Annotated in this window: 58 protein-coding genes (2 of these 58 only partly in view); 21 read left to right on the forward strand and 37 right to left on the reverse strand. The window is 67.7% G+C overall.

Annotated features, from left to right (window positions below; translation table 11 throughout):
* Positions 1-337 carry the end of a mannose-1-phosphate guanylyltransferase/mannose-6-phosphate isomerase gene (locus ACP690_RS03835; RefSeq protein ID WP_426260197.1) on the forward strand. It extends 701 nt beyond the left edge of the window, so only the last 337 of its 1,038 coding nucleotides appear in the window; the start codon falls outside the window, past its left edge; the stop codon is at positions 335-337.
* A gap of 16 nt (positions 338-353) precedes the next feature.
* Here the strand turns inward: ACP690_RS03835 and ACP690_RS03840 are convergent, their stop codons facing one another.
* From ACP690_RS03840 to ACP690_RS03860, 5 genes are all read right to left on the reverse strand, one after another.
* Positions 354-815: a DUF3429 domain-containing protein gene (locus ACP690_RS03840; RefSeq protein WP_426260198.1), complete on the reverse strand. Its 462-nt coding sequence runs from the start codon at positions 813-815 to the stop codon at positions 354-356.
* Positions 816-854: 39 nt separating this feature from the next.
* Entirely contained in the window at positions 855-1,418 is a 564-nt protein-coding gene (locus ACP690_RS03845; protein WP_426260199.1) for a Uma2 family endonuclease, read from the reverse strand.
* Positions 1,419-1,601: 183 nt separating this feature from the next.
* Complete coding sequence (gene groL, locus ACP690_RS03850) at positions 1,602-3,245, reverse strand: chaperonin GroEL (protein ID WP_043060274.1); 1,644 nt, start codon at positions 3,243-3,245, stop codon at positions 1,602-1,604.
* A 78-nt stretch (positions 3,246-3,323) separates the two neighbouring features.
* Positions 3,324-3,611, reverse strand: a complete 288-nt coding sequence (gene groES / locus ACP690_RS03855; RefSeq protein ID WP_017977532.1) for a co-chaperone GroES — start codon at positions 3,609-3,611, stop codon at positions 3,324-3,326.
* A gap of 177 nt (positions 3,612-3,788) precedes the next feature.
* Positions 3,789-5,495, reverse strand: coding sequence for a tetratricopeptide repeat protein (locus ACP690_RS03860; RefSeq protein ID WP_426260200.1), 1,707 nt, complete (start codon positions 5,493-5,495; stop codon positions 3,789-3,791).
* 249 nt (positions 5,496-5,744) lie between these two features.
* Between ACP690_RS03860 and ACP690_RS03865 the strand changes: the two genes are divergently transcribed.
* Both ACP690_RS03865 and ACP690_RS03870 read left to right on the forward strand, forming a co-directional pair.
* Complete coding sequence (locus tag ACP690_RS03865; protein ID WP_426260201.1) at positions 5,745-6,107, forward strand: DUF2946 family protein; 363 nt, start codon at positions 5,745-5,747, stop codon at positions 6,105-6,107.
* Positions 6,108-6,175: 68 nt separating this feature from the next.
* Positions 6,176-8,188, forward strand: a complete 2,013-nt coding sequence (locus ACP690_RS03870) for a TonB-dependent receptor (RefSeq protein WP_426260202.1) — start codon at positions 6,176-6,178, stop codon at positions 8,186-8,188.
* Positions 8,189-8,232: 44 nt separating this feature from the next.
* Here ACP690_RS03870 and ACP690_RS03875 read toward each other — a convergent pair whose 3' ends face one another.
* Complete coding sequence (locus ACP690_RS03875) at positions 8,233-10,251, reverse strand: alpha/beta fold hydrolase (protein WP_426260203.1); 2,019 nt, start codon at positions 10,249-10,251, stop codon at positions 8,233-8,235.
* A gap of 145 nt (positions 10,252-10,396) precedes the next feature.
* Between ACP690_RS03875 and ACP690_RS03880 the strand changes: the two genes are divergently transcribed.
* The 6 genes from ACP690_RS03880 to ACP690_RS03905 all read left to right on the forward strand — a co-directional run bounded on the left by ACP690_RS03880 (position 10,397) and on the right by ACP690_RS03905 (position 16,311).
* Positions 10,397-11,167: an energy transducer TonB gene (locus ACP690_RS03880; RefSeq protein WP_426260204.1), complete on the forward strand. Its 771-nt coding sequence runs from the start codon at positions 10,397-10,399 to the stop codon at positions 11,165-11,167.
* On the forward strand, positions 11,167-11,952 hold the full coding sequence (locus ACP690_RS03885; RefSeq protein WP_426260205.1) for an energy transducer TonB: 786 nt from the start codon (positions 11,167-11,169) through the stop codon (positions 11,950-11,952). Before ACP690_RS03880 ends, ACP690_RS03885 begins: the two co-directional genes overlap by 1 nt.
* Before the next feature lie 97 nt (positions 11,953-12,049).
* A complete protein-coding gene (gene sppA, locus ACP690_RS03890; RefSeq protein WP_426260206.1) occupies positions 12,050-13,939 on the forward strand; it encodes a signal peptide peptidase SppA in 1,890 nt (629 codons plus the stop codon).
* A complete protein-coding gene (locus ACP690_RS03895) occupies positions 13,936-14,496 on the forward strand; it encodes a GNAT family N-acetyltransferase (RefSeq protein ID WP_426260207.1) in 561 nt (186 codons plus the stop codon). The genes sppA and ACP690_RS03895 overlap by 4 nt, the downstream gene beginning before the upstream one ends.
* Positions 14,497-14,500: 4 nt before the next feature.
* Complete coding sequence (locus tag ACP690_RS03900; protein ID WP_426260208.1) at positions 14,501-15,766, forward strand: glycoside hydrolase family 28 protein; 1,266 nt, start codon at positions 14,501-14,503, stop codon at positions 15,764-15,766.
* A gap of 8 nt (positions 15,767-15,774) precedes the next feature.
* Positions 15,775-16,311 carry a hypothetical protein gene (locus tag ACP690_RS03905; RefSeq protein WP_426260209.1) on the forward strand — a complete coding sequence of 179 codons (537 nt, stop codon included), beginning with the start codon at positions 15,775-15,777 and terminating at the stop codon, positions 16,309-16,311.
* A gap of 7 nt (positions 16,312-16,318) precedes the next feature.
* Here ACP690_RS03905 and ACP690_RS03910 read toward each other — a convergent pair whose 3' ends face one another.
* The 3 genes from ACP690_RS03910 to ACP690_RS03920 all read right to left on the reverse strand — a co-directional run bounded on the left by ACP690_RS03910 (position 16,319) and on the right by ACP690_RS03920 (position 18,535).
* Positions 16,319-17,134 carry a hypothetical protein gene (locus tag ACP690_RS03910; protein WP_426260210.1) on the reverse strand — a complete coding sequence of 272 codons (816 nt, stop codon included), beginning with the start codon at positions 17,132-17,134 and terminating at the stop codon, positions 16,319-16,321.
* An 86-nt stretch (positions 17,135-17,220) separates the two neighbouring features.
* Positions 17,221-17,874 carry a trimeric intracellular cation channel family protein gene (locus tag ACP690_RS03915; protein WP_426260211.1) on the reverse strand — a complete coding sequence of 218 codons (654 nt, stop codon included), beginning with the start codon at positions 17,872-17,874 and terminating at the stop codon, positions 17,221-17,223.
* Positions 17,875-17,941: 67 nt separating this feature from the next.
* Positions 17,942-18,535, reverse strand: coding sequence for a hypothetical protein (locus ACP690_RS03920; RefSeq protein WP_426289568.1), 594 nt, complete (start codon positions 18,533-18,535; stop codon positions 17,942-17,944).
* A 248-nt stretch (positions 18,536-18,783) separates the two neighbouring features.
* Between ACP690_RS03920 and ychF the strand changes: the two genes are divergently transcribed.
* The 3 genes from ychF to ACP690_RS03935 all read left to right on the forward strand — a co-directional run bounded on the left by ychF (position 18,784) and on the right by ACP690_RS03935 (position 21,850).
* Entirely contained in the window at positions 18,784-19,884 is a 1,101-nt protein-coding gene (ychF, locus tag ACP690_RS03925) for a redox-regulated ATPase YchF (RefSeq protein ID WP_017977520.1), read from the forward strand.
* Between the two features lie 176 nt (positions 19,885-20,060).
* Positions 20,061-21,392 (forward strand): ectonucleotide pyrophosphatase/phosphodiesterase, encoded by a 1,332-nt coding sequence (locus ACP690_RS03930; protein ID WP_426260213.1) that lies wholly within the window; start codon positions 20,061-20,063, stop codon positions 21,390-21,392.
* 11 nt (positions 21,393-21,403) lie between these two features.
* A complete protein-coding gene (locus ACP690_RS03935) occupies positions 21,404-21,850 on the forward strand; it encodes a MaoC family dehydratase (protein WP_426260214.1) in 447 nt (148 codons plus the stop codon).
* 29 nt (positions 21,851-21,879) lie between these two features.
* On the opposite strand, the gene ACP690_RS03940 is transcribed toward ACP690_RS03935, so the two are convergent.
* The 5 genes from ACP690_RS03940 to petA all read right to left on the reverse strand — a co-directional run bounded on the left by ACP690_RS03940 (position 21,880) and on the right by petA (position 26,475).
* Positions 21,880-22,542, reverse strand: coding sequence for a hypothetical protein (locus ACP690_RS03940; protein ID WP_426260215.1), 663 nt, complete (start codon positions 22,540-22,542; stop codon positions 21,880-21,882).
* 308 nt (positions 22,543-22,850) lie between these two features.
* Positions 22,851-23,381: an adenine phosphoribosyltransferase gene (locus tag ACP690_RS03945; RefSeq protein WP_426260216.1), complete on the reverse strand. Its 531-nt coding sequence runs from the start codon at positions 23,379-23,381 to the stop codon at positions 22,851-22,853.
* A 321-nt stretch (positions 23,382-23,702) separates the two neighbouring features.
* On the reverse strand, positions 23,703-24,566 hold the full coding sequence (locus ACP690_RS03950; protein WP_426260217.1) for a cytochrome c1: 864 nt from the start codon (positions 24,564-24,566) through the stop codon (positions 23,703-23,705).
* 24 nt (positions 24,567-24,590) lie between these two features.
* Entirely contained in the window at positions 24,591-25,877 is a 1,287-nt protein-coding gene (locus ACP690_RS03955; protein ID WP_043060285.1) for a cytochrome b, read from the reverse strand.
* 16 nt (positions 25,878-25,893) lie between these two features.
* Positions 25,894-26,475: a ubiquinol-cytochrome c reductase iron-sulfur subunit gene (petA, locus tag ACP690_RS03960; RefSeq protein WP_017977513.1), complete on the reverse strand. Its 582-nt coding sequence runs from the start codon at positions 26,473-26,475 to the stop codon at positions 25,894-25,896.
* A gap of 160 nt (positions 26,476-26,635) precedes the next feature.
* Between petA and ACP690_RS03965 the strand changes: the two genes are divergently transcribed.
* The 4 genes from ACP690_RS03965 (at position 26,636) to ACP690_RS03980 (ending at position 29,075) form a co-directional block, all read left to right on the forward strand.
* Positions 26,636-27,106: a tRNA (cytidine(34)-2'-O)-methyltransferase gene (locus ACP690_RS03965; RefSeq protein ID WP_426260218.1), complete on the forward strand. Its 471-nt coding sequence runs from the start codon at positions 26,636-26,638 to the stop codon at positions 27,104-27,106.
* Positions 27,107-27,140: 34 nt separating this feature from the next.
* Positions 27,141-27,566, forward strand: coding sequence for a hypothetical protein (locus tag ACP690_RS03970; protein ID WP_426260219.1), 426 nt, complete (start codon positions 27,141-27,143; stop codon positions 27,564-27,566).
* A 77-nt stretch (positions 27,567-27,643) separates the two neighbouring features.
* Entirely contained in the window at positions 27,644-28,486 is an 843-nt protein-coding gene (gene hemF, locus ACP690_RS03975) for an oxygen-dependent coproporphyrinogen oxidase (RefSeq protein ID WP_426260220.1), read from the forward strand.
* A gap of 4 nt (positions 28,487-28,490) precedes the next feature.
* On the forward strand, positions 28,491-29,075 hold the full coding sequence (locus ACP690_RS03980) for a GNAT family N-acetyltransferase (protein WP_426260221.1): 585 nt from the start codon (positions 28,491-28,493) through the stop codon (positions 29,073-29,075).
* Between the two features lie 52 nt (positions 29,076-29,127).
* On the opposite strand, the gene ACP690_RS03985 is transcribed toward ACP690_RS03980, so the two are convergent.
* The 7 genes from ACP690_RS03985 to ACP690_RS04015 form a co-directional block, all read right to left on the reverse strand.
* Positions 29,128-30,072 (reverse strand): phytoene/squalene synthase family protein, encoded by a 945-nt coding sequence (locus tag ACP690_RS03985; protein WP_426260303.1) that lies wholly within the window; start codon positions 30,070-30,072, stop codon positions 29,128-29,130.
* The gene (locus tag ACP690_RS03990) at positions 30,062-30,643 is read right to left on the reverse strand and encodes a TIGR00730 family Rossman fold protein (RefSeq protein WP_043060303.1); all 582 of its coding nucleotides are present in this window, start codon (positions 30,641-30,643) and stop codon (positions 30,062-30,064) included. The genes ACP690_RS03985 and ACP690_RS03990 overlap by 11 nt, the downstream gene beginning before the upstream one ends.
* A 38-nt stretch (positions 30,644-30,681) precedes the next feature.
* Positions 30,682-31,218, reverse strand: coding sequence for a septal ring lytic transglycosylase RlpA family protein (locus ACP690_RS03995; protein WP_426260222.1), 537 nt, complete (start codon positions 31,216-31,218; stop codon positions 30,682-30,684).
* A gap of 257 nt (positions 31,219-31,475) precedes the next feature.
* The gene (locus ACP690_RS04000; RefSeq protein WP_294316770.1) at positions 31,476-32,951 is read right to left on the reverse strand and encodes a phytoene desaturase; all 1,476 of its coding nucleotides are present in this window, start codon (positions 32,949-32,951) and stop codon (positions 31,476-31,478) included.
* Between the two features lie 16 nt (positions 32,952-32,967).
* Positions 32,968-34,134, reverse strand: coding sequence for a lycopene beta-cyclase CrtY (gene crtY, locus ACP690_RS04005; protein WP_426260223.1), 1,167 nt, complete (start codon positions 34,132-34,134; stop codon positions 32,968-32,970).
* A 379-nt stretch (positions 34,135-34,513) separates the two neighbouring features.
* The gene (locus ACP690_RS04010; protein ID WP_426260224.1) at positions 34,514-34,714 is read right to left on the reverse strand and encodes a hypothetical protein; all 201 of its coding nucleotides are present in this window, start codon (positions 34,712-34,714) and stop codon (positions 34,514-34,516) included.
* A 100-nt stretch (positions 34,715-34,814) separates the two neighbouring features.
* Positions 34,815-35,474 (reverse strand): acyloxyacyl hydrolase, encoded by a 660-nt coding sequence (locus ACP690_RS04015; RefSeq protein WP_426260225.1) that lies wholly within the window; start codon positions 35,472-35,474, stop codon positions 34,815-34,817.
* Between the two features lie 83 nt (positions 35,475-35,557).
* Between ACP690_RS04015 and ACP690_RS04020 the strand changes: the two genes are divergently transcribed.
* Genes ACP690_RS04020 through ACP690_RS04030 form a run of 3 tightly spaced genes read left to right on the forward strand, consistent with a single transcriptional unit; the run spans position 35,558 to position 37,049 of the window.
* Positions 35,558-36,187, forward strand: coding sequence for a hypothetical protein (locus tag ACP690_RS04020; RefSeq protein WP_426260226.1), 630 nt, complete (start codon positions 35,558-35,560; stop codon positions 36,185-36,187).
* A complete protein-coding gene (locus ACP690_RS04025) occupies positions 36,187-36,819 on the forward strand; it encodes a hypothetical protein (protein WP_426260227.1) in 633 nt (210 codons plus the stop codon). Before ACP690_RS04020 ends, ACP690_RS04025 begins: the two co-directional genes overlap by 1 nt.
* The gene (locus ACP690_RS04030) at positions 36,819-37,049 is read left to right on the forward strand and encodes a helix-turn-helix domain-containing protein (RefSeq protein WP_017977498.1); all 231 of its coding nucleotides are present in this window, start codon (positions 36,819-36,821) and stop codon (positions 37,047-37,049) included. The genes ACP690_RS04025 and ACP690_RS04030 overlap by 1 nt, the downstream gene beginning before the upstream one ends.
* On the opposite strand, the gene ACP690_RS04035 is transcribed toward ACP690_RS04030, so the two are convergent.
* On the reverse strand, positions 37,010-37,903 hold the full coding sequence (locus ACP690_RS04035) for a LysR family transcriptional regulator (RefSeq protein WP_426260304.1): 894 nt from the start codon (positions 37,901-37,903) through the stop codon (positions 37,010-37,012). The genes ACP690_RS04030 and ACP690_RS04035 overlap by 40 nt on opposite strands.
* Before the next feature lie 99 nt (positions 37,904-38,002).
* Between ACP690_RS04035 and bla the strand changes: the two genes are divergently transcribed.
* Positions 38,003-38,854, forward strand: coding sequence for a subclass B3 metallo-beta-lactamase (gene bla, locus ACP690_RS04040; protein ID WP_426260228.1), 852 nt, complete (start codon positions 38,003-38,005; stop codon positions 38,852-38,854).
* A gap of 4 nt (positions 38,855-38,858) precedes the next feature.
* On the opposite strand, the gene ACP690_RS04045 is transcribed toward bla, so the two are convergent.
* The 5 genes from ACP690_RS04045 to ACP690_RS04065 form a co-directional block, all read right to left on the reverse strand.
* Positions 38,859-40,430: a spinster family MFS transporter gene (locus ACP690_RS04045; RefSeq protein ID WP_294211593.1), complete on the reverse strand. Its 1,572-nt coding sequence runs from the start codon at positions 40,428-40,430 to the stop codon at positions 38,859-38,861.
* Between the two features lie 102 nt (positions 40,431-40,532).
* Entirely contained in the window at positions 40,533-41,216 is a 684-nt protein-coding gene (locus ACP690_RS04050) for a hypothetical protein (RefSeq protein WP_426260229.1), read from the reverse strand.
* Positions 41,189-42,424 carry a TIGR04063 family PEP-CTERM/XrtA system glycosyltransferase gene (locus ACP690_RS04055; protein ID WP_426260230.1) on the reverse strand — a complete coding sequence of 412 codons (1,236 nt, stop codon included), beginning with the start codon at positions 42,422-42,424 and terminating at the stop codon, positions 41,189-41,191. The genes ACP690_RS04050 and ACP690_RS04055 overlap by 28 nt, the downstream gene beginning before the upstream one ends.
* Before the next feature lie 48 nt (positions 42,425-42,472).
* Entirely contained in the window at positions 42,473-43,621 is a 1,149-nt protein-coding gene (locus ACP690_RS04060) for a saccharopine dehydrogenase family protein (protein WP_426260231.1), read from the reverse strand.
* Between the two features lie 264 nt (positions 43,622-43,885).
* Entirely contained in the window at positions 43,886-45,670 is a 1,785-nt protein-coding gene (locus tag ACP690_RS04065; RefSeq protein WP_426260232.1) for an ABC transporter transmembrane domain-containing protein, read from the reverse strand.
* Positions 45,671-45,820: 150 nt separating this feature from the next.
* On the opposite strand from ACP690_RS04065, the gene ACP690_RS04070 reads away from it, so the two are divergent.
* Entirely contained in the window at positions 45,821-47,053 is a 1,233-nt protein-coding gene (locus ACP690_RS04070) for a polyhydroxyalkanoate depolymerase (RefSeq protein WP_426260233.1), read from the forward strand.
* Positions 47,054-47,122: 69 nt separating this feature from the next.
* On the opposite strand, the gene ACP690_RS04075 is transcribed toward ACP690_RS04070, so the two are convergent.
* The 10 genes from ACP690_RS04075 to rnr form a co-directional block, all read right to left on the reverse strand.
* A complete protein-coding gene (locus ACP690_RS04075) occupies positions 47,123-47,605 on the reverse strand; it encodes a pyridoxamine 5'-phosphate oxidase family protein (RefSeq protein ID WP_116461961.1) in 483 nt (160 codons plus the stop codon).
* Positions 47,606-47,965: 360 nt separating this feature from the next.
* On the reverse strand, positions 47,966-49,144 hold the full coding sequence (locus tag ACP690_RS04080) for an acetyl-CoA C-acyltransferase (RefSeq protein ID WP_426260234.1): 1,179 nt from the start codon (positions 49,142-49,144) through the stop codon (positions 47,966-47,968).
* 61 nt (positions 49,145-49,205) lie between these two features.
* Positions 49,206-49,640 carry a MaoC family dehydratase gene (locus ACP690_RS04085; protein WP_172436207.1) on the reverse strand — a complete coding sequence of 145 codons (435 nt, stop codon included), beginning with the start codon at positions 49,638-49,640 and terminating at the stop codon, positions 49,206-49,208.
* A gap of 193 nt (positions 49,641-49,833) precedes the next feature.
* Positions 49,834-51,006, reverse strand: a complete 1,173-nt coding sequence (locus ACP690_RS04090) for a mechanosensitive ion channel family protein (protein WP_294283139.1) — start codon at positions 51,004-51,006, stop codon at positions 49,834-49,836.
* A 7-nt stretch (positions 51,007-51,013) separates the two neighbouring features.
* The gene (locus tag ACP690_RS04095; protein WP_426256261.1) at positions 51,014-52,027 is read right to left on the reverse strand and encodes a DNA topoisomerase IB; all 1,014 of its coding nucleotides are present in this window, start codon (positions 52,025-52,027) and stop codon (positions 51,014-51,016) included.
* Positions 52,028-52,082: 55 nt separating this feature from the next.
* Positions 52,083-53,120 (reverse strand): acyltransferase family protein, encoded by a 1,038-nt coding sequence (locus tag ACP690_RS04100; protein WP_426260235.1) that lies wholly within the window; start codon positions 53,118-53,120, stop codon positions 52,083-52,085.
* Complete coding sequence (locus ACP690_RS04105) at positions 53,117-54,478, reverse strand: DUF5935 domain-containing protein (protein ID WP_426260236.1); 1,362 nt, start codon at positions 54,476-54,478, stop codon at positions 53,117-53,119. The genes ACP690_RS04100 and ACP690_RS04105 overlap by 4 nt, the downstream gene beginning before the upstream one ends.
* The gene (locus tag ACP690_RS04110; protein ID WP_192929956.1) at positions 54,471-54,626 is read right to left on the reverse strand and encodes a hypothetical protein; all 156 of its coding nucleotides are present in this window, start codon (positions 54,624-54,626) and stop codon (positions 54,471-54,473) included. Before ACP690_RS04110 ends, ACP690_RS04105 begins: the two co-directional genes overlap by 8 nt.
* Before the next feature lie 186 nt (positions 54,627-54,812).
* Entirely contained in the window at positions 54,813-55,151 is a 339-nt protein-coding gene (locus tag ACP690_RS04115) for a hypothetical protein (RefSeq protein WP_426260237.1), read from the reverse strand.
* Positions 55,148-55,234, reverse strand: the end of a protein-coding gene (gene rnr / locus ACP690_RS04120) for a ribonuclease R (protein ID WP_426260238.1). 2,133 nt of this gene lie beyond the right edge of the window; only the last 87 of its 2,220 coding nucleotides appear in the window; its start codon lies off the right edge, out of view — the gene reads right to left on this strand; its stop codon occupies positions 55,148-55,150. Before rnr ends, ACP690_RS04115 begins: the two co-directional genes overlap by 4 nt.

Genomic DNA, 55,234 nt, shown 5'->3' on the forward strand with positions numbered 1-55,234 from the left:
GGACGCGTTCGGGGCGTCGCGGTCGGATTCGATCGATTATGCGGTGATGGAACGCGCCGATCGCGTCGCCGTGGTGCCGGTGGCGATGGGCTGGAGCGATGTCGGCAGCTGGGATGCGCTGCTTGCGATCAGCCCGTGCGACGAGCGTGGCAACCACCACCGCGGCGAGGTGCTGGCGATCGACACGAACAATTGCCTGATCCGATCGGACGGCGTCCGCATCTCGGCGGTGGGCGTCAGCGACCTGATCGTGGTGGCGTGCGGCAACGATGTGATGATCGTGCCGCGCGGTCGCAGTCAGGACGTCAAGAAACTGATCGAGGCGATGCAAAAGTAAGCGACGCGCCGGGCCGTCAGGCGATGACGGCCCGGGCGAACAGCGCAGCGATCCCCGCCGCGCCGATCAACAGCTGGCGCAGCCGTAGCGCCGCGAAATAAGCGGGTGCGTTGCCGGCGATCGCGGCGCGGCGATCGAGAAAGCCCGCGGCGACATAGCCGATGAGCAACAGCAGCAGCGCCGTCGACGCCTGTTCGACGACCAGCGCCAGACCGGCGAGCGTGAAATAGGCGATGCAGGTCGCGATCTCGACCGGCTTCGACGCACCCGGACTACCGAATCCGAAACCGCGCCGCACCCCGGCGATGAAGGCGAGGATCAACGCGCCCCAGATGATCCCGAGATGCGTCGCCCAGAACGGCCAGGGGGGCGGCAGCAGCCATGCGCCGATCCCGGCAGCGACCAGCGGCAGCATCGGTCCGTAGCCGAGGATGGCACCGTCAGCGGGAATGTCGGTGCGGGTCGCGTCGTGGTTCATGGCAGGCGTAACGAGCGGGCGGCGATGGGGTTGCCGGGGTCAGTCCCGGGTGAAGATTTCGGTGTGCGGGATGGTCACATCGAGCGCCGGCAGCATGACGTCGTGGGGCTGGGCGAACAGGTCGTCACGCCATGACTGGGGGCCGAGGCGCTGGACGACGCGGGCCGTTTCCGCTTCGGGATCGACGAAGACGATCGTGTCGAGCGACGGCAGGTTGCGGTATTGGCCGAGTTTCTCGCCCTCGTCGTTGCGGGTCGTCGAGGGGGACAGCACTTCGAAGATCACCACGGGATCGGTAAAGACGCGCGCCTCTTCCCGCGCTCGGGTTGTCGGATTGCCGCAATAGACCGCGACGTCGGGGTAGCGGACGTCGGTGTCCGTCACGCGGACGCCCATATCGGAATTATAGGGGCGACAGCCGGTGCCGCGGAGTTTGGTGCGTAAGAACGCGAGGATATTACTGCTGACGCGCGAGTGGGCGGGTGTGCCGCCGGTCATCGACCGGATGACACCGTCGACCAGCTCGTATTTCCGATCGCTCGGAAAATCGATGGCGAGGAACTCATCGACCGTGATCGGCTCGTAGAGCGCGTCCTTCCGCATGGTCCCTAGATAGCATTGCCGTGACCGCAAACAAAGGGCCGGAGGATCGCTCCTCCGGCCCCTGTTTTGCTTGGCGGGCAGCGGCGGAGCCGCTGCCGTGACGTCGGACGGGATCGGCGAAGCCGACCCGCCGGCCGTTCTGATTTGGTCTTCGGGGCAGGCAGTGCCTGCCCCGATGCCAAATCAGAAGTCCATGCCGCCCATGCCGCCCATGCCGCCGCCGCCGGGCATGGCCGGAGCCTTGTCCTCGGGCAGTTCCGAGACGGTCGCCTCGGTGGTGATGAGCAGGCCGGCGACCGAGGCTGCGTTCTGCAGCGCGGTGCGGACGACCTTGGTCGGGTCGATCACGCCGGCGGCGACCAGGTTTTCATACTGGTCGGTCGCAGCGTTGAAGCCGAACGACGTGTCGGTCTGGTCGAGCAGCTTGCCCGAGACGACGGCGCCGTCATGGCCAGCGTTCTGCGCGATCTGACGCACCAGCGCGGTCAGCGACTTGCGGACGATGTCCACGCCACGGGTCTGGTCTTCGTTGGCGCCGGTGACGCCTTCGAGCACCTTCGTCGCGTACAGCAGCGCCGTACCACCGCCGGGGACGATGCCCTCTTCGACGGCCGCGCGGGTCGCGTGCAGTGCGTCGTCGACGCGGTCCTTGCGCTCCTTCACCTCGACCTCGGTCGCACCACCGACCTTGATCACGGCCACGCCGCCGGCGAGCTTGGCGAGACGCTCCTGGAGCTTCTCACGGTCGTAGTCGCTGGTGGTGTTCTCGATCTGCGCACGGATCGCCTCGGTGCGGCCCTTGATCGCATCGGCTTCACCCGCACCGTCGACGATGGTGGTGTTGTCCTTGTCGATCGTGACGCGCTTGGCGGTGCCCAGCATGCCGACGGTGACGCTCTCGAGCTTGATGCCGAGGTCTTCCGAGATCATCTCGCCCTTGGTCAGGATCGCGATGTCTTCCAGCATCGCCTTGCGACGATCGCCGAAGCCCGGTGCCTTGACCGCTGCGACCTTCAGGCCGCCACGCAGCTTGTTGACGACGAGCGTGGCCAGAGCCTCACCCTCGATGTCCTCGGCAATGATGAGCAGCGGACGGCCCGACTGGACGACGGCTTCCAGGATCGGGAGCATCGCCTGCAGGTTGCTGAGCTTCTTCTCGTGGATCAGGATGTACGGATCGTTCAGTTCGACCGTCATCTTTTCCGGGTTGGTGATGAAATAGGGCGACAGATAGCCGCGGTCGAACTGCATGCCCTCGACGACGTCCAGCTCGAATTCGAGGCCCTTGGCCTCTTCGACGGTGATGACGCCTTCCTTGCCGACCTTCTCCATCGCTTCCGCGATCTTCTCGCCGACTTCCTTGTCGCCATTGGCCGAGATGATGCCGACCTGCGCGACTTCCGACGAGCCCGAGACGGGCTTCGAGCGCGACTTCACGTCCTCGACCACCTTGGCGACGGCGATGTCGATGCCGCGCTTCAGGTCCATCGGGTTCATGCCGGCCGCGACCGACTTCATGCCCTCGCGCACGATCGCCTGGGCGAGCACGGTCGCGGTGGTGGTGCCGTCACCGGCGATGTCGTTGGTCTTCGAGGCCACTTCGCGCACCATCTGCGCGCCCATGTTCTCGAACTTGTCCTTCAGTTCGATTTCCTTGGCGACCGACACACCGTCCTTGGTGATGCGGGGCGCGCCGAAGCTCTTGTCGATCACGACGTTGCGGCCCTTCGGCCCCAGCGTGACCTTCACCGCGTCGGCGAGGATGTCGACGCCGCGCAGAATGCGTTCACGCGCGTCGCGGCCGAATTTTACGTCCTTGGCTGCCATGGTGGCTACCCTTTCGAAAATTGGAAGTTGTGGAAGTGGACAGTACGTCAGGGCCAAAAACGGCCCTGCCCGTCACAATCAGCCGACGATCCCGAGGATGTCGCTTTCCTTCATGATCAGCAGGTCTTCGCCGTTGACCTTCACCTCGGTGCCCGACCACTTGCCGAACAGGATGCGGTCGCCAGCCTTGACGTCGAGCGGCGTGACCTTGCCGTCCTCGGCCTTCAGCCCGGTGCCGGCGGCGACCACCTCGCCCTCCTGCGGCTTTTCCTTGGCGGTGTCGGGGATGATGATCCCGCCAGCCGTCTTCTCTTCCGCCTCGACACGGCGGACGAGGACGCGGTCATGCAACGGACGAAAGTTCATTGCGAAGTCCCTCTTTTCAGTCAGTGTTACAAAAATCTGGCACTCACGATGCGCGAGTGCCAACGGCCGGGATATGTGTCGCGGGCCGGGGACCGTCAAGAGATCGGCGGGGCGGGAACCGAAGAAAGTCGTCGACGTTTTGGCGCGGCTCGTCGCGCTGGCCCGAAAAGCGACGACTTAGCTGCCCTGCGCCGCGGTGCCGGTCGAGGCGAACAGCGTCGCCGCGGTGCGTCGTTCCGGAGAATCGAACGGGCCATGCGTCAACGAGAAGGCGTCACGGCCGGCGAGATCCGCCTTGCCCTGCTTCAGTAACGATTCGGCGAGCAGCAGGCGCGGCGCGGGTGCGGCGGGCACGCGGCGGATCACTTGCGCGAGGCCGAGCACCGCATCGTCGGGCGGCGCCTGCCCCGCGTCGAGAAAGCTTCGCACATAGGCGAGTCGCGGCGCGGGCGCGTCCCGATCGAGCGTGATCGCCTGGGTGAGGAGCTGCCGCGCGGCGGCGAGGCCAGTCGTCCGATCGGTGCCGGTCGCGGCGATCGCCTTCAACGTCAGCGCGCGCCCCTTCGACGCGAGCGCCGCGGCATCGTCGGGGCGACTGGCCAACACACGATCGGCGGCGGCGAGGCAGGCGTCGGCATGTCCGCTGCCGCATTCCGCCGTCGCGGCGACGCGCAACGCGTCGGGATCGTCGACACCGGTGGTGGCGGCGCGAATGGTGTCGAGCCAGCCGTCGCTACGGCCGCCCAGCGCGAGGCGCGCCTCGACCAGCGCCGAGTCTGCGGGCGAGAGTTGCGTGACGGCGGGCGGCGGCACATCGGGCTGCGGCGCCTGACCATGGGCGTAGGCGAAGTCGCGGCGCGCGTACCGGCCGATCTCCCGCTGCAAGGCGGCAAGGTCGCCGAAGACGGTGGCGGCTTCGGCAAGGGGTTTGCCCTGTCGCACCGCGGCCATATAGCGCCGGAACTGGTCGCTGCGCTGGGGCGACAGCGCCGAATAGAGGAAGAAGTGGCTGACCAGCCACGCGTGATAGGGGGACCAGCGCGCGGCGTCGCCGGTGTCGGTCAGGTAGCGGCCTGTCAGGACGCCGGCCACGTCAGCCGGCCCATAGGCGGTCAGCACCTGTTGGAACTGATCGGGCACGCGGGCATAGTCGATCGCGCCGTCGGGCCGGATCGCGATCGATGAAAAGAGCGCGCCGATGCCATCCAGATACCAGCGCGGATCGCTGGCCGGCGCATAGGTGAGGATGAAGCGTTCGGCGTAGGCGGCGTAGAGCGAGCGTTCCCACGCCACGCCCAGCGGATTACGATGCGGTGCCATCTTCGAACACAGTCCGACCGCGTCGGTCCCGGCATACTGCACGACGTCGTCGCAATCCTCGTTGAAGGCACGCACCGTATTGAGCTTGATGGACGTATCGCGACGCGACACGGCCATCACCTCGCCGTCCTCGCGCGGGTCGTAATAGACGGTGCCCGCGAAGGGCGCCATGAACGGCCCCTGCTGCCAGCGCGCATTCTGCAGACCGAGGCTCGACAGATCGGTGTCGGGATCGAGCAGCGTGATCTGCGGCCGGACCATGTCGTCGGCGCCGCCGCCCCGCCGGTACAGACGGGTCAGCAACTGATGCAGCCGTTCGATGTTGCGGGTGACCCGGACCAGTTCGTCGGCGCTTCCCTTGCTATAGACGATGATGTGCGCGCCATCGGCCCGGCGCCAGGTGCCGCGCTTGCGGTCTTTCAGCCCTCGCACGACGATATCCGGGCCGGGAGCCTTGTTGCCAGCCTGGGCCACGGGGGTGGGCGCGGTCGTCGCCTGCTGGGCCGCGGCGGGGGTCGCCATCGTACAGGCGAGCAGGACAGCATGGCAGCGGGCGCGGATCATGGCCTTGGGTCCCCTTGCGGTTCGACGCGATCGTAACAGGAATATGCCCCGTCCGGAACGATCCGAATCCGATGGCGGTGCGGTCTGCGCGCGGCGTGCGACGGCATGATGACACCTGACGACGACAAGGCCGACTGTCGGGCCGATCGAACGATTTCAGCGGCTTGCACGCGAGGCAACATGACAAGGATGATATGTTGTCTCTCATTCAGCTTTTAGACAGGTTCGCTCGTGTCGGGACGGGGCGGGATGAGACACACGCGACCCTGCCAGCGCCGGCCGCAGCCGGGCGTGCTGATGCTTGCGCTGCTGGCGTTGTGCGCGCTGCTGGGCGGCGGCGGCATCGCGCAGGCGCACGTGCACCCGCTGCATCCCACCGCCCGCGATGGCACCGACCGGTCGACGACGCTGGTGACGGCGGATGCGGATTGCACGCTCTGTTATGCGCGCGCGGCGTTCGAACCGCTGCTGCCCGATGCGGTGCCGACGGCGATCGCAGCGGTGCCCGCGGCGGCGATCCGGCCGGTCCACGCCGTCGCCGCTTATCCCCTGCCCGCGCCCCGCGGCCATGGCTGGCGTAGTCGCGCGCCGCCGATCGACTCTCCGCTTTGATCCCTCCCCCCTCGCGCGTCGCCGATTGCGGCCGATGCGCGCCTGTGCCCGATTTCCCGGAGACGTCGATGCGTTCCTTCCTGTTCCTCGGCGCGGCCAGCGCCGCGCTGTTCCCCGCCTGCGCGCTCGCCCAGACCGCCGCGCCCGCCACTCAGACGGCCGACACCGGCCGCGACATCATCGTGACCGCCAGCCCGATCCAGCACGATCGCGACGATACGCCCGCCATCTCTGCCAAGGTGGATGCCGAGGATATCCTGAAGGCCGGCGGCGCGAGCATTTCCGATGCGCTGGCCAAGGTGCCCGGCATCGCCGCGACCGGCTTCGCGACCGGCGCCAGCCGCCCGATCATCCGCGGCATGGACGCGACGCGCGTGCGCATCTTGGAAGACGGCCTCAGTTCCTCCGACGTGTCCGACATCGGCCCCGATCATGGCATGCCGATCGATCCGCTCGCCGCGCGCAGCATCGAGGTGGTGCGTGGCGCGGGCACGCTGCGCTACGGCAGCCAGGCGATCGGCGGCGTGGTCAACGTGCTGAACGATCGTGTGCCGATGCATCTGTCGGACCGGCCGTTCTCGGGCGAGGTCAACGGCACCTATGGCACCGTGTCCAACCTGTATCAGGGCGCGGCGCTGGTCGATGCGACGGTCGGCGATCTGGCGCTGCACGCCGATGGCTTCGGCCGGCACGAGGGCAATTACGACACGCCGCTCGGCGTCCAGCAGAACAGCTTCTTCAAGGGCTTCGGCGGATCGGTCGGCGGGTCGTATTTCTTCGGGAGCAACAAGAACAGCCATGTCGGCGCGGCGATCACGCAATATGACGCGCAATACGGCATCCCCAGCGACACCACCTATATCGACATGCGCCAGACCAAGGTGATGACGCGATCGTCGTTCGCGCTGGGATCGGGCCTGCTCAAGTCGCTGAGCCTGGATGGCAGCTACGCCAATTACAGCCACGACGAAAAGGAGCCGGACGGCACGATCGACACGACGTTCCGCAACAAGGAATATAATGCGCGCGCCGAGCTGCTGACCAACCGGATCGGCTTCATCGACAATACCGCGCTGGGCGTCGAATATCAGCACCGCAACTTCTCGGCGGTGGGCGACGACAGCTCGTACCTGTTCCCCGCGACGATGGAGAGCATTGCGGGCTACGTCTTCACCGACACGAAGATCGCCGGGCCGCTGCATGTCGAGGCGTCGGGCCGGATCGAGCAGGTGCATCTGACCGGCACACCCGCGTCGAACGTCGCCGCCACGCCGCGCTACACGCCGCTGAGCGGTGCGATCGGCGCGCTGTATACGGTCAGCCCCGCGGTGAAGCTGGGCGTCACCTTCTCCAGCACCGGCCGCGCGCCGGCGCTGACCGAATTGTTCGCGCGCGGCGGGCATGACGGGCCCAACACGTTCGAAACCGGCGATCCGCGCCTGAAGATCGAGCGCGCCAATTCGCTGGAGGGCACGCTGCGCATCCGGTCGGGCAAGTTCCGCTTCGATGGCAGCGTCTACAGTTCGTGGTTCAAGAACTATATCTACGGCGACTTGACCGGCCTGTACTGCACCGACGACGGCGCGTGCCAGGCGACGCAGGACGACGACCACGATCTGCGGGAACTAAACTACCGCCAGCAGGGCGCGCATTTCCGCGGGTTCGAGGGCGAGGCGAGCTACGACCTGGTCCACACGTCGCACGGCGTCTACCGGTTCAACGTGCTCGCGGACTACACGCGCGCGACGCTGGACGACGGCAACAACGTGCCGCGCATCCCGCCCTATCGCATCGGCGGCGGACTGAACTGGACCGGAGACCGGCTGGATGCCGGGTTCAACCTGATCTACGCCGGCAAACAGGACAAGGCGGGCGTGTTCGATACGCCGACGCCGGGTTACGTGGCGCTCGACGGCCAGCTGGCGGTGCGCCCGTTCGCCTCACATCCCAATATGGAGATCGCGCTGGTCGGCCAGAACCTGACCAACGACACGCAGCGGCTGAGCACCGCGCTGAACAAGGACCTGGTGGTGATGCCGGGCCGCCGCCTGATGGCGACGCTGCGCATCGCGACCAACTAAAGGCAAAAGGGGGAGCCGGCCGCAGGGGCTGGCTCCCAAAGCCCTTACCCGGCGATATGCAGCGCGGTGCGCAGGAAGGCGTCGCTCTTGCCGAGCATGTCGGTGCGCACGTCGCTATCGTCGAGCTGGTGGGTGAGTCCCTTATATTCGACGAAGGTCACGGGCTTGCCCGCCCCGCGCAGCTTGCTGGCCATCAGGCGCGATTCGCCGATGCCGACATTCTGGTCGAGGTCGCCGTGGAACAGCAGCACCGGCGCGGCGATGCGATCGACATTCTGCGCGGGCGAGCCGTCGCGGATATGGGCGCCATGGCCGATGAAGCCGTCGACCAGTTCGAAATTGGTGAAGTTGCGATGTTCGCCGCGTAGCGTTTCGAGGTCGGTGACCGGCGCGATCGCGACGATCGCCTTGAACAATGCCGGGTCGAGCACCGCCGATTGCAGCGCCGCATAGCCGCCGTACGACCAGCCGACGATCGCGAGCTTGTCGGGCGCGGCGATGCCCTGCGACACCAGATACCGGCCGGCATCGTTGACGTCGCCGATCGCGGTGCGCCACGACTGGAAGCCGTTCTTCTGGAACCACGCCGCGCCATAGCCGGTCGAGCCACGGAAATTGGGCTGGAGCACCGCATAGCCGCGCGCCGCGAAGAATTGCGGCAACCAGTCGAAGCCCCATTCGTCGCGATCGCCGGGGCCGCCGTGCGGCAGGACGATCGCGGGCAGCCCCTTGCCACTGCTGCCGGCGGGCAGTGTGAGATAGGCGGGGATCATCGTGCCGTCCGCGGCCTTGAAGCTGATCGGCTTAACGCTGGCGAGCGTACGACCGCCCAGCGGCGGGCGCACCGACAGGATCGGCGACAGCTTCTTCGCGGTGCGATCGAACAGATAGAAGCTGCCGGGATCGACGTCGCTGCCGGCGAACAGCACCAGTTTCTGTTCGTCGGCGCTGGCATCGACGATGCTGACGATCGGCTGTTTCGGCAAGGCACGGCCGAGCGAGGCGGCAAGCGCCTTCAGCGCGGGATCGAAGATGACGCGTTCGCGCCGGTCGGTCACGAAGCTGGCGCCGACGACGCGCTGCTGACGGCCGATGCGGATCAGCGAATCGACGTCGACGTCGGGGCGATCGAGCACCAGTTCGCGCTTCAGGCTGCCGTCGAGCGCGACGCGGTACAGCGCCTGCCGTCCGCCGTGATCGTCGAAGCCATAAGCGACATTGGCGTCGCGATCGACGGCATAGGGATCGAAGCCGTGCGATACGCCGCCATCGTCGCTGACCACGGACAGCGGCTGCCAGCTGCGATCGCCCGCCTTGCGGTACATATAGGTGGTGCGGCCGCGCAGCATGCCGCTGTCGCTGGCGGCAGTGATGCCCATGATGCGGACGGCGCCGTGGCCGTCGGTGATATATTCGCTGGCGCGGCCGCTGGGGCGTTCGACCTGCTGGCGGCGCAACGTCGTCGTGTCTACGCGCTCGACGCCCAGGCCCGACGCGGTGGACGCGGTGATCGAGCCGGTGGTCATCTGCGCACCGTAATCACGCGTCATCAGGACCGAACCGCCCTTCGCATCACTGCCCGCCGCGTCATCGGCGAGGAAATCGATGATGCCGCCGCCGAACTGGCCGAACCCGTCGATGCGGTCGCGCGTCTCGCCCGACAGGGGCTTCATGTCGCTGCCATCGGCGTTGAGCGTCAGCACACGGCTGTAGCCCAGCCGCATGCCGTTGGTCGTCATCAGCGTCGAGATGTTGCAGACGAGCCGCGTCGCGGTCGACCAGCTGCACCCCGTCAGCTGATCGGGCCGGCCGCTGGAGGTGAGGATCGGTCGGGGCGTCGCGTCGCCGGTGAGATCGGCGACGTAGAGCGCGGTGCCCGCCCCCGCCGCGGCGCGAACCATCGCGAGCCGCTTGCCGTCGGGGGAAATGCTGACCTGCCGGACGTCCTCACGCGCACCGAACGCGCGTGCATCGACGGCACCGGCCCCGGTCTGCGCGCGCAAGGCGCCCGCCCCGCCGATCGCCAACGCCAACACCGCCACGCCGCCCAGCACGATACGCATACATCTTCCCCCCAATACTTGCGCCCGACGCCGTTTTCGCCGTGCGCGGCGGCAGGTTAGGCGAGACGCGATCGTTCTGCCAGTGGCATCCCGTTGCAGCGGCGCGCCGCAATGCTAGGCTCAGAAAAAATATCGGGGGATAAGCATGATGATCGGATTGGTCGCGCTGGCGTTACAGGCCGCCGCACCTTCGGGCGGCAGTATAGATGCGGCAGGCAAGTGGGGCGTGGACTACAGCCCCGAACAGTGCATCATCAACCGGCAGTTCGGGTCCGGCCCGGTCAAGTCGTTCCTTGCCGTCGATGCAAGTCCGGTGACCGGCACCGGCTATCTCGTCCTGCTCGTTCCCGGCGTTGCGACGAAGGGGACTTTCGGCACTGCCACGATGACCGTCGCCCCGGGCGGCGCGACGCTGCGACAAATGTGGTTCGCGCGCGGATCAAAGGACGCGCGGGCGGCGATCGATATCGGGATCACCCAGGACGGCTGGGCCGCGATTGCGGCGGGCGACACGCTGACGATCCAGGGGCCGTTCGCGTCGCCCGTATCCGTGCCGATCCAAGGGATCGACAAGGCCATCGCGGCTGCCAAGACGTGCGGCCGGACGCTGCTGACATCCTGGGGCGCGGACCCCGATGCGATGATCGACACCTCCGGTCCGAACAACTCCGGTAGCTGGATCAGCTATTCGGACTATCCGCCTGAAGCGCTGCGCAATGGCGAATCGGGCACGGTGCAGATCCTGCTGACGATCGATCCCAAGGGACGGCCACGCGACTGCAAGGTCGTCGTCAGCTCGCGTTCGCCGTCGCTCGATGCGACGACGTGCCGGATCATGACGGCGCGCGCGAAGTTCGAACCCTCGTCGCGAGAGACGCGCTACGTGTTTAAGCGCACCGACTGGAGGGTGCCATAATGACGGCGGGGGCCCCGGCTGGCGCGATCATCGCCCTCGCCCTGCAAGCCGCGACTCCGGCGGCGCATGTCGATCGATCGGCGGCGAAATGGGGCGTCGAATATGCACCGAACCAGTGCATCATCAACCGCGCGTTCGGGGATGGGCCGAAGCCTGAGATTTTGGCGATCGACGTCGATCCCGTGTACGGCGGCGGCGACCTCGTCCTGTTGACGGCCACGCCCGTGTCTCGGGGTAAGTCCGGCGTCGCTACGATCACGCTTGCGCCGACGGGACCGTCGCTGCGAGCATCGTGGATCGCTGCGCCGACACAGCAGGGCGGCTATGCGCTGCGCCTGTTGCTGGAGCCGGACAAATGGCAGCAGATCAGGACGGCCAAGCAGCTGTCGATCGACGCTGGAGCACTTTTTCCGGTGTCCGTGCCGGTCGAGGGTATCGACAAAGCCTTCGCTGCCGCGAAGGCGTGCGGCCGCGACCTGCTCAAGTCCTGGGGGGCCGATCCCGATGCCATGATCGACACGGGAGGTCAGCTGAACCGCGACTGGATACAGGTTGCCGATTACCCGGCAGACGCCTTCCGTAGCGGTCAGCAGGGCATTGTGCGCATTCTGGTGACGGTCGATGCGACCGGCAGGCCAACCGCCTGCAAGGTCGCAAGAAGCTCTGGTGTGCCGTCGTTGGACGCAGCGACATGCACCGCCATGATGACCCGTGGCCGGTTTTCGGCATCGGACAGGAAAGTCCGCTACTTTTACCAGAAGACGAGCTGGATCAATCCGAACTGACGAACCGGATCCTACATCCGTATTACCGGCCCAACACGCCCCGTTGCGCGGCGCCTTCGCCTGCTCTAGCGCTAGAGGCAACGATAAGGAGCATCGCGTGAAGCTGGTTCGGGGCGCATGGAAGCTGCTGGTGGCGATCAAGGACGGGTTGGTCCTGATCGCGATGCTGTTGTTCTTCGGTCTGCTGTTCGCGGCGCTGAGCGCGCGGCCAGGGATGAAGGCGATCAGCCCGGGGGCGCTGGTGCTCGACCTCAACGGCACGATCGTCGAACAGCCCGAGGAACAGGCGCCGTTCGCGATGCTGTCGGGCCAGCAGGGGCCGCGCCAGTATCGCGCGCGCGACGTGCTGCGCGCGATCGACGAAGCACGGACCGACGACCGGGTGAAGGCGCTGGTGCTCGACCTCGATCGCTTCGGCGGCGGCTATCCGGCGACGCTGAACGAGGTGGCCGACGCGATCCGCAAGTTCCGCGACGCGAAGAAGCCGGTGCTGGCCTATGCCACCGCCTATACCGATGCGGGCTATCGCCTCGCCGCCAACGCCAGTGAGATCTGGGTCAATCCGCTGGGCGGCACGATCTTCATGGGGCCGGGCGGCAACCAGCCATATTACAAGGGGCTGATCGACAAGCTGGGCGTCACCACGCACGTCTATCGCGTCGGCAAGTTCAAGAGCTTCGTCGAACCCTATACCCGCACCGACCAGAGCCCGGAGGCGCGCGAGGCGAGCCAGGCGCTGCTGGGGTCGATCTTTAGCCAGTGGAAGGAGGCGATCGCCAAGGCCCGGCCGAAGGCACAGGTCGCGCAGTTCCTCGCCAGCCCGGACACATTGATCGTCGCGGCGGGCGGTGACATCGCGCAGGCGAACAAGGCGGCGGGCATCGTCGACACGCTGGGCGATCGCACCGCCTTCGGTGCGCGCGTCGCGGCCATCGTCGGCGGCGATGCCAAGAAGGCGGCGGGCTACTACAACCGCATCGGCTATGACAGCTGGGTCGCGGCGCATCCGTTGCCCAAGTCGGGCGATGCGATCGGCGTCATCACGATCGCGGGCGATATCGTCGACGGCGAAGGCGGCCCCGGCAGCGCGCATGGCGACACGATCGCCAAATTGATCCTGAACGGCCTCGCCAAGAAGGACCTGAAGGCGCTGGTGGTGCGCGTCGATTCGCCGGGCGGATCGGTGATGGCGTCGGAACGCATCCGCCTCGCCATCCTGCAGGCCAAGCAGAAGGGTCTGCCAATCGTCGTGTCGATGGGCGGACTGGCCGCATCGGGCGGCTATTGGGTGTCGACGCCGGGCGACGTGATCTTCGCCGAACCGTCGACGATCACCGGGTCGATCGGTATCTTCGGCATCATCCCGACGTTCGAAAAGACGCTGGCCAAGATCGGCATCACGACCGATGGCGTGAAGACGACGCCGCTGTCGGGCCAGCCCGACGTATTTGCCGGCACCACGCCCGAACTCGACACGATCCTGCAGGCGGGGATCGAGAACGGCTATCGCCAGTTCCTGACCCGCGTCGCACAGTCGCGCCACATGACCGTCGATCAGGTCAATGCGATCGCGCAGGGACGCGTGTGGGACGGCGGCACCGCGCGGCAGATCAAGCTGGTCGATCGCTTCGGCGGGCTGAACGATGCGGTGGCGGAAGCCGCCAAGCGGGCCAAGCTGGACCCGGCTAAGGTCCATGCCGAATATCTGGAGAAGGAACCGAGCGCCGCCGCGCAGTTCGCCGCCGCGCTGGCCAGCCGCAAGGACGACGACGATGCCGCAAGCCCGTCGGCGGACGTCTTCGGGCGGATCGCGGCCGAGCGCCGCGGCCTCGTCGCGCAGGCGGTGGGCGACGTCAGCCGCCTCGCGCGCAGCGGATCGGTGCAGGCGCGCTGCCTGGAATGTGGCGGCATCGGGCCGAGCGCGACCGCCGACAGCGACGCCAGGCTGTTCGACCTGGTGCTGGCGAAGCTGGGCTTCGGCGCATGATCGGGGTGCGCGCCGCGACGCCGGATGATGCCGGCGCGATCGCCGCCATCTATGCGCCGCACGTGCTCGCCGGGACGGTATCGTTCGAGACGGAGGCGCCGGACGCGCGCGCGATGCGGACGCGGATGGCATCGTCGCAGGGGCTCTACCCCTGGATGGTCGCGACCAACGGCGCGGAGACGGGCGGCGTGCTCGGCTATGCCTACGCGACGCGCTTTTCGGAGCGCGACGCCTATCGCTGGGCGGTCGAGACGACGATCTACGTCGCCGATGTCGCGCAGCGGCAGGGCGTCGGGCGGCTGCTGTACGAAGCGCTGATCGACACGCTGCGCGCGCAGGGCTTCACCCAGGCGATCGGGCGGATCGCATTGCCCAACAACCAGTCGATCAAGCTGCACGAGACGGTCGGCTTTCGCCGCGCTGGCGTGTTCCGCGAGATCGGCTACAAACAGGGCCAGTGGATCGACGTGGGCTATTGGCAATGCGAGCTGGCCGACCCCGCCAGCCCGCCTGCCGAGCCGAAGCGGTTCGCGGATGTGGGGGTCGTAAGGGTCTGAGCCTATGCGTCGAGGTGTTGCGGTCGTGCTTGTGTTGGGCGTGGCAGCGGCACCGGCCGCGGCACAGAATCGGCGAACCGTGGTGGAGCCGCAGCTGCCCACCGCCGCCTGCGCCACGCTGTCCCCCACCTCCGGCGATCGGAGCCGCGAGATTGAGGCGGCGTTGCGGCGGTGTCGCGGGGCCGCGGTGCGGCTCGGCCCCGGTCTGTACGAGAGCGGGCCGATCGAGATGCCGTCGCGCGTTACCCTGTGGCTGGACCCCGGCGCGACGCTGCGCGCCATTCCCGACCCAAGGCGGTTCGACGCCGGACAGGGATTGTGCGGGACGATCGATACCAAGGGCCATGGCTGTCGCCCGCTGATCCACCTGGCCGATGCCACCGATGCGGCGATCATGGGGGCGGGCACGATCGACGGCGCGGGCGGCGCGACGATGGCGGGCGGCACCGAGACATGGTGGCAACTCGCGCGCCGCGCGCAGCGCGAAGGCGGCAAACAGAACGTGCCGCGGCTGGTGACGGTGGATGGCGGACGCAATCTGGTGCTGTACGCCACGCGCTTCGCCAATGCGGCGAATTTCCACGTCGCGGTCAATCACGTGCGAGGCTTCACCGCCTGGGGCGTGACGATCGATGCGCCCGCCGATGCGCGCAACACCGACGGGATCGATCCGGGCGCGAGCGAGGACGTGACGATCGCGCACAGCCGCTTCAGCACCGGTGACGACGATATCGCGATCAAGGCAGGCAACGGCGGCGGCGTACGCTACGTCTCGATCCTCGACAGCCACGTCCACGCCGGGCACGGCGTGTCGATCGGCAGCGAGACGGTGAGCGGCGTATCCGACGTGCTGGTGCGCGGGCTGACGTTCGACGGCACGACATCGGGCCTGCGGATCAAGAGCGACCCCAGCCGCGGCGGGCTGGTGCAGCGCATCCGCTATCAGGACATCTGCCTGCGCGGCGTGGCGCGGCCGATCGATTTCGACACGCGCTACGATCCCAAGGCGCAGGGCGGATCGATCCCCGTCTATCGCGACATCGTGCTGGCGAATGTGCAGGGCGATGGCGGGCAGTTGATCGCGCGCGGCTATGACGCGCGGCACCCGTTGGACGTGACGCTGGACGGCGTGCGCTTTCCCGCCGGCACGCCGTGGCAGGTCGCCAATGCGACGCTGCATATCGGACCGGGCGGCGCGACGCCGCTGCCGCCGGGCGTGACCGGCCCCGCCGCCACGGTCGGAACAGCGTGCGCGGGGGCGGAGCGATGATACTGGTTATGTTACTGGGTGTGGCGCAAGCGGCCACGCCGCAGCCGTTGCTCGATTGCGGGCAGATCGAGCGGGCCGCCATGACGTCCCGCGAGGAAGGCGTTCCCGAACCCAAGCATGCCACCGATGTTCAGTTGATGGCGAGCCATTCGCTCTGCCATGGATGGGAGATCATCGACATGTGGCGGAGCGGGTACGCCGCATCAGGTGTGTGGCGGGCACGGCGCAAGGTGATGGACCCGCTGGGTCGTCTGACCGTAACGACGACCGATGCCGCCGCCTGTCCGGCGTTGATCAGCGTGCTGAAAAATTTGAACGACGTACCCACCGCCCTTTCGGTGATTCCGGCCACCGCTCCTGCCCATCCACTGCCGCCGCCGATCGTCTGGACAGACGGGACGTGGTATACCCTAAAGCTCTTATCCAGCGATCAGCCCGACGGGTCGAGTGCGAGCATCACCATGTCCAGTAACGACGGCGCGCTGGCGCACTGGGCCGAGGCCAGCATGAAGCAGCTGGAGCCCTGCTGGCGCCCCGCCGCCTGAGCGTCCGTCAGGACGGGCGGTCCAAATAGTCGCGCAGCGCCAGCCAATGGTTGGCGCCCGCTTCCACCAGCACCACCGCGCCCGGCGTGGCATTCGCATCGATCAGGCGGGCGAGGTTGCGGGTGCGGGCGATGCTTTCGAATTTGACGATCGCGCTCGCCGGCCCGGTGCCGCAGGGCGTGCCGGCCATCGGGTCGAGACGCGCACCATAAGCACCGCGATACCAAGCGGCGAAATCGAAGTCCTTGGGTTGGCGTAGGTGCGGGATCGACCGCAACTCGTCGGCAAGGCGGTTGGCGGGGACCGGGCTGAAGGGATCGACGTGCGCGCGCAGCAGGTGGGCGCCGAGCGCGTCGCGCATGTCGTAGCCAGCGTCGATATCGGCACGATATTCGTCGCGGGGGCTCATATCCCAGCCGGAAAACGCCGTCTTCGCGTCGGTCGCGAGCTTCACCGCGTATAGATTCTCCTGGATATGGCCGTGCGCAAACTGGTCGGCTGCGCGCTGCGACAGGAAGGCGCGATAGGCGGGGTCGGCGCTCTTGTCCGTCGAGGCGCCTTCGACCAGCACGATCGTCGGGTGGACGCGATCGAACGCCGCCTTGATCGCCCGTGCCGATGGCGATTGCGCGTCATGTTCATGCGCGACCGCGACGAAGACAATCGTGGCGCCGTTGCGGCGATGATAGACCTGCGTGGCAGGCACGGCGATATCGGCGCGCGCGGCGCAAAGGTCGCCGACCGGATCGCGCGGCGTCTGGCCGGTCGCCGGCGATGGCGCGAGCGTGAGAAGGGCGAGATAAGTACCGATCGTCTTGCGCATGACCGTCTCCAGCCGCCGTATGCGGGTGGCGTCAGGATGCACGCGGTTGGTGGCGGATTCGTGTCGGATCGACGGCAGCCCGCCCTTCACCCCCGCCCGCGATAGGCGGGGAGTGCGAGGTGGTAGCGGATCGCGAAGGCGCGCAGCGTGAAGCCGGCGGCGGCGGCGATGATCGCGGCGGGGGCGCCGGCGAGGCCGACGAGGCCCAGCGCGACGTAGAGGCCCGAGGCCAGCGCCGCGGCGGTGACGTACAGTTCGGGGCGCATCAGGATCGACGGTTCGCCCGCCAGCACGTCGCGGATGATGCCGCCGACACAGGCCGTCACCACGCCCATCAGCGCGGCGGGCAGCGGCGGGATGCCATAGCCCAGCGCCTTGGCCGCGCCGTAGACCGCATAGGCCGCAAGCCCGATCGCGTCGAACCAGGCGAGCGCCTCGTCCCGCCACCAACGTTCGGGCGTCACCCAGATCGCCGCGGCCATCACGAGGCATACGGTCGCCGCGCGCGGATCGTGGACCCAGAAGACCGGCGCACCGATCAACAGGTCGCGCACCGTGCCCCCGCCGACGCCGGTGATCAGCGCGAAGAAGGCCAGCGTCACCGCGGTCTGCCCGCGCTTCGCCGCGGCAAGCGCGCCCGAGGCGGCGAACACGGCGAGGCCCGCGACATCGAACCAGGGTGCGAAGGCAGGCAGGATCAGGTCGGCGGACAATTCGCCATGGGGCAAGGGCGGCAGCATCGTCGGCGACCCTAGGCGAAGCGGCGGCGCGATTGAACGGGTCGCGTGCCGCGATCGCAGGATCGGATCAGAAGCGCCGGCCGAACGAGACGTTGACCACGGGGTTGATCGGGCCATTGCCCACGCCGCCGCGCTCGCCCGCGGTCGGGCGGGTCAGGCGACCGCCGATCTCATAGGCGCGGCCCTTCATCGCGCCGACCTCCAGCCCGATCGTGGTGTCGGCCAGCATCGTGCCGGTGTAGCCGAAGGTCAGCGCCGGGGTGCGGCGCAGGCCGATGCGGCCGCCACCGGCGCCCAGCGTCGGACGCTGCGACAGCATCAGCGGACGGTTGCCGACCTGCTCACCGGCCCGCACGTCGTACAGACGGCCCCCGGCGGACAGGTGGAAGCCACTGTCGGCGAAGGGATAATATTCGACCATCGAACTCGCGAGACGCTGATGCACGCGCTCATTGGGGCCCGCGCTGGTCGTCATCGTCCCGACCCGCAACCGCAGTCGCGCGGTGAGCGGCGTCGTGCGATCGAGCGTACCGCCGAGCGCGATCGGCGCGAGCAGCGGCGTGCGCTGTGCCGCCATCGGCGCGGGCGCGGTCAGGATCGCAAGCGGCGCGACCTGCGCCTGTGCCCCCGTGGCCGTCGCCGCGGCCAGCCCTGCCATCATCCACCCCGACCGACGCATAAGCCCCCGTTGCAGCGTGCGTATCTGTCTGCCGTCGTTCCCGCGACGTATCCGCTGCACGACATAGACGACGCGGTATCAATCAAGGCACAATTGCGGCAGCGCTGGCCTGCGACGAGCCGGTGGATTCCATCGCCGAGATGCGAAAACCGCGAAACGGCTGGTCAATCGCGCGCCATATGGCTAAGGCCGCGGCCTCCATTCCCTTTGCAGAAAACAGAGCACGACCCATGGGTTTCCGCTGCGGCATCGTTGGCCTGCCCAACGTCGGCAAGTCCACGCTTTTCAACGCACTGACCGAAACGGCAGCGGCGCAGGCGGCCAATTATCCGTTCTGCACGATCGAACCCAATGTCGGTAACGTCGCGGTGCCCGATCCGCGGCTGTACAAGCTTGCCGAGATTGCGGGCTCGGCGAAGATCATCGAGACGCAGCTCGCCTTCGTCGATATCGCCGGCCTGGTCCGCGGTGCGTCGAAGGGCGAAGGGCTGGGCAACCAGTTCCTGGGCAATATCCGCGAGGTGGACGCGATCGTCCATGTGTTGCGCTGCTTCACCGATGGCGATGTGACGCACGTCGAGGGCAAGGTCGATCCGATCGCCGATGCCGAGACGGTCGAGACCGAGCTGATGCTGTCCGACCTCGAAAGCCTGGAAAAGCGCGTTCCCAACCTCATCAAGAAGGGGCAGCAGGGCGACAAGGAAGCCAAGATCGGCGCGGCCGTGCTCGGCCAGGCGCTCGAGCTGCTGCGCGACGGCAAGCCCGCGCGCCTGACGCAGCCCAAGGATGCCGAAGAGGCGCGCGTCTTCGCGCAGGCGCAGCTGATTACGGCGAAGCCCGTCCTCTACGTCTGCAACGTCGACGAAGCCGATGCGGCGAACGGCAATGCGCTGTCGGCCAAGGTGTTCGAAAAGGCGAAGGCGGAAGGTGCCGAGGCCGTCGTCGTCTCCGCGGCGATCGAAGCGGAAATCGCGACGATGGCGCCCGAGGATCGCGGCGAGTTCCTGAGCGAGCTGGGGCTGGAGGAAACCGGCCTCGCCCGCGTCATCACCGCCGGGTACAAGCTGCTGAAGCTGCTGACCTTCTTCACCGTCGGCCCCAAGGAAGCGCGTGCCTGGACGGTTCATGCCGGCGCCAAGGCCCCCAATGCCGCGGGCGAGATCCACACCGACTTCGAACGCGGCTTCATCCGCGCCGAAACCATCGCGTACGACGATTACGTCGCCTGCAAGGGCGAAGCGGGTGCGCGCGAAGCGGGCAAGCTGCGCCAGGAAGGCAAGGAATATGTCGTCCACGACGGCGACGTGATGCTGTTCCGGTTCAACGTGTAAGCGGGCGGGCCGAGGCGGCGGCCTGCCGGGTTCGCCTTGACCCGTATTCGTCGTTCTCGCCCTCGGGCAGACGACGTGGGACGGGCGGCCGGAAGCGCCGCCTGCTCTGCCCTTGTCGCCCCTCCCCGCTCGCGGCTAAAGGCAAGCATGCCTGCCATGATCGGGGTGATCGCCGCGTGAACCTTCGTCCGACCGCTTTTCTCGCCACGCTCGCGCTCGGCGCTTGCGCGCTGCCCGCCACGCCGCCGGCGCTGTCGCCGGTGACGCAGCCCGCGCCGTCGCAAACGGCGGCCTTGCCTGCCGAGCCCGACGCGCCCCCCGCGCCGCTGCCGCGCACGGTGACGCCGCCGGTGACGATCCTCGTGTCGATCGACGGCTTCCGGCCCGATTATCTCGACCGTGGCGTCACGCCCAACCTCAACGCGCTGGCGGCGGGCGGGGTGTCGGCGTCGATGCGGCCGTCCTTCCCGTCGGTGACCTTCCCCAACCACTGGACGCTGGTGACGGGCAAGGTGCCCGACCACCATGGCATCGTCGGCAACACGATGGAGGACTCGGCACGCCCCGGCGAGACCTTCACCATGGCCAACGACGATCCCTTCTGGTGGAACGAGGCCGAACCGATCTGGGTCACCGCGGAAAAGGCGGGCGTCCGCACCGCGACGATGTTCTGGCCGGGCGCCAATGTCGGCTGGGGCGGCACGTTGCTGCCCGACAGCCATGGCGCGGTCGCGCATGCCACCCGGCCCGAGGACTGGCAGCAGTTCAACCAGGCGGTGACGGGCGAACAGCGGGTCGATTCGGTGATCGACTGGCTGCGCCGCCCGGCGGCGACCCGGCCGCGCTTCGTGACGCTGTATTTCGACATCGTCGACACCGCCGGCCATGCGTATGGGCCGCAATCGCCCGAGGTGACGCAGGCCGCCGCCAAGGTCGACAGCCAGATCGGGCGGCTGGTGGCGGGTCTGCGCGAGCTCAACCTGCCGGCCAACCTGGTCATCGTCGCCGACCACGGCATGTCGGCAACGAGCAGCACGCGCACGATCGCGATCGACCGGATCGCGGACCCGCGCACGTATCGGACGCTCAACAGCGGACCGTATATGGGTCTGTATCCGATGCCGGGGCGGCAGCAGGCGCTGGAGGCGGCGCTGCTCAAATCCCACGCGCACATGCAATGCTGGCGCAAGGGGGAGATACCGGCGCGGCTGCGTTACGGCACCAATCCGCGTGTGCCGCCCTATATCTGCCTGGCCGAGCCGGGCTGGATGATCACCAAGACGGCGGTGAAGACCGCGTTCAGCGGCGGCGCGCACGGTTACGACAATCAGGCGCCCGACATGGCGGCGCTGTTCATCGCCAACGGCCCGGCCTTCGTCGGCGGCAAGCGCTTGGCCAGCTTCGACAATACCGACATCAATCCCTTGCTGCGCGACCTGTTCAACCTGCCCGCGGGCCAGGGGCTGGACGGGAACGACGCGCCGTTTAGGCAGGTGCTCAAACGATAGGAGAGCGACGGGTGCAGTATTTCGAGGACATCGAGGTCGGCAGCACGGCACGGTTCGGCGACTACGCCGTGACGCGAGACGAGGTGATCGCCTTTGCCGAGAAATACGACCCCCAGCCCTTTCACCTGTCCGACGAGGCGGCGGCGCAGACGCATTTCGGGCGGCTGTCGGCGAGCGGCTGGCATACGTGTGCGATGACGATGGCGATGCTGGTCGAGCACCTCAAGGCGAACGACCAGGCAGGGCTAGGATCGCCCGGCATCGACGAATTGCGCTGGCTGACGCCGGTCTATCCGGGCGACCGGCTACGCTGCGAAAGCGAGGTGTTGGACAAGCGCCGGTCGGCCAGCCGACCCGAAATGGGCATCTTCAAGAGCCGCATGACGGTGTTCAACCAGCATGACGTGCCGGTGATGACCTTCGTGTCGAACGGGCTGATCGCCACCCGCGAGCGATAGGGGCGCCGGCACCGCGGCGCCCCCGTCGATCAGCGGCGACCGCGGTCGCCGCGCGGGCCGCCCCCGCGATTGCCGCCCCAGTTCCGATTGCCGTTCCAGTTGCGGTTGCCGCCCCAATTGCGGTTGCCGTTCCAGTTGCGCTGGCCCTGCCAATTGGGCTGCGGATTGGGCGCGGGCGCCGCGCCGGCCGGCGGCTGCGGTGCGGGGGCGGGTTGGCCCGAGAAATTCTGGCGGTTGCCACGCCAATTGCCGCGATTGCCCCAGTCCGGGCGGCCGGGATTGCCCACCCCCGGGCCGCCGGGGCCACCCGGCCGATCGCCGCGCCAGCCGGGGCGACGATCGAAGCCGTTCCAGTCGTTGCGGAAGTTGCGGTCACCGCGCCACTGGTTGCGGCGCTGCTCCCAATAGCGGCGCTGGCCGTCGTTCCACCGATAGGGCCGCCGGTACTGATCGTAGACGTAGATGCCGGTGCCCGGATAATAATAGTCGCCGTACCAGCCGAAGTAGCTGGGATAGCCGCGATAGCCGTAGCCACCGTAATAGGGATCGGCGAAACCGTCGTCGTAATAGCCATAGCCGCCGGTGCCGTAGCCGACGGACACGCCGCTATAGCCATAGCCGTCGGTGCAGGCGCTCGTCGCGACACCGGTGCCGAACAACAGGCCGACCAATGCCAAACGCTTGAAGATCATGGATGCTCTCCCATCATCGAAGGGCGCCGGCGAGTCGGATTGGCGAATCGGGGACGCAACCTATTGTCGCTCAACGAGGGCGGATCGTCGCGGGTTCCGGCTGAATGGGTGATGAGCGGGCGATGGGGGCAAGACCCGCGTGGTGCTACGCGTCCTCCGCTCGGGCTCAGCCTGTCGAAGCACAGCGTTCCGCACGCAAACCGATCGCTTGAGGCGCCCGCCCTTCGACAGGCTGAGGGCGAACGGTATTGGTGATGGTTGGGGGATTGGAGCGCCCGCGACGGTCGGGTTGGCGACGTTCCGGCTCCTCAGTGCCCCTCGAACGCGAAGAGGGCATCGGCCTGCACGCCGTCGGCGCGCAACGCATCGGCACCGCCGAGGTCGGGCAGATCGATCACGAACTGCGCCTGATCGACGATGGCGCCCGCCTTGCGCAGCAGCCGGACTGCGGCGCGCGCGGTGCCGCCGGTGGCGATCAGGTCGTCGACCAGCAGCACGCGCTGGCCGGGCACCAGCGCATCTTCGTGCATCGCGATCCGGTCCTGCCCATATTCGAGCGCATAATCCTCGGCGATGGTCGCGCCGGGCAGCTTGCCGTCCTTGCGGATCAGCAGCACGCCCGCCTTTAGGGGCACGGCGAGCGCGGCCGCGAACAAAAAGCCGCGGGCTTCGATCCCCGCGATCAGATCGACGGGGCCGGTGGTGGCGGCGACCATGCGTTCGATCGTCGCGGCGAGGCCGACGGGATCGAGCAGCAGCGTGGTGATGTCGCGGAACTGGATGCCGGGCTTGGGGAAGTCCGGGATCGTGCGGATCAGCGCTTTCAGGTCGTCGTTCATGGGGGCGTGTGTCGCGTGTGGCGGGGGCGGGGTCAATGGTGGAGGGCTCCCTCCGTCATCGTGGCGGACGCCGGGATGACGAGCGAAGGTATGCCCCCCGTGCCTCCCCACAATCGTTATTCCCGCGACGGCGGGAATCCAGAACCTCTGACCTGGCGGCAGGAAGCGCGACGGTAGCGCGTCTGGATTCCCGCCTTCGCGGGAATGACGGGGAGAGTGGGGCGCGGTCTTTCCTCTGCCCCCCTGCACACGAAAAGGGCGGGCGGTGCCCTGTCGCACCGCCCGCCCCGTCCCTCCGAACCGCCGTTCAGGCGATCGGGATCAGTGTTTAATGTCGCGCCAGACGTTCTGGTAGGCGCCCCAGGCGAGGAAGCAGAACACCAGCAGGAACAGCGCCGCCGCGAGGCCCGCACCATGGCGGGTGTCGAGGTTGGGTTCGGCGGTCCAGGTCAGGAAGGCGGCGATGTCGCGCGCCATCTGGTCCTTGGTCGCCTTGGTGCCGTCCGAATAGGTGACCTGGCCGTCCTGCGTCAGGGGCGGCGGCATCGCGATGTTCAGGTTCGCGAACCACGGATTGAAGTGCAGACCCTGCGGCGTCTTCGCATCCGGGAACATCTTGAGGAGCTCTTCGCCCTTCTCGTTCTTATACCCGGCCTGGTTGCGGTAGCCCATCAGCAGCGCGTGGACGTAGTTCGAACCGTCATGGCGCGCCTTGGTCATCAGCGACAGATCGGGCGGCAGCGCATTGTTGTTCGCGGCGCGCGCGGCGACTTCGTTGGCGAAGGGCGACGGGAAGCGATCGCTGGCGACGTTCTTGCGCGTCGAAGCTTCGCCCGTTTCCGGGTTCACGGTCGGCTGTTCGATCACCCACTGGTTGGCGATCGCCTTCACCTCGGCCTCGGTATAGCCGATCTTCTGCAGGTCGCGGAAGGCGACGTACTTCAGGCTGTGGCAGGCCGAGCAGACTTCCTTGTAGACCTGGAAGCCGCGCTGCAGCTGCTGATTGTCATATTTGCCGAAAAAGCCGTTCGACGACAGCCCGATATTCTCGGGGTGCATGTGGAAGATCTGTTCGACGGTTTCCTTCGCCGGATCCTCGATCGCGGTCTTGGCGGTGCCGAAGAGCGCGAGTCCGAGGACGAAGATGAAGGCGGCGCCGACCAGGGAGGCGATGATGCGAGGCATGGTTCTGATTGTCCCCCAGTCGGTTCAGGCTTGCGCCGCGCTGTGCGCGAGGCTGGTGCCACCGTGCTTTGCCAGCACCGCTTCGGTGATCGAATTGGGCAGCGGGCGCGGACGCTCCGACCGGGCGACCCAGGGCAGGATGATGAGGAAGTGCGCGAAATAATAGGCCGAGGCGATCTGCCCCAGGATCACGTTGCGCGCATTCGCTTCCGCCCCGCCGACATAGCCGAGCACCAGCACGTCGAGCAGCAGGATGCCGAGGAAAATGCGGTACTTCGGACGATAGTTGGCCGAGCGCACCGGCGACGTATCCAGCCACGGCAGGAAGAATAGCAGCAGGATCGAGCCGAACATCGCCAGCACGCCCCACAGCTTCGCATCGAGGATGAAGTTTGCGGTGAAGCTCTTCAGGATCGCGTAGAAGGGCAGGAAGTACCATTCGGGCACGATGTGCGCCGGCGTCGAGAGCGGGTTCGCCTCGATATAATTGTCCGGGTGGCCGAGCAGGTTCGGGCTGAAGAAGATCAGCAGCGCGAAGATCAGCATGAACACGCCGACGCCGACGCCGTCCTTTGCCGTGTAATAGGGGTGGAACGGCACCGTGTCCTGCTCGCCCTTCACCTCGACGCCCGTCGGGTTGTTCGACCCCGGGATGTGCAGCGCCCAGATGTGCAGGATGATGACGCCCGCGATCACGAACGGCAGCAAATAGTGGAGCGAGAAGAAGCGGTTGAGCGTGGCGTTATCCGGCGCATAGCCGCCCAGCAGCCAGACGCGGATCGTCTCGCCGACCAGCGGAATCGCCGAGAAGAAGCCGGTGATGACCTGCGCGCCCCAGAAGCTCATCTGCCCCCAGGGGAGCACATAGCCCATGAACGCGGTCGCCATCATCAGCAGGAAGATGACGACGCCGAGCAGCCACACCATCTCACGCGGCGCCTTGTACGAGCCGTAATAGAGGCCGCGGCCGATGTGGATGTAGACGACGGCGAGGAACATCGACGCGCCGTTGGCGTGCGCATAGCGCAGGAACCAGCCGGCGTTGACGTCGCGCATGATGCTTTCGACCGAGCCGAAGGCGACGCCGGCATTGGCGGCATAATGCATCGCCAGCACGACGCCGGTGATGATCTGGATCGCGAGCGCGGCGCCGGCGAGGACGCCGAAGTTCCAGAAATAGTTGAGGTTGCGCGGCACCGGATAGCCCGCGCCGACGGCATTGTAGACGAGGCGCGGCAACGGCAGCTTCTCGTCCAGCCAGCGCATCAGCGGCTGCTTGGGTTCGTAATGCTTGGCCCAGGGAAAGCTCATGTGGTCTACCTTTCCCTTAACCGACCGTCACGACGGTGTCGGAGTTGAACGCATAATCGGGCACGTGCAGATTCTTCGGCGCCGGTCCCTGACGGATGCGCGCCGCGGTATCGTAGGCCGACCCGTGGCACGGGCAGAAATAGCCACCGAACGGCCCCTTGTTTTCGCCCTCGCCCGCGCCGAGCGGCACACAGCCGAGGTGCGTGCAGACGCCCAAGGTGATCAGCCAGTTTTCCTTGCCCGGCTTGGTGCGTTCGGCGAGCGTCTGGGGATCGCGCAGCGTCTTGATGTCGACCGCATTCGCCTCGGCGATTTCCTTCGGCGTCAGGTTGCGCACGAAGAGCGGCTGCTTGCGGAACTGTGCCTTGATCGCCTGGCCCGGCTGGATCTTCGACAGATCGACTTCGGTGGTCGACAGCGCCAGCACGTCCGCCGACGGGTTCATCTGGTTGATGAGCGGCAGCACGATCGCGAGCGCGCCGACACCGGCGAACGACACGGCGGCGATATTGATGAAATCGCGACGGCGGGGATCGTGGACTTCCTCGTGGAACGGCGCCGGCGATTCACCGGGAGGTACGTTGTCGTCAATCGCCATTCGTCTCTGCCCTTGCGTCTATGTTCTTGCGGAAGTGCCGGAGTGCAGCCCCACCGAACCCTGCCGTCCCCACGGCGGGCTTATGGCCTGATAGACGGCGGCCGCGCGCTTTGCCAACAGCATTTTGCGCTTCGCCGGCCCGCCGCTAAGGACGCGAGCCATGACCAGCCCCCTGCGCATCGCCCTCTACCAGCCCGATATCGCCGGCAACGTCGGCGCGGTGATGCGCACCGCGGCGTGCCTGGGCGTGGCGCTCGACCTGATCGAGCCGATGGGATTCCAGTGGGACGACAAGCGCGTCGCGCGCGCGGCAATGGACTATATCGATCACGTGTCGGTGACGCGGCATGCGGACTGGGAGACGTTTCAGGGACAGGCGACGGGCCGGCTGGTGCTGCTGACGACGCGCGGGGCGACGCCGCTGCATGACTTTGCGTTCCGGGCGGACGACGTGCTGCTGTTCGGCCGCGAAAGCGCGGGCGTGCCGGAGGAGGTGCATGCGCGGGCGGACGCACGGGTGGTGATCCCGATGGCGCCGGGGCTCAGATCGATGAACCTGTCGGTGTCCGCGGCGATCGTCGCGGCGGAAGCGCTGCGGCAGACGGGCGGGTGGCCGGGTGGCTGCCAATAAGGACCTTTTAAGATAGAACTGCTAAATCCAAAGCATGGGCCGCATACTCCTAATTGCACCGGCAGGTGGATTAATTGGCTGCTTTTTAGGCGCTGTCATCTGTGTGATATTTTTTCTGCCCCATGCAAAGACTAACATCGATGTGGCACTTACGATTATTCAGATCGGCCTAGGTCTTTTTTCGCTATCCTCCATCGTGGCGGTTCCGGTGTGCATCATTATTGGAGCTCCGATTATTTATCTTTTTCGCCACAAGCTCACTCACAGCCCATTTGCGTGGTCAGCTGTGATAGGCCTGATTGGCGCGTTGCTCAGCGCAGCGTCCCTTTACCCCTTGTTTGACGGCCGCCCGAAGCTGATGGAATCGCTCGTTCTGTTGCTGTTTGGAACAACCTGCGCATTTTCCTTTGCTCTCCTGTACGGATGGAGGACACGCAAAAGGCTAATTAAGCTGAATTGACCGACTGGAGCCAAGCGCTCCCCTGAGACAATCCGCCCCATCGACACCCCCTCCCCTGCGCCGCTAAGCCGTTGCCCATGCTGACGCTCGACGACCAACAGACCGCCGCCCGCCACTGGTTCGAATCGCTTAGGACACGCATCTGCGCGGCGTTCGAGGCGATCGAGCGCGAGGCGGGGTCGGATGCGACGTTCGACTATACGCCGTGGGACCGCGTCGATCCGTCGGGCGAGCCGGGCGGCGGCGGCGTCCGGGGCGTGATGAAGGGGAAGGTGTTCGAGAAGGTCGGCGTCAACGTCTCGACCGTCGGCGGCACGTTCGAAGGCGAGTTCGGCAAGACGATCCACGGCGCTGGCGAGGATCCGCGCTTCTTCGCGACCGGCATCAGCCTGGTCGCGCACATGGCCAACCCGCACGTCCCCGCGGTGCATATGAACACGCGCTTCCTGCGCACGACCAAGCAATGGTTCGGCGGCGGTGCCGATCTCAACCCGCCGCTGCCGGTCGAGGGCGACACGGCGGAGTTTCACGCGACGTTGCAGGCGGCGTGCGATGCGCACGGGGCCGACTATTACGAGCGCTTCACGGCTTGGGCGGACGACTATTTCTACATCCCGCACCGGAAGGTGCATCGCGGCGTCGGCGGCATCTTCTACGATCATCTGGAGGGTGATTTCGACGCCGACTTCGCCTTCACGCGCGCGGTGGGCGAGGCCTTCCTCGACGTCTACCCGCGGATCGTGCGGCGGCGGATGCACGATGCCTTCGACGCGTTGGACGAGGCGCAGATGCTGGAATGGCGCGGGCGCTATGCCGAGTTCAACCTGGTCTATGACCGCGGCACGTTGTTCGGGCTGAAGACCGGCGGCAATATCGACGCGATCCTGATGAGCCTGCCGCCGCGCGCGAACTGGGCCTGAGGCGATGGCGCTGATCCCGGTCGACGACGGCGATCTGGCGACGATCGTCACCACGCTGGAGATGACGCGCCGCCCGCCACTGCGCCCCCTGCCCGCATCGCCGCTGCGGCTGGTGCGCTGGGCGACGCCTGAGCCGGAGAAATACCGCACGCTGTTCCGCCGCGTCGGGGGACCGTGGCTATGGTATTCGCGGCTGGCGATGGATGATGCCGTGCTGACCGCGATCGTCCACGATGCGGGTGTGGAGGTCTATCCCGTCACCGATCGCGCGGGGATCGAGGTGGGGCTGCTCGAACTCGACCTGAGGCACGCTGGGGCGTGCGAGCTGTCCTATTTCGGATTGGTGCCGGAGCTGGCAGGACGCGGCCATGGCGGCTGGCTGATGGCGGAGGCGATGGCGCGCTGCTGGCGGCCGGGGGTGACGCGGGTGTGGGTGCATACGTGTACGCTCGACCATCCGGCGGCGCTGGGCTTCTATCGGAAGCAGGGGTTCGTGGCGGTCAAGCGGACGATCGAGACCTTTCCGGACCCACGGCGGCTGGGGCTGCTGCCGGTGGAGATGGGCGCGCACATTCCGTATCTGGCGTGACCTGACGCAACCGTCACCCCGGCGCAGGCTGGGATGACGACCATTGCCGCGTCTAGCGGGGCCGCGTCCATAGCCCGGTGCGGGGCGTGTCGGGGATATCGTGCCGGCCGCGCGCCTCGATCGCCGACTGGAGGATGAAGGCGATCTTTTCGCCCTTCGAGGTCGTCACGCGCGCGTCCCACGCCGCCGGGCCGAGTGCGGCGACCTTGCGGCCGATCGTGCCGTAGATGCGCGCCGCCGCCAGCACCGCCCAGGCCGAGCGGAACGACAGCGCGCGCGTGCCGACGCGGGCGCTCGCCTCGAACGCCGCGGCGCGATCCGTCAGTCGCCGGGCGAGGTCCGCCAGCGCCGGGCGGTGTTCGGGGGCGAGGATGGCGTCGGGGGCGATTCCCTTTTCCGCCAGCCAGTCGGACGGCAGGTAACATCTGCCGCCGCGCGCATCCTCGTCGATGTCGCGAGCGATATTGGCGAGCTGGAAGGCGAGGCCCAGGTCGCAGGCGCGGTCGAGCACCGCGTCGTCGCCCGGATCGACGCCCATGATGACCGCCATCATGCACCCGACGACGCCGGCGACATGGTAGCAATAGGTGAGCAAATCGTCCTCGGTCCGGGGCCGCCAGCCGTCGCCGTCGAGGCGGAAGCCCTGGATCAGATCGTGCGCGAAGCGGCGCGGCAGGCGCGTTTCGGCGGCGACGATGCGCAAGGCGTCGAAGGCAGGCACCCCCACCACCTCGCTGGCCAGCGCCGCATCGGTCAGCGCCGCCATCTCGGCGATGCGGCGGGGTGCGTCCTCGACCGGGCGCAGGTCGTGGCCGTGATCCTGCCCGTCGGCGATATCGTCGCACGCGCGGCACCAAGCGTAGAGCAGCCACGCCCGTTCGCGCGTCGCCGGATCGAACAGCAGGCTCGCCGCCGCGAAGCTTTTCGATCCCTTCGCGATCGATTCGTGCGCGGTCGCAACGATGGCGTCGCGGCTGGGCTGCGCCTCAGAGGTCAGACGTCTTCATCCGTACGATCGGCTGCGTCGGCACGTGCGCCGCCATCTTGTCGAGCAGGCCGTCCAGCGTCGTGTCGACGATCAGCAGGTCGCGGTGCTGCGGGCGCAGGAAGCCGACTTCGGCTGACTTCTCCCAGAAGGCGATCAGGTGATCGTAATAGCCCGCGACGTTGAGCAGGCCGACCGGATCGGCGTGATAGCCAAGCTGCGCCCAGCTCAGCGCCTCCCACAGTTCGTCCATCGTGCCGGTGCCGCCGGGGATGGTGACGAAGCCATCGGCAAGGTCGGTGAACGCCGCCTTGCGCGCGTGCATGCCGCTGACGACGTGCAGTTCGGTGAGGCCACGATGCGCGACCTCGGCATCGACCAGCGCCTGCGGGATCACGCCGATCACCTCGCCGCCCGCGCTGAGCGCGCTATCGGCGATCGCGCCCATCAGCCCCAGCCGGCCGCCGCCATAGACGACGCCGATGCCGCGCTCGGCCAGCGTCCGCCCGATCGCGCGGGCCGATTCGATATAGACGGGATCGGCAGGCGTTGCCGAGCCGCAGTAGATAGCGAGACGTTTCATGGCGCTGCCGCTACGCGGATGCGGGCCCAGCGGCAAGCTCAGCGCGCCTCCATCCACCGTTGGCGGAGCGCGGCGAGCGTATCCGGCGACGCATCGGGGCGCGGGCTGGCGGGCTTGCCCGCGCGCAGCCGGGCGCGGTCGCGTTCGGGCGGGTCGACCAGCCGGACGCGCACCGCCGCGGTACCGTTCGCCCGGATGCCGAGCAGATCGGCCGCGCCGCGCGACAGGTCGATGATCCGCCCGCGCACGAAGGGGCCGCGATCGTTGACGCGCAACAGGATGGTGCGGCCGGTGTCGAGCGCGGTCACCTCGACATAGCTCGGGAGCGGAAGGGTGGTGTGTGCGCCGCTGATCGCCTTCGCGCGGAACCGCTCGCCGCGCGCGGTGACGTTGCCCGATTCGCCGCCGTACCAGCCGGCGTAACCGAGCGCGTCATAGCCGGGCGCGGGCACGGGGACATAGGTAACGCCGCGTACGGTGTAGGGGCGGCCGATCTTGACCGGCACGTCGGTGACCGCCCGGCCACCGCACGCGGCAAGGGAAAGGGCGAGGAGCAGTGTGGACGTCCACCCCATCCATTTCGTCATTCCCGCGCAGGCGGGAATCCAGAACCGCTGCCGCTTCGGCGCAATCGCTACCCGTCGCGCGTCTGGATTCCCGCCTCCGCGGGAATGACGATGACGGACGAATTGGGGCAGAGGCCCTCTCGTGTCTCCTTTCGTCATCCCGGCGCACGCCGGGATCCATGGGCCCGGCGAAAGGCGTATCGCGCGAATCCGCTTGTCGCCCCTATCCATGGATCCCGGCGTGCGCCGGGATGACGAAGGAAGGCTCACCGCCCCGACAGCATCAGCGCCGCGGTGGCCTTGGCACTTCCGACGACGCCGGGGATGCCCGCGCCCGGGTGCGTGCCGGCGCCGACGAAATAGAGGTTCGGGATATGGTCGTCGCGGTTGTGGACGCGGAAATAGGCGCTTTGCGTCAGGATCGGTTCGAGGCTGAAGGCGCTGCCCAGATGCGCGTTGAGATCAGCGGCGAAGTCGCTCGGCGCGTAGCTGAACTTGGTCACGATCCGATCGTGGATATCGGGGATCAGGCGGCGGCCGACCTCGTCGAGGATGCGCTTTTCGAGGATCGGGCCGATCTCGTTCCAGTCCACCGGAAATTTGCCCATGTGGGGCACGGGAGCGAGCGCGTAGAAGGTCGAGTGACCCTCCGGCGCGAGGCTCGGGTCCGTGACGGTCGGGTGGTGAAGGTAGAGCGAGAAGTCCTGGGCGAGCACGCCGTGGTCGTAAATGTCCTCGAGCAGCCCCTTATAGCGCGGGCCGAACAGGATCATGTGGTGCGGGATGCCGGGCCATGCGCCCTTGATGCCGAAATGGACGACGAAGAGCGACGGCGAATAGCGCTTCTTTTCGAGGCTCGCCTTGGTGCGCTGGCCGCTGCGCGAGGTCTTCAGCAGGTCGCGATAGGTGTGCATGATGTCGCTGTTGGCGGCGACGGCATCGGCCTGCATCGTCCAGCCGCTTTGCGTGGTGACGCCGGTCACCCGGTCGCCCAACGTCTCGATCGCGGTGACGGGATCGCCGAGGCGCAGCGTGCCGCCGATCCGTTCGAAATGCGCGACCATGCCGGCGACGAGACGGTTGGTGCCGCCGCGCGCGAACCAGACGCCGCCGTCGCGCTCCAGCTTGTGGATCAGCGCGTAGATGGCGCTGGTCGTCATCGGATTGCCGCCGACCAGCAGGGTGTGGAAAGACAGCGCCTCGCGCAGTTTCTCGTTCTTCACGAACTTCGACACGATCGAATAGACCGAGCGCCATGCCTGGTATTTCGCCAGCGCCGGCGCCGCCTTCACCATCGACGCGAAGTCGAGGAAGGCGACATGGCCGAGCTTTTCATAGCCCTCGCGGTACACGCCCTCGGCATATTCGAGGAAGCGGTGGTAGCCGGCGATATCGGCGGGATCGAGCTTGCCGATCTCGCGCTGTAACGCCGCTTCGTCGTTGGTGTAATCGAAGTTCGTGCCGTCGGGCCAGTTGAGGCGGTAGAAGGGCGTCACCGGCTCCAGCGTGACGTCGCGCGCCATGTCGGCCCCCGTCAGTGCCCACAATTCCTGCAGGCACGCCGGATCGGTAATGACGGTCGGCCCGGCGTCGAAGGTGAAGCCGTCCTTTTCCCAATAATAGGCCCGGCCGCCCGGCCGGTCGCGCGCTTCGACGATCGTCGTCGCGACGCCCGCCGATTGCAGCCGGATCGCCAGCGCCAGCCCGCCGAATCCCGATCCGATGACGATCGCCGACTTCATGTCTTCTATCCCTGTCCTACCGCCATGCCGTCGTCCGCAGCGCATGCAGCGCGCGACCGACCGGCACCGGCGGTTTCCCTGTTACGATGCGAGCCTTGTCCCCGATGCTCGACCGCCCCGCATAGAAACGGGTGATGAGCGCCGGGTCCAGACGGTAGAAGCGTTCGATGATGCGCCAGCGTTCCGCCGGATCGCCCGCGCGGAACATCATCGTGTTGAGCATGCGGTAGAATGCGCCGCGTCGCCAGTGCTCGCGCGCGTGATCATAGGCGAAGGTGGCGAGGCTTGCGCCGGACCAGTCGCCGCTGTCCGCCAGCGCGATGGCGAAGCGCACCGCGTCGGGCAGCGAATAGCCGGTCGCCGGCTGGAACAGGCCTGCGCGCATGCCGGCCTTAGCGATGCCCTTGCCGGTCGAGCGCCAATAGGCGTCGAAATCGCCACCCAAGGTGATCGGCAGCGACCCCGCCTCGCGCCGCACGACCTGTGCGCCCGCCCAGCCCCGCGCCTGCGCATAATCAGCGATGCGCGCGCGGATCGCCGGCACGTCGAGGCCGGGCGTGTCGCTGTAATAGGTGTCCTCGACGAACATCCGGTCGGGCGCGAAGGGCAGGCAATAAACGAAGCGATAGCCGTCGATCTGGTCGACGGTCGCGTCCATCACCCGCGGCCGCTCGATGCCGTGCGGCGTCGGCAACGCCAGTTCGTGGCCGACGAACTTCTGCCAACCAAGCTCCAGCGTATCGAGGTCGCCGGGGCCGCGACAGTCGATGACGCCGCCCGCCTCGATCCGGTCGCCGTCGCCCAGCACCACCGCGGTCGCCGACAGCGCCAGCACGCGCCGGCCGGTCATGATCGCCTCGGGCGGCAGCTTGGCGCGGAGCACGGCGTCGAACCGTTCGCTGGTGATCGAATAATAGGTCGCGTCGACATCGCGCGTCAGGTTGGGGAAGACGACGTCATAGCCGCGCCAGCCATGCACCAACATGTCCTGCACCAGCCCGCGATGGGCCTGGGCGACATCGCTGCCGAAGAACGACCAGACGTGCTCGCCGCCCAGCGTCGTGCCGCTCTCGACAATGCGCACGTCGCAAGAGGGCGCGCGCGCCTTGACCGCCAGCGCGATCAGGCCACCGGCCAGCCCACCCCCGACGATCGCCAGGTCGCAACGGATCGTCGTGCCCATGGAGGGGCGCGTAGCCGAAAGACGGGGGGGAGAGAACCCGGGTTCGAGGCGTAACCGTCGGTTCGTTGAGGCGCGCGATCGGACCGCGCGCGGGGAGTCTTGCCACCCTCCGGTTCGTCATGCCCGAGAAGGCGGGAATCCATACCCTCTGACGTTCCGGCCGGAGGCGTGAGGGTAGCGCGTCTGGATTCCCGCCTCCGCGGGAATGACGGTGGGGGCGGAAGGCGACCATGGCCTCACCCACGCCGTCACCCCGGACTTGGTCCGGGGTCCACTCTGCGGCGAGGGGGATGGTGAGAGGCTCTTGCCGTCCCCCCGTGGCCCGGTAGACCCCGGACCAAGTCCGGGGTGACGGGGAGGGCGGATCAACCGGATGGCGCTACATCTGGGACGGCGCCGCCCCGCCCACAATCAGCCGCTTCCATACCGGCGTCATGCACGCCGTCACCTCGGCGCTCGTCCGCGACATCGGCGCGCAGGCGAGCAGGCCTGCGCACATCCCCGCATCCCGTGCGGCATCGCCGCTGCGCCGTTTGAAGACGCAGCGTATGTCGCCAGTGCGGCGGTCGGTCTTGGTCACGATCCGCAGCTGTCTCGCCGCGCCATGACGACGATATCCTCTGCCGACGGCTCCGCGACGGGCGTCACCGCCTGCACCGCCAGCAGCAGCGCCACGACGATCACCGGGCCAGCGCCCGGACCAGCCGGATCCCGACATTGTCGATGCCCGGATTGACGTCCGAGAACAGCTGGCGGTGGCTGAAATGCTCCCAGGTCGCCTCGACCGCCCAGCGCCGGTCGATCCGCACGCCAATCGCGGCATTGGGGTTGAACAGCACGCGCGATCCGAAGCCGGTGCGGGTCTGGTAGATTTCGTAGCGGCGCCAGGCCTCGGCACTGTCCAGGCCGGGCAGGAAGGGGTTCGGCAAATAGCGATAGCCGTCGTGGATCGTCACGCCGATGCCGACCTGCGCATAGACGCGGCCCTTGAAGGCATGCTGCCGCCATTCTGCGCCGAGGCTCGCGAAGCTCGTCTTGCCCGCGGTGCTGACCTGCACCTTCGCGGTCAGCCGCGGTTTTAATGCCCAGCGGATCGGCAGCATCTTGGTACGATAAACGAGCTGGACGTCGGTGGTGCCGTTTTCTTCCATGCCCTCATATACCTGCCCCGGCGGCAGTGTCGGGAAGGTCAGCTGGCTGCCCAACGGATGGAAGTTCGCGCCGTGCCGCAGCACGCCCACCGCCACTTCGGGCGCATGCGTCACCAAATCCTGCGCCATGGCCGGCGTCGGGCCAAGCAGCATCGTGGCGCCCAACAGGCGCATCAACCCGGTCTTCATGACGTGTATCCCCTTCCACGGCTGTCGACCAGCCGGCCTCATTCGTGTATTAAGCCAAGAAATTTCTGTCAAACAGAAAGAATATGATGAAGGACGGATATTGGCTGCCGCCGCGCAAGGCGTGGCTGTGTCGGCTTGCGGGGCTGGTGTTTCTGATCGGCGCCGCAGTGATGCTGCCGGTGATCGTCTTTGCCGGGCTAACCCCGGGCGCGTCGCCGGGATGCGGCGGCGGCTACGGCTGCGTGTGGGAGGCGCGGCCGGTCACGCTGATCGACAGCGACGAGCGAATGCGCGTGGAGGCGTCGCCCGCCGCGCTGAAGGCGTTGAACGCCTTTGCCGCGCAGAGCCGGGTGCGCTTGGGCCTTGCGGGGATCGAGGCGATCAACGCTTTGCCCTTTGCCGCGTTGCTGTTCAGCGTCGGCGTGGCCCTCCGCCGCCTCGGTGGACGCGGTGCCGATCCGTTGCAGCGGGCATTGCCGTGGCTGCGCCGCGCCTCAATCGCCGCCATCGTCTGGACGCTCGCCCATGCGGTGTATCAGACCGCGCTCGAATCGTGGCTGTCGCCGGGCACGCCGGCCGGACCGACCCTGTACACGAACATTTACCTCGCCGACATCGCGACCGGCCTGCTGCTCGCCATCGCCGCCTATTGCGCGATCTGGGCGATCGAAGCGGGGTTGCGCGCACAACGCGATCTGGACGATTTCGTCTGATGCGCCCGCCGCTCGCCCCCCGTACCCGAATCGCCCGCAAAGCGCGCCGCTGCCGTATCGCCGGCCTGCTGTTCCTGCTGATCGCGGCGCTCGTCGCGGCGACGATTCCGCTCGCCGGCCTTTGGCCAGCGCCCCGATCGCATTGCGGCGACCAGGGCTGCACCTGGTCCTCCGACCCCGTCACGCTGTTCGACGAACAGGATGCCGAAAAGCTGCGCGCCGCGCCCGCCGATATCCAGCGCCTCAAGGTCTATGTGCAGCGGCCGCTGGTCCGCCTCGGCCTTGCCGGGATCGAAGCGATCGACGTCGGGCCGCTGGTCGTCCTGCTCGTCGCAGTCGGAATCGCGCTGCGCCGACTGGGAGGGCCGCCCCGCGATGCCTTCGCGCAGGCGCTGCCGTGGCTGCGGCGCGCGACGATCGCCGCGATCCTCTGGGCGATCGCGCAGCCACTGTCGGACAGCCTGCGCCAGATGCTGCTCTATCGCGGCACCTCCTGGGGACCGCATTGGCTGATCGCCCTCGATTTCAACGCGATGGCGATGCCACTGCTGCTCAGCCTTGCCGCCTATGCCGCGGTCTGGGCGCTCGAATCGGGGTTGCAGGCGCAGCGCGATCTGGACGATTTCGTCTGATGCCGGTCATCGTCAACCTCGACGTCATGCTCGCGCGCCGCAAGGTGCGGTCGAAGGAGCTTGCCGAGGCGATCGGCATCACCGAATCGAACCTGTCGCTGCTGAAATCAGGCCGGGTGAAGGGCGTGCGCTTCGGCACGCTCGCCGCGATCTGCCGCTATCTGGAGTGCGAGCCGGGCGACATCCTGGGCTACGAACCGTCGGACGACGACCTGAAGGCGGCGGACTGATCGAGCAGCCAGCGGCGGAACGCCTGCATCGCCGGGCTTTCCTTGCGCGACAGCAGGCGGGTCAGCCAGTAGCGGCCGGCGTCGACCTCGATAGCGAAGGGCTGGACGAGGCGTTCACTGGCGAGATCGCGCAGACACATCGCGCGCGGGGCGAGCGCGACGCCCTGGCCCGCCGCCGCTGCGCCCGCCATCAGCGCCGAACTGTCGAACATCGGCCCACGCAAGGGTGGCGCGTCAGCCCCGGCGGCGGCGAACCACAGGCTCCATTCGCTGGGGCGGTAAGAGCGCAGCAACCGTTCGCGCGCCAGATCGGCCGGGGCGGTCAGTCGCGCCGCGACGGCGGGCGCGCACAGCGGGGTCAGCGGCGCGTCGAGCACGGCTTCCGCTACCGTGCCATGCCACGCGCCGTCGCCGAAGCGGATCGCATAATCCAGGCCCTCACCCGCCAGATCGACGCGGTTGTTGTTGATCGCGAGGCGCAGGTCGATGTGCGGATGCGTCGCGTCGAAATCGTCGATCCGCTCGATCAGCCAGCCTGTCGCGAAGGTGCCGACGACGCCGACGTGCAGCGGATGGCGAAAGCGCCCGTCGGCATAGCCGTCCAGCGTCGCGCCGATCCGATCGAACGTTTCGGCGAGTACAGGCACCAAGGCATGGCCGTCGTCGGTCAGCGCGAGCCCGCGCGGCAGCCGGTGGAACAGCCGCGTGCCCAGCCGGCGTTCGAGCTGCGCGACCTGATGGCTGACCGCGCCCTGACTGACGCACAATTCGAGTCCCGCTCGGGTGAAGTTCAGATGCCGCGCCGCCGCTTCGAAGGCACGCAGCGCATTGAGGGGCAATTGGGCGCGATCCATGCGCCTAGGCATGAGGGGAGTTCATGCCTGTGTCGAGAGAAGATGCTTTGTCGGCAGTGTCTGCACCGAGGCATTCTGCGTGGCGAAGGAGACCCGTCGATGCTCGTTACCCTGTCTGCAGCCATGCTTGCCGCCGTTTCCCCGACCGCGGACGATCCGCTAACCCGTCCGATCGCGGTCGAACAGGCGAAGGACTGGCTGCGCCCCGCCCCGCCGGTGCGGGTGTTCGGCAAGACCTATCTTGTGGGCTTCGGCGGGCTCAGCGTCGCGCTGATCGACACCGGCGACGGCCTGATCCTGATCGACGGGGCATTGCCGCAGGCCGAGCCGGCGATCCTCGCCAATATTCGCAAACTGGGGTTCGACCCGCGGCGCATCCGCTACATCCTCAGCACCGAACCGCATTTCGACCATGCCGGCGGCCTCGCCGCACTGGCGCGCGATACCGGCGCGACGGTGGTCGCCAGCGTGCGCGGGGCGGAGGGGCTGCGCTCGGGGCGGCTGGCCGCCGACGATCCCCAGCGCGGCTATGACAGTCGCTTTCCCGCGGTGCCGGCGGTGCGCACGATTCGCGATGGCGAGACGCTGCGGCTGGGCGATACGGTCGTCACCGCGCGGGCGACCCCGGGGCATACGATGGGCAGCATGAGCTGGAGCTGGCGCGCCTGCGAGGGGCGGACGTGCAAGGCGATCGTGTTCGCGAGCAGTCTCAACCCCGTGTCCGCGCCCGGCTATCGGTTCAGCGCGCCCGCCGCGCGGCCGGTGCTCGCTGCCTTTCGCCGGGGTCAGGCGGCGATGGCGGCGCTACCGTGCAACCTGCTGATCACTGCGCATGCCGATCAGGACGACGCGACCGATCGCTTCCGCACCGCGCCCGGCGCCTGCCGTGCCTATGCGCGCGCGTCGGCGGTCAAGGTCGCGACGCGGTTGCGCGAGGAGCGGTCGCGCTAGGCGATCAGATCGGCTCCCCCGCCGCCCGCGCGCGCGCTTCGCGTGATGCTTCGGCGGCGGGGACGAGGCGATAGGCGGCGATCGCGCAGGTCAGCGTCACCGGCATGATCGCGAGCAGCGACAGCATGCCGACCGACAGGCTGCCCGACAGCGTCGAGATGCGGCCCGCCAGATACGGCCCCATCGCGAGGCCCATCAGCGTCGTGCCGATAAAGAAGGTCGCGGTCGCGGTGCCACGCATGCGGGGCAACACCAGATCCTGCGTCGTCGCCGCCGCCGACCCCAGCGCGCCGCTGGCGGTGAGGCCCGACAGGAACAGGCAGGGGTAGAAGACCCAGACGCTGGAGGCCGTGAAGGCGCCGATCAGGAACGGGATCGGCACCGTCGCGCCGAAGATCACGACGATCAGCCGTCCGGCGGGATCGGTGCGGCGCAGACGGTCGGCGACGATGCCGCCGATGGTCAGCCCCAGGAACCCGGCGAGCGCGCCGCTGCTGCCGAGCAACAGGCCGGCGCGCGCCGGTGTCTCGCCCAATGTGCGCAACACGTAGGGCGCGGCCCAGAAGCTGGCGGCGTAGCTGAGGAACGAGTTCAGGCCATAGGCGACGACGGTGCAGAGGAAGGCCGGCGTGCCGACAATCAGCGCGAATGTCGCAGGATCGCGGCGCTTGAGCGCGCAGGCCCAGGAGAAGACCGCATAGACGCCGATGCCGATCGCCAACCATTGCGGCTTGGGTTCGCCGATGCCGATCAGGAAGGCGACGACCGCCACCACCGCGGCAAGGCCGGTGAGGTTGATGAGCAATGCCCGCGTGCCGCCGCGCGCCGCGCCGATCAGCGTGAGCGGCGGGATGATCGTGAGCAGTTCCTGGAAGAAGGCGCGGAAGGGCGCGGGATGCTTGTCCGGTTCGGGCAGCCCCTCGACCAGCCCGCGGATCGGTTCGCGGATCGTCGCGACCCATAGCGCAACGATGAGGCCAGGGATGCCGACCGCGAGGAACGCCGCCTGCCACCCGACGAGACCGAAGGGCCCGCCGTCAGGATAGGCGCGGTTCCAGCCCTGGACGATCAACCCGCCGATGAACAGCGACACGCCGCCGCCGACGTACAGGCCCGCCGAATAGATCGACAAGGCCGTCGCGCGCAGCCGCTTGGGGAAATAGTCCGAGATCAGCGAATAGGCGGCGGGACTCGCGGTCGCCTCGCCGATGCCGACGCCGATGCGCGCCGCGGCGAGCTGGCCGCCGGTGCGCGAAAAACCGGACAATGCGGTCATCGTCGACCAGAGCGCGAGGCCGACGGTCATCAGCCGCACGCGATGCCAGCTGTCCGCGAGGCGGCCGAGAGGGATGCCGAACAGCGCGTAGAACACACCGAAGGCGGTGCCGTAGAGGAAGCCGAGGTCCTCGTCCTTCAGGTTCAAGTCGCGCTTGATGTCTTCGGCCAGGATCGAGATCACCTGCCGGTCGACGAAGTTGAGGACGTAGACGACGAACAGGATGCCCAGCACATACCAGGCATAGCGCGGCGCGGGCGCCTGCGCCGCCACGTCCCCGGACGCGGTGGGACCAGCCATCGACCTCTCCTTCGATTTTTTCGAAGGCTAACAGAGGTTCCGGGGCCCGATAACCCCAAAAGCGATACCCGATATTCTAAAGTGCGTCTGGCGGCGTACGCTTCACCGCTTCGGACGACGACGCGTGACACGCTCCAGCCGATCGATCAGCGATTCGATCGTCGGCGGGGCGGCGGGGGCGGCAGGCTCTTCGGCGGCCGGCTTGGTGGGCACGCGCAGCGGCGGCACCGGGCGCACCGGCGTCAACGGCACGGGGGGCAGCGCACCGGGGTGGAAGGCGGCGAGCGGCAGGTCGAGGTCCACCGGAATGGGCTGTTCGACCGGCGGCGGTGGGGGTGACGCGCCGGTGACGGGGCGCGCAAACACCATGTCGTCGTCATCCTCCAGATCCGCAGCCGACAGCGGACGGCGCGCGGGCGCGTCAGGGTGCGCGTCGGCGCGGCGCAGGACAGGGACGCCATCGCTGGAGGCGGCGCGCGGGGCGAGCAGCCCCCCCGGGCCAAACAGCAGGAACAACGCCGACCAGGTGACCGCACCGGCCAGCGCGCCACCGGCCAGCGCCAGCACGGCGCGCGCGGTCGTGCCCAAGGGCGGTTCCGCCGCGCCGATCAGCGACGGCAGGCCGCTGCGCCATACCCAATCCTCCAGCACGGTGGCGGGCAAGGCAACGAACAGCGCGGCGATGGCCAGCGCCGCCACCGCGCCACCCACCGGGGCGATCCAGCGCATCATCGCGGCGCGCGACGGCATGGTCTGGGTCATAGGCTGGCCGGGGAATGCTGGCATGCTGTGTCCATCAGCGCGGCCGACGTGAGCCGCTGGTAAACGGGATCGTAACGACGAATGTTTGACGACCAGTTACGCTCCGCCTCGACGAACGCGCGCCCACGGGCGCGTCGCGCGTCCCAGCCGCTGTGGTCGGCGAGCAGGCCGGCGAGCGCCATCGCGATGGCGGCGGGATCGTCGGGGGCGAAGAGCGTGCCTGTGTCGCCGTCACGGATCAGTTCGCGATGGCCGCCGACGTCGGACGCGGCGACCAATTTGCCCTGCGCCATCGCCTCCAGGGGTTTGAGCGGCGTGACGAGGTCGGTGAGGCGCATGCGCTTGCGCGGATAGGCGAGCACGTCGACGAGCGCGTAATAGCGCTCCACCTCGGTATGCGGCACGCGGCCGACGAAGCGGATCGCGTCCGCCGCCGGGGATGCCGCCGCCTGCGCGCGCAACGCCGCCTCCATCGGACCACCGCCGACCAGTAACAGCCGCGCCTTGGGCCGGGCCGTGACCAGCGCGGGCATGGCGGCGATCAGATCGTCCAGCCCCTCGTAATCGTAAAAGCTACCGATGAAGCCGATCGTCTCGGCATCCTCCAGCCCCAATGATGCGGCGAGCGCGGGATCGTGCGCGACCGGTTCGCCGAACAGCGTCAGGTCGACGCCGTTGGGCGACACGACGATCTTGTCCGCCGCAACGCCGCGCGCGATCAGGTCACCGCGCAGGCCCTCACAGATCACCGCCACCGCATCGGCGCGCTGCACCGCCCAGCTCTCCATCGCGCGGGTGACGCGATATTTGGCCGACCCTTCGGTGCCCGTCCCGTTGCCAACCGCCGCATCCTCCCAAAAGGCGCGGATTTCATAGACCAGCGGCAGGCGCCGTGCGCGCGCGACACGCAGCGCGGCGATCGCATCGAGCACGGGCGAATGGGCGTGGAGGATGTCGGGGCGAAAGGCGTCGACGGCCGCGTCGATCCGCCGGGCGAAGGCGGCGAGGCCGCCGACCTCCCCCAGCACGCCGCCCTTTCGCGTCGCCTGGGTGCGATAAAAGGTCAGGCCATCGACCGATTCGACTGCGTCCGGCGCAACGCCGTGGCGCGGGCCGGTGACGGCGGCGACCTGCCAACCGCGCGCCTCCTGCGCCTTCAGGATCGCGCGGGTGCGGAAGGTGTAGCCGCTCTGCAAGGGCAGTCCGTGGTCGAGGACGTGGAGAATCCGCATGACCCAAGCCCTTGCACCCGCAGTACTTAATGCCGCGTCAACCGCAGCCTAGCCCGCGGTAAAGGTCAGCCCCGCCTTGTCCTGCAAGCGATCGCGCAATCCCGTGCCGAGCAGCGCGCCCGGCGTCCAGATGCCGCCCGCCCCCTCCGTCTCGATCAGGCAGCGCGCGGTTTCAGCGATCATCTTGCTGGTCGAGCCGTAACCGGGGTCGCGGTCGCCGGTCACCACCGCATCGAAGCGCGCGCCGTCTGGCATCAGGCCGACGAACAGCAGGTCGTAATGGCCGCTGTCGCGCTCCTCCTTGCTGGGCCCTTCGCCGGGCTTGGGGCCCTTGTCACCGGCCAGCGGATTGAGCTTGGCGATCGCTTCGGCGGCAGCCTTGCCCATGTCGCCGAGCCCTGCGACCATCATCTCGTCGTACACGAAGTCGGTGCCGTAGCGGTGGCCGAGCAGATAGTTGGTGCGGTGGACGTTCTTGGTGTTGATCGCCGCCATGATGAACGGCGCGACCCAGGTGTTGAGCGTCGCGTCGAATTCGGGGAGCATGCCGGTCGGCTGATGCGGGCCGTTGAAGCCGGGGGTCAGCGCGAACGGGCTAGCGAGAAGCCCGACGATCGAGGGATCGCGGGCCGCGGCGGCGAGCGTCGCCTTCAGGCTGGCGGCGGTGCCACCCGAAAAGCCGCCCTTCATCGCACGCACCCGACCCTTCACCCGCGGCGCGGGCATGCCGTATTTGGCGCGTGCGCATTCCTGCAATGTCAGCACGCCGAGGTCGAAGGGGATCGAATCGAAGCCGCAGGAAAAGACGATGCGCGCGCCGGTGCGCTGCGCCTCGGCATGATGCGCGTCGATCATGTGGCGCATCCACGCCGGCTCACCGCACAGGTCGACATAGGCGGTGCCCGCGGCGACGCAGGCGGCGATCAGCGGTGCGCCGTAGAGCTGGTACGGGCCGACGGTGGTCAGCACGACCTGCGTCGATTCGGCCATCGCCTTCAGCGAGGCGGGATCGTCGGCATCGGCGACGACCAGCGGCGTATCGGCCGGCGCACCGATCAGGTCGCGCACCTCCTCCAGCTTGGTGCGGCTGCGGCCCGCCATGGCCCAGCGAGTGACGCCCTGCTGGCTGAGATAATCGGCGACGAGACGCCCGGTGAAGCCGGTGGCGCCGTAGACGATGATGTCGAAGTCGCGCATTGCCCTCTCCCGTTTGCTTTACGCGAACGTCATGCGCTTTGGGGGCGGTGGGGGCAAGGCCTCACCGCCCCCCACGTCATCCCGGCGCACGCCGGGATCCATGGTTTCGGTATGGCTGATGGCGTACGCACCATCGCTGGCGTCGCGCGTCCATGGATCCCGGCGTTCGCCGGGATGACGAAGGGGTGGTGTTCCGCTTCATCCCACGCCGTCATTCCCGCGGAGGCGGGAATGACGGCGTGGGGATGGGGTAACGGGTGTCCCTTACGCCGCTTCGTTAAACTGCAGCCGGGCGAGTCGCGCGTACAGGCCGCCGCGTTCGATCAGGCTGGCGTGTGTGCCGTCCTCGACGATCCGACCCTGGTCCATCACCACGATGCGCTGCGCGGCGCGGACCGTCGCCAGCCGGTGGGCGATGACCAGCGTCGTGCGGTTCTGCATCAGCCGTTCGAGCGCCTGCTGCACCAGCCGTTCGCTGGCGGCGTCCAGCGCGCTGGTCGCCTCGTCGAGCAGCAGGATGGGCGCATCGCGCAGCAGGGCACGGGCGATCGTCACACGCTGGCGCTGGCCACCCGACAGGCGCGCGCCGCCCTCGCCCAGATGCGTGTCGAGGCCCTGCGGCAGCGCGCGCAGGAACTCGGCGGCGTTGGCCGCCTCCGCCGCCGCCCACAATTCGTCGTCGCTCGCCTCCCACCGGCCGTAGCGTAGATTGTCGCGCGCGCTGGCGCCGAAGATCACCGCATCCTGCGGCACCATCGCCATCTGCGCACGCACTGCGGCGGGATCGGCTTCGCGCAAATCGACGCCGTCGAGCAGCACGCGACCCGCGGCGGGATCGTAGAAGCGTTCGGCGAGCTGGAACAGCGTCGACTTCCCCGCACCCGAGGGGCCGACCACCGCGACCGTTTCGCCGGGGCGGATGCTGAGCGTCAGGTCGTCGATCGCCGCCGCATCGGGACGTGTCGGATAATGGAAGCGCACGCCTTCGAACGCGAGTGCGCCCGCGACCGGCACGGGCAAGGGGATCGGCGCGGCGGGTCGGGCGATCTCGGGTGTTTCGCGCAGCAGCTCGGCGATGCGGCTTGCCGCACCCGCGCCGCGCAGCAGGTCGCCGTACACCTCGGTCAGCGCGCCGAACGCGCCCGCGACGATGCCGCCCGTCACCACAAAGGCGAACATGCCGCCGCCCGACAGGCGCCCGGCGGTGACGTCGGCAACGCCTTCCCACACGACCAGCACGATCGACCCGAAGACGAGGCCGATCATGATCGCGGTCATCACGGCGCGCAGCGCGATGCGGCGTTTCGCGGCGGCGAAGGTCGCGTCGACCGCCGCGCCGAAGCGCGCCGCCTCACGCGATTCCTGACCGAATGCCTGCACGATCTTCATCGCGCCCAGCGTCTCGGTCACCAACGCGCCGACATCGGCGATCCGGTCCTGCGAGGTGCGCGAATGCGCGCGAATGCGGCGACCGAAGATGGTGACGGGCAGCACGACGAGCGGAATGCCGAGCAGCAGCATGCCGGCGAGCTTGGGCGACAGCACGAACAGATAGACCATGCCGCCGATGCCGGTGGCGGTGTTGCGCAGCGCGATCGACACGGTGGTGCCGACGACCGTCTCGATCAGCGTCGTGTCGGACGTCAGGCGCGAGGCGATCTCCGACGGGCGGTTTTCCTCGAAGAAGCGCGGCGTCAGCGCCAGCAGGTGCGCTTGCACCTTCAGCCGCAGGTCGGCGACGACGCGCTCGCCCAGCCACGACACGTGATAGAAGCGGATCGCCGTCGCCACCGCGAGTACCACGACGATCATCAGCAGATAGTGGAAGGAGGCATCCACCGTCCCCTGCCCGCCCGCGACGAAGCCGCGGTCGATCACCCGCTTGAAGCCATAGGGAATGCCGATCGTCGCCGCCGAGGTGGTGGCGAGCGCGGCCAGCGCGATGGCGATGTGGCGGGGATAGCGCAGCGCGATCTCCCACACGAGGCGAAGGTCGCCGAGCCGGCCCTTGCCGGCGGCGGGAGTGGGGGAAACGGGGGAACGCGCCATCGCTCGCGCCTAGCAGCCGGGGGGACACGGCTCAACGTCGGCGGCGCGTACTCGGTCTGGCGCTTATCGCGCGTCTCGGGCGTTCAGACGATTGCGGCAAGCGCGAATGCCGTTACGTATACGGCAACCAACACAGGCTACGACACGATCATGCTCTACGACGCCTATGAAATGCAGCGCTCGATGCTGGCCGGGGCCAGCGCTATGGCGACCTTCGGCGCGGACTGGATGCGCAATCCGGCCAACCCCTGGTCCTATGTCGGCGGCGGTCAGCTGGTCAGTTCCGCGCTGGAGGTGTTCGCCCATGCCTCCGCGACGCGCGGCAAGCCGGCCTTCGGCCTCGACCACACCGTCATCGATGGTCAGGAGGTGGCGGTGCATGAGGAAATCGTGCTGCAAAAGCCGTTCGGGCAGCTCAAGCGATTCCGCCGCGATGGCGTGGAAGGCGGGCCGAAGCTGTTGATCGTGGCACCGATGTCGGGCCATTACGCCACGCTGTTGCGCGGCACGGTTGAGCGGGTGCTACCGAGCGCGGACGTCTACATCACCGACTGGCGCGATGCGAAGCTGGTGCCGCTGAAGGACGGCCATTTCGACCTCGACGATTATATCGACTATCTGATCGCCTTCCTCGAAGCGATCGGGCCGAACGAGGGCCAGGGCGGCACGCATATGCTGGCGGTCTGCCAGCCGTCGGTGCCCTGCTATGCCGCGGTCGCGCTGATGAGCGCGGACAAGCACCCCTGCCGGCCGAAGACGCTGACGATGATGGGCGGGCCGATCGACACGCGCGAGGCGCCGACCGCGGTCAACACGCTGGCGACCGAACGCCCGCACGCCTGGTTCGAACAGAATGTCGTCGTGACCGTGCCGATGATGTATCCGGGCGCGGGGCGGAAGGTGTATCCCGGCTTCCTGCAGCTCGCCGGCTTCATGTCGATGAACCTCGGCAACCACATGATGAGCCATTGGGAGATGTTCAAACATCTGGTCCAAGGCGACGGCGAAAGCGCGCAGGCGACCAAGAACTTCTATGAGGAATATCGCGCGGTGTGCGACATGACGGCGGAATTCTATTTGCAGACGGTCGATCTCGTCTTCCAGACGCATGCCCTGCCGCGTGGCGAGATGCTGCATCGCGGGCGCCGCGTCGATCCGGGCGCGATCACCGATGTCGCGGTGCTGGCGATCGAGGGTGAGCGCGACGACATTTCTGGGCTCGGACAGACCAAGGCGGCGCTGACGCTCGCCACCAACCTGCCGGCCGATCAGAAGCGCTATTACATGGCCGAGGGTGCGGGCCATTACGGCATCTTCAACGGCTCGCGCTGGCGCAACAAGGTCGCGCCGATCGTCGAGGAATGGATGGCGGCGCACGCCTGACACGCCTGATATGCGAAGGGGCGGCTCCGGTCGGAACCGCCCCTCCCGTCGTTTGTAAGGCCAGACGCCTCAGGCGACCGAGTCAACCACGGCGTGGCTGCTCGATTCGTCGCTGCGGATCGTGCCGCCGAACAGCATTTTCAGCCGGCCGCCGATCGAGATATCGGTTTCCCACAGCTCGGCGCTGTCGATGTCGAAACGCAGCAGCGTGAGATTGGGGTCTTCCTTGCCGCCCGGGAACCAGGCTTCGACCTGATTATTCCAGAGCTTGTCGATCTGCGTGCGATCGTCGTCACGGCTGACATTGCCCGCGAGGCAGGCGAAGAAGTCGTGCCCCTTGCCGACAAACTGCGCCATGGCGTCGCCGCCCTTGGCAATGCGGTTGTCGCGCCCGGCGAAGAAGAACAGCGTATTGGGCTGATCATCGTCGATCTGCGCGGTCATCGGCTCCGAATGCTCGCCGTCCATCAGGCCGATCATCACGAACGGGCTGGACTTCAGCTTGTCGAGGAACTTGGCGGCCACTTCCTGCGGGCTGTCTTGATCGGCCATGCATCGTCTCCTGTACCGGGGGTTCGGCCGGAAGAACGAGCGCACCGGGGGTTGGTTGCGCGGAAAGACCGCATCGGCCACGATCGCCGGCGGCGGCAATCCCGCCGTCATCACAAGGAGACACTGCAATGACGGTGGCCGACTAGTGCCAGATCCTGGGCGTCATCATCGCCTTTGCGGCCTTGGCCGTGAAGATCGTCGATAGTCGTAACAGGTAAAGCACACGGGCGGGGCTCGGGTAGCAGCTCGAGCCCCAAACGTTTTGGGCCTCGACCGTAGCAGCGGTCGAGGCCCACACAAGGAGGACACCAATGACAATATCCGAGTCGCTACATACCCTTTCCGGGCCTAACTTTCAACTTACAGAACCTCGAACAGCCCCGCAGCGCCCATGCCGCCGCCCACGCACATGGTGACCACGACATATTTCGCACCGCGACGCTTTCCCTCGATCAGGGCGTGACCGGTCATGCGGGCGCCGGACATGCCGTAGGGATGTCCAATCGAGATGGCGCCGCCGTTCACATTGAGCAATTCGTCGGGAATGCCGAGCGTGTCGCGGCAGTAGAGGACCTGGACGGCGAACGCCTCGTTCAGTTCCCACAGGCCGATGTCCTTCATCGTCAGGCCGTTCTTTTCGAGCAGCTTGGGGATCGCGAAGACCGGGCCGATGCCCATTTCGTCAGGCTTGGTGCCCGCCACCGCCATGCCGACGTAGCGGCCGAGCGGGGTCAGCCCCTTCGCGGCCGCGACCTTTTCCTCCATCAACACCGATGCCGAGGCGCCGTCCGACAGCTGGCTGGCATTGCCCGCGGTGATGACGCCGTCCGGCCCGACGACGGGCTGCAGCGCCTGCAAGCCTTCCAACGTCGTATCGGCACGATTGCCCTCGTCCTTCGACAGCGTGACGTCCTTGGTGCTGACCTCCTTCGTCACCTTGTCGACGACGTTCATCGTCGCCGCCATCGGCACGATCTCGTCATCGAACTTGCCCGCCGCCTGCGCCGCGGCGGTGCGCTGCTGCGACTGGAGGCCGTAGGCGTCCTGGGCCTCGCGGCCGATGCCGTAGCGCTTGGCGACCGTTTCGGCGGTCTGCAGCATCGGCATGTAGATGTCGTTGTGCATCGCGAGCAGCTGCTTGTCGGGGGCGACGCGCATCTGCGGGGTCTGGACCATGCTGATGCTCTCGACGCCGCCGCCGATCGCGACATCCATGCCGTCGATCACGATCTGCTTGGCCGCCGTGGCGATCGCCATCAGGCCGCTGGCGCACTGGCGGTCGAGCGACATGCCCGACACGGTGATCGGCAGGCCGGCGCGCAACGCCGCCTGGCGCGCGATATTGCCCGCTTGATGCCCCTGCTGGAGCGCGGCGCCGAGCACCACGTCTTCCACTTCGCCGCCATCGATGCCGGCGCGCTTGACGGCATGTTCGATCGCATGGCCGGCCAACGCCTGCGGCGTCGTGTTGTTGAAGGCGCCGCGATAGGCGCGGCCGATCGGCGTGCGGGCGGTGGAGACGATGACGGCGGAGCGCATGGGCTGGCTTCCTTGATGGGGCGCGACACGGCGCGCGGGTTCGGTGACTATAGGATGGGCGTCAGACGAAAATCTGGCTGATCCATTCGGCGATCAGGGCAGGCTTGTCCTGCCCTTCGATCTCGACGACGAAATTGGTGGTCTGCTGGAACTGCCCCGGCCGCTTCTCGTCGAAGGCGAGCAGGGTGAAGCGGCCGCGCACGCGCGATCCCGATCGGACGGGGGTGAGGAAGCGGACCTTGTTGCCGCCGTAGTTGACGCCCATCCGCGCGCCTTCGATCTGCGGCGCGTCGGGCACCTTGCTGCTGAGCAGCGGCATCAGCGACAGCGTGAGAAAGCCATGCGCGATCGTGCCGCCGAAGGGCGTCTGCGCCGCCGCAACGGGATCGATATGGATGAACTGATGGTCGCCGGTCGCTTCGGCGAAGCGATCGATCATCGCCTGCGTCACCTCGACCCAGTCGGACACGGTTTCGGTGCCGACCCTGTCCTTCATCGCCTGCGCGGTGATCGTCGTCACGAAGAATCGCCCTCCCGATTGCGGCGCGCGGATGGCCTTCCGCGTCGCGCCATCCTGTAGGCGGAGCCGGGGGCGTTCCGCAAGCCCCTCTCCCGACCGAAAGCTTGAACCCCGGCATCCATACACGACGAACCGCGCCAGCCGCGGCGGACCCGATGTTCGAAAACGCCTAGGACGCGGGGGCGTAGGGCATGACCAGCTTGCCGTCCGGGCCGGCGGTGTAGGTCGTCTGCGTCGGATAGGCGATGCCGATCCCTTCCGCGGCAAAGCGGCGGATCAACGACACCATGATGCGGTCGCGCATGGGGTGCGCGGTCGCCCAATCGTCGCCGGGGATGTCGAATTGCAGCACGAAATCGAGGCTGGAGGCGCCGAAGGTTTCGAAGCTGGACCGCGCGACCTTGCCGCCCTCGCCCTCGACGATCTCACGCATGATCTGCGGCACGCGGGCGAGCGTATCGGGCGGGGTTTCGTAGGTGACGCCGATCGTGAAGGCGAGCCGGATATGGTCGCGGACGCTGATGTTCTGGATTTCCTTATCGAGCAGCTGCTTATTGCTGATCACGCGCAATTCGCCGGTAAAGGCGCGGATGCGCGTGCTCTTCAGGCCGATCGATTCGATGACGCCGTTGGTCGTGCCGTAGCTGATCTTGTCGCCGCGGCGGAACGGACGGTCGAAGATGATCGCAAGCGCGGCGAAGAGGTCGCCGAAAATGCCCTGTGCGGCGAGACCGATGGCGATACCGCCGACCCCCAGGCCGGCGATCAGCCCGGTGACGTTGACGCCGAGATTGTCGAGCACGACGACCAGCGCGATGGCGAACAGCGCGACGGTGACGAGCAGGCGGATGAGGCCCATCGCGCTGAGCAGTGCCTCGCCCGAATAATGCTCGCTGCTGGTGCGGTGCTCAATCGCGCCGAGGATCAGTTCGCGCGCCCAGATCGCCGCCTGGAATACCGAGGCGACGGTCCACAGGAAATTGATCGTCGTCGATACCTGGCTCGGCGCACCAGCATAGCCCGCGACCAATTTGGCGGCGAGCATGACGATGAAGAAGTTGTTGGTGCGCGCGATCGCCCGCCCGACGATCGCGCCCCAGCCGCGGCGGACGAGCGTTTCGGCGACGCCGCCGACGTCCCTGCGTCGGCACAGGCGTTCGCCCAGCCGGCGCAGGCCGTGCAGCGCGACGACGATTACCACGCCGACGGCGAGCGCGATGAGAATTTGCAGCCAGTGCGTGTGCAGCCAGACTTCGCTGGCGGTGTACAGGCCGGTCAATTGGTCCTGGACGCCGTTGCTGTCGAAGATCGGCGAAGCGGTAGCGGTCGTGGTTTTGGACATAAGAAGATCAGGCCGCGGCTTTCAGCGGCGCCGTGCTGGGCGTGCCGGCTTCGAGGAAGGCGATGAGCCCACGCTCTTCACGGCTGAGATGACGGGCGGAGCGCGGCAGGCGCAGCGCGCGGCGGAAGGCGCCCTGCCCCGTCTTCACCAAGGCGATGAGGGACGGGTGGACGTAGCTTTTGCGCGCGATGGCGGGCGTATTGCCGAGCCGGGCGACGACGGGTTCGAGCAGCGCCTTCAGGCTGAGGTCCGCCTCGGCGCGGGCCAGCGCCTCGAACGCGGCGACGCTGGCGCCCCAGGTGCGGAAATGCTTGGCGGTGAAATCGCCGCCGGTCGCGCGCTTGATATAATCGTTGACGTCGGACGAGGTGACGGGGTGCGCCTCCCCATCGTCGTCCACCCAGGCGAACAGATGCTGTTCGTCGAGGTCCTGCATCTTGCGCACCGTCGCCGCGAGCCGCTTGTCGGTGATCGCGACATCGCGTTCCTTGCCGGACTTGCCCTTGTAGCGCAGCTTCAGCGTGTTGCCGCGGACGGTGCCGTGGCGCTTGCGCAGCGTCGTGGCGCCATAGCTCTTGTTCGTTTCGGCATAGGCTTCGTTGCCGACGCGCAGGTGACCGATGTCGAGCAGGCGCACGACCGCGGCGATGGCGCGATCGCGCGGCAGGCCGCGTGCGGACAGATCCGCCTCGACGCGGGCGCGCAGCTTGGGCAGACAATGGCCGAAATCGGCGCATTTTTCGTATTTCGCCGCCTCCTGCGCCTCGCGGAAGCCGGTGTGATAGCGATATTGCTTGCGGCCCTTTTCGTCCCAGCCGACCGCCTGGATATGGCCGTTGGGTTTGGGGCAAAACCAGGCGTCGCGATAAGCGGGGGGCAGGCCGACCGCGTTCAGCCGGTCGATCTCGTCACGATCGGTGATCCGGTCGCCGTCGGGCGCATAATAGGCCCAGCCATTGCGAACCTTGCGGCGCGTGATGCCGGGCTTGGAATCATCGCAATAGACTATGCGTGCGGCCAATTGGGCACTCCCTTCCTAGTAGGAAATGCCCAGGCGACGCGCACGGTTCCGAGCGCTACCCCGTGGCGCGTGACCGCCCGAGCGCGTTGACCCAGCGTTGCGCGGGCCGTTCGACCCAGCGGTAGAGGAGGACGGACGCCGCGAGGACCAGCGCGAGATAGAGCGCGATGACCGGCCAGGGCACCGCAGCCGCATCGCGGACGGCGACAAGCTTGAACGCCTTCCACAACAGGAAATGCGACAGATAGGTCGCGTAGCTGATGTCGCCGAGCGCGTGAAGCCAGCGCCCCTCGAGCGGATGGTGCGGCGTGCCGGCGGTCAGCGCCAGCGCGAGCAGCAGCGCGGCGAATGTGACGGGCGCGGCGAGGGTTTCGGGCAAACCCAACGCCCAGGCCGCCGTGCCGATCGCGGCGATGCCGAGCGGCCAGGCGAGCGACGGGCGGCGCAGGAACAGCGCGGCGAGGATCGTGCCGGTCGCGAATTCGGCGAGACAGCGGATGAGGCCGAAGCGTGGAATGTCCCAGCCCAGTGTCGGCGCGCCCTGCATCGCGATGTGCAGGCCAGCGAGTATCGCCGCTGCGATGGCGACCAGCGCAAGCGTGGGCAGGCGTCGCCAGTCGATCGTCAGGACGAGCAGCGGGAACAGCAGATAGGCGGCGAGTTCGCAGCTGATCGACCAGGCCGGATCGTTCCAGCGCAGCGCATCGGTGACGCCCCAATTCTGCACCAGCAGCACATGCAGCGGCAGTTCGGCGAAGGGAAAGGCGGGGTCGCTGCGCCCGGTCGCCCGCAACGCGAGCGCCAGCGCGACGCCGAAGGCCAGCATGACGCCATGCAGCGGCCAGATGCGCGCGACGCGCTTTTGCAGGAAGCGGGCGATGCCGACGGCGCCCTGCCCGCTTAGCCGGTCGTGCCAGGTCAGCCAGATGACGAAACCGGACAGGAGGAAGAAGAAATCGACGGCGAGATAGCCCTTGGCGAACACCGCCTCGACGCCGTGCGGCAGGCCCGCGATGCTGGCGCGGATATGGTAGAGGACAACCAGCCACGCGGCGATGCCGCGCGCGGAGGTGAGGGCGCGCAATTCGCTCATGCTGGAATGGCGTCGCCCCGTGGCTTGCGCAGCGGTGCCTGCCCCTCTTCGCTGCGGCGGCGGGCGAGATAGGTGTCGAGGCCGATCTGCGCGCCCAATAGCATGTAGATGAACGGCTGGAAGGCGATGGCGATGAACGCCGCGCCGAGCAGATAGACGAGGTGCGCGGTCTGGAGCGCGGCGGCGAGTGGGCCCGCCCAGCCGAAGGGGCCGGCGGGATCGCGATAGCGGCGGCGCAGCACCTCCATGCGGACGAGGCCGATCAGGCTGATTGCCAGCCACAGGGCCAGGCCGGGATAGCCCTGTTCGCCAAGCATTTCGAAATAGGCGCTGTGATAGCCGCGCGCCTTGTCGGTCACCGCCTGATCGGCGACGGTCGCGGCGGCATCGCCCTGCGCGGCGGTGGTCTTCTTGATCTCGTAGCGGATGTGGTTGCCGCGGAACGCCTCGAATCCGCCGCCGAAGGGGTGCGCCTTGGCATAGTCGATCGTCCACTGCCACACGGCGATGCGGGTGGAGGCGGATTCGTCGGCGTCGTGGCTCTTGATGGTGCTCATCCGCTCGGTGAAGCTCGCGGGCAGGAACGGCACGGCGAGCAGCCCCGCCGCGCCGATCATGGCGAGATAGGTGAACTTGCGCTTCGTGTTGCGCAGCGAGAGCAGCGCGACGAGGATGGTGCAGAGCGTGCCGGTGCGCGTCGAGGTGCCGATCGGGATCAACAGGCAGGCGAAGATCAGGCACAGGCAGAAGCCCTTCACCTTCCAGTCAGGCGGGAAGATCGTGCCCCAGCGCATGAACCAGGCGATCAGCGGCACGATCGCGATCGCGACGGTGGAGATGGTCGACCCTTCGTACAGGCCCGAATTGTTGGTCACCATCAGGTCGAGCTGGCCATAGCCGCCGCCGCCCGCCGCCGTCTTGATGCCGCCGACGATGATGATCGTCGCCGCCGACAGGATCATGAACAATAGCAGCGATTCGATGCGCAGGCGCGTGCGCAACGTCAGCGGCAGGAAGGCGGCGAAGGCCAGGCACTTCCACACCCAGTCCCATTTGTCGCGCGCGTCGACGGGGAAGTCGGCACCCATCGTCGTGATCCCGCAATAGAGCAGCAGCAGGATGATGAGGCCCTGGCGCGGCGCGAAGCGGCTGTCGGACTTGTCGTCCATCAGCAGCCAGCCACCGACCGCCAGCACCACCGCGATCAGCGAAATCGGCACGGCGTTGAGCAGGATGTACGTCAGCCGCTGCGGCGAGACGATGTCGATATAGACGTACGCGCACACCAGCAGGAACGGACGGCGAAAGCCCATTCCGAACAGCGCGGCGAGGAAGGCGACGAAGACGAGATCACGCACCGGCGGGCGGCTCCGGCGGCGCGCTGCGGCGGGCGCGCCAGTGGCGCGGCGGCGGCGCTTCGGAATCGAGATCGGGCCGGCGCAGCAGCCGCCAGGCGGCAAGCAGCATCAGGCCGTGCGTCAGCGCCAGCGACAGATTGTCGATCATCGCGTGCGAGCGCTCCTTGTCCAGGCGGCAGGTGTAGGGGGTCCGGGTTGATGCGGCGTTAAGGGATTACTCGCTTCGTCATCCCGGCGGACGCCGGGATCCATGGTCGCGGTGCCGCTGATGGTGTGACCGCCTCGGACGCCGCGTGTCCATGGATTCCGGCGTTCGCCGGAATGACGAGTGGGACTAGATGCGGTAGAAAGCCACCGCCACCGCGGCGATCAGCAGCGCGACCATCAGCAGCACTGGCACGCGCTTCGCCCGGCGGGCCGCGGCGGCGGTTTCGTAGGCATGCATGTCGAACCAGAAGCGGCCCTGCCCCACGGCGCGGATCGATCCGTCGGCGATCATCGCGGCAAAGGCCTTCGCCTCGCGTACGTCGGCGGGGGTGAAGGGCATCGCGTCGTCGGCGATCACCGCATGCGCGGCGACGAAGCGCGGGGCGATCGTGCCGTGGACCAGATAGCGGTCGCGGACCGTGACGCGCGGGCCGGATGTCGCGATGCGGGTCAGCCGGTCGCTCACCGCCGCTTGCCGTTGTGGCGGATGTTGCCGGGCCGACCGCGGCGCGTGACGACGCGGTCCTTGCGGCCACCCTTGATGCCCTT

Origin of the sequence: Sphingomonas sp. DC4900 (genome assembly GCF_049896485.1) — a bacterium.
Lineage (GTDB): Bacteria > Pseudomonadota > Alphaproteobacteria > Sphingomonadales > Sphingomonadaceae > Sphingomonas > Sphingomonas aquatilis.

Excerpts from the sequence above, each read along its gene's own strand:
- ACP690_RS03840 (WP_426260198.1), bottom strand. The coding sequence starts at position 815 with ATGAACCACGACGCGACCCGCACCGACATTCCCGCTGACGGTGCCATC.
- ACP690_RS03845 (WP_426260199.1), bottom strand. The coding sequence starts at position 1,418 with ATGCGGAAGGACGCGCTCTACGAGCCGATCACGGTCGATGAGTTCCTC.
- groL (WP_043060274.1), bottom strand. The coding sequence starts at position 3,245 with ATGGCAGCCAAGGACGTAAAATTCGGCCGCGACGCGCGTGAACGCATT.
- groES (WP_017977532.1), bottom strand. The coding sequence starts at position 3,611 with ATGAACTTTCGTCCGTTGCATGACCGCGTCCTCGTCCGCCGTGTCGAG.
- ACP690_RS03860 (WP_426260200.1), bottom strand. The coding sequence starts at position 5,495 with ATGATCCGCGCCCGCTGCCATGCTGTCCTGCTCGCCTGTACGATGGCG.
- ACP690_RS03865 (WP_426260201.1), top strand. The coding sequence starts at position 5,745 with ATGAGACACACGCGACCCTGCCAGCGCCGGCCGCAGCCGGGCGTGCTG.
- ACP690_RS03870 (WP_426260202.1), top strand. The coding sequence starts at position 6,176 with ATGCGTTCCTTCCTGTTCCTCGGCGCGGCCAGCGCCGCGCTGTTCCCC.
- ACP690_RS03875 (WP_426260203.1), bottom strand. The coding sequence starts at position 10,251 with ATGCGTATCGTGCTGGGCGGCGTGGCGGTGTTGGCGTTGGCGATCGGC.
- ACP690_RS03880 (WP_426260204.1), top strand. The coding sequence starts at position 10,397 with ATGATGATCGGATTGGTCGCGCTGGCGTTACAGGCCGCCGCACCTTCG.
- ACP690_RS03885 (WP_426260205.1), top strand. The coding sequence starts at position 11,167 with ATGACGGCGGGGGCCCCGGCTGGCGCGATCATCGCCCTCGCCCTGCAA.
- ACP690_RS03895 (WP_426260207.1), top strand. The coding sequence starts at position 13,936 with ATGATCGGGGTGCGCGCCGCGACGCCGGATGATGCCGGCGCGATCGCC.
- ACP690_RS03900 (WP_426260208.1), top strand. The coding sequence starts at position 14,501 with ATGCGTCGAGGTGTTGCGGTCGTGCTTGTGTTGGGCGTGGCAGCGGCA.
- ACP690_RS03905 (WP_426260209.1), top strand. The coding sequence starts at position 15,775 with ATGTTACTGGGTGTGGCGCAAGCGGCCACGCCGCAGCCGTTGCTCGAT.
- ACP690_RS03910 (WP_426260210.1), bottom strand. The coding sequence starts at position 17,134 with ATGCGCAAGACGATCGGTACTTATCTCGCCCTTCTCACGCTCGCGCCA.
- ACP690_RS03915 (WP_426260211.1), bottom strand. The coding sequence starts at position 17,874 with ATGCTGCCGCCCTTGCCCCATGGCGAATTGTCCGCCGACCTGATCCTG.
- ACP690_RS03920 (WP_426289568.1), bottom strand. The coding sequence starts at position 18,535 with ATGATGGCAGGGCTGGCCGCGGCGACGGCCACGGGGGCACAGGCGCAG.
- ychF (WP_017977520.1), top strand. The coding sequence starts at position 18,784 with ATGGGTTTCCGCTGCGGCATCGTTGGCCTGCCCAACGTCGGCAAGTCC.
- ACP690_RS03940 (WP_426260215.1), bottom strand. The coding sequence starts at position 22,542 with ATGATCTTCAAGCGTTTGGCATTGGTCGGCCTGTTGTTCGGCACCGGT.
- ACP690_RS03945 (WP_426260216.1), bottom strand. The coding sequence starts at position 23,381 with ATGAACGACGACCTGAAAGCGCTGATCCGCACGATCCCGGACTTCCCC.
- ACP690_RS03950 (WP_426260217.1), bottom strand. The coding sequence starts at position 24,566 with ATGCCTCGCATCATCGCCTCCCTGGTCGGCGCCGCCTTCATCTTCGTC.
- ACP690_RS03955 (WP_043060285.1), bottom strand. The coding sequence starts at position 25,877 with ATGAGCTTTCCCTGGGCCAAGCATTACGAACCCAAGCAGCCGCTGATG.
- petA (WP_017977513.1), bottom strand. The coding sequence starts at position 26,475 with ATGGCGATTGACGACAACGTACCTCCCGGTGAATCGCCGGCGCCGTTC.
- ACP690_RS03965 (WP_426260218.1), top strand. The coding sequence starts at position 26,636 with ATGACCAGCCCCCTGCGCATCGCCCTCTACCAGCCCGATATCGCCGGC.
- ACP690_RS03970 (WP_426260219.1), top strand. The coding sequence starts at position 27,141 with ATGGGCCGCATACTCCTAATTGCACCGGCAGGTGGATTAATTGGCTGC.
- hemF (WP_426260220.1), top strand. The coding sequence starts at position 27,644 with ATGCTGACGCTCGACGACCAACAGACCGCCGCCCGCCACTGGTTCGAA.
- ACP690_RS03980 (WP_426260221.1), top strand. The coding sequence starts at position 28,491 with ATGGCGCTGATCCCGGTCGACGACGGCGATCTGGCGACGATCGTCACC.
- ACP690_RS03990 (WP_043060303.1), bottom strand. The coding sequence starts at position 30,643 with ATGAAACGTCTCGCTATCTACTGCGGCTCGGCAACGCCTGCCGATCCC.
- ACP690_RS03995 (WP_426260222.1), bottom strand. The coding sequence starts at position 31,218 with ATGGGGTGGACGTCCACACTGCTCCTCGCCCTTTCCCTTGCCGCGTGC.
- ACP690_RS04000 (WP_294316770.1), bottom strand. The coding sequence starts at position 32,951 with ATGAAGTCGGCGATCGTCATCGGATCGGGATTCGGCGGGCTGGCGCTG.
- crtY (WP_426260223.1), bottom strand. The coding sequence starts at position 34,134 with ATGGGCACGACGATCCGTTGCGACCTGGCGATCGTCGGGGGTGGGCTG.
- ACP690_RS04015 (WP_426260225.1), bottom strand. The coding sequence starts at position 35,474 with ATGAAGACCGGGTTGATGCGCCTGTTGGGCGCCACGATGCTGCTTGGC.
- ACP690_RS04020 (WP_426260226.1), top strand. The coding sequence starts at position 35,558 with ATGATGAAGGACGGATATTGGCTGCCGCCGCGCAAGGCGTGGCTGTGT.
- ACP690_RS04025 (WP_426260227.1), top strand. The coding sequence starts at position 36,187 with ATGCGCCCGCCGCTCGCCCCCCGTACCCGAATCGCCCGCAAAGCGCGC.
- ACP690_RS04030 (WP_017977498.1), top strand. The coding sequence starts at position 36,819 with ATGCCGGTCATCGTCAACCTCGACGTCATGCTCGCGCGCCGCAAGGTG.
- ACP690_RS04035 (WP_426260304.1), bottom strand. The coding sequence starts at position 37,903 with ATGGATCGCGCCCAATTGCCCCTCAATGCGCTGCGTGCCTTCGAAGCG.
- bla (WP_426260228.1), top strand. The coding sequence starts at position 38,003 with ATGCTCGTTACCCTGTCTGCAGCCATGCTTGCCGCCGTTTCCCCGACC.
- ACP690_RS04045 (WP_294211593.1), bottom strand. The coding sequence starts at position 40,430 with ATGGCTGGTCCCACCGCGTCCGGGGACGTGGCGGCGCAGGCGCCCGCG.
- ACP690_RS04050 (WP_426260229.1), bottom strand. The coding sequence starts at position 41,216 with ATGCCAGCATTCCCCGGCCAGCCTATGACCCAGACCATGCCGTCGCGC.
- ACP690_RS04055 (WP_426260230.1), bottom strand. The coding sequence starts at position 42,424 with ATGCGGATTCTCCACGTCCTCGACCACGGACTGCCCTTGCAGAGCGGC.
- ACP690_RS04060 (WP_426260231.1), bottom strand. The coding sequence starts at position 43,621 with ATGCGCGACTTCGACATCATCGTCTACGGCGCCACCGGCTTCACCGGG.
- ACP690_RS04065 (WP_426260232.1), bottom strand. The coding sequence starts at position 45,670 with ATGGCGCGTTCCCCCGTTTCCCCCACTCCCGCCGCCGGCAAGGGCCGG.
- ACP690_RS04070 (WP_426260233.1), top strand. The coding sequence starts at position 45,821 with ATGCTCTACGACGCCTATGAAATGCAGCGCTCGATGCTGGCCGGGGCC.
- ACP690_RS04075 (WP_116461961.1), bottom strand. The coding sequence starts at position 47,605 with ATGGCCGATCAAGACAGCCCGCAGGAAGTGGCCGCCAAGTTCCTCGAC.
- ACP690_RS04080 (WP_426260234.1), bottom strand. The coding sequence starts at position 49,144 with ATGCGCTCCGCCGTCATCGTCTCCACCGCCCGCACGCCGATCGGCCGC.
- ACP690_RS04085 (WP_172436207.1), bottom strand. The coding sequence starts at position 49,640 with ATGAAGGACAGGGTCGGCACCGAAACCGTGTCCGACTGGGTCGAGGTG.
- ACP690_RS04090 (WP_294283139.1), bottom strand. The coding sequence starts at position 51,006 with ATGTCCAAAACCACGACCGCTACCGCTTCGCCGATCTTCGACAGCAAC.
- ACP690_RS04100 (WP_426260235.1), bottom strand. The coding sequence starts at position 53,120 with ATGAGCGAATTGCGCGCCCTCACCTCCGCGCGCGGCATCGCCGCGTGG.
- ACP690_RS04110 (WP_192929956.1), bottom strand. The coding sequence starts at position 54,626 with ATGATCGACAATCTGTCGCTGGCGCTGACGCACGGCCTGATGCTGCTT.